This window comes from Neptuniibacter sp. (genome assembly GCF_024231755.1).
Classification (GTDB): Bacteria; Pseudomonadota; Gammaproteobacteria; order Pseudomonadales; family Balneatricaceae; genus Neptuniibacter.
Genome location: NZ_JAAEQH010000123.1, coordinates 1 through 45,842, shown reverse-complemented (window position 1 = coordinate 45,842; position 45,842 = coordinate 1). Strand labels below are relative to the sequence as shown.

Below are 45,842 nucleotides of genomic sequence, written 5' to 3'. Positions count from 1 at the left end.
TGTTCAGACTCAGCCGTACTACGAGTTTGGTCTGTATCTTCAATACGCAGAATAAACTGACCGCCATGCTGACGGGCAAATGCCAAGTTAAACAACGCAATATAGGCAGTACCTACATGGGGATCGCCTGTTGGAGAAGGCGCAACACGAGTACGAACGGTCGTCATTGGTGTCCTTGAGGATAAAAATGAAATTTATGAATGGCCCGAATTATATACTCAGCGACCAGAACTCAGCCAGCGGTCATTGGAAAAAAACACCCCATAACAAACCTAGCAATGAATTTATCGACAATCTTTTGATACTCCGGCATTCCGTGCCTAGACTGAATACTGGTGCGCACACCAGCATAATAAAAATTATATTAGTATTTTATTGGTTCCTGATGAATTCCAGCCCTGTCGTCCAGCCTCAAATTATTAAACGTCTAGAAAACGAACGTAGTTTTCTAAAGACGCTTATTCAGCACCTTCCAGACCTGATCTGGATGAAAGATCAAGATGGCGTCTACTTGGCGTGTAACAAGGAATTTGAGCTTTTATTCGGTGCCACGGAAGAGGAGATCCTCGGAAAAACGGATTACGACTTTGTTGAAAAGGAACTTGCAGATTTTTTCCGCGCCCATGATAAGAATGCTATGGCCCGTCAGGTGCCTACAGTCAATGAGGAATGGGTAACCTATGCATCAGATGGCAGGGAAGTTTTTCTGGAAACCACCAAAACTGCAATCCATGACGATGAAGGTGCCATCATCGGTGTTCTGGGCATTGCCCATGACATCACAGAACGAAACAGACAGGCGGAACAATTATTCAGTAGTGAAAAACGGCTAAAAACAGCACAGCATCTTTCAAAAGTAGGCAGTTGGGAACTTGATTTTGGAAAGGACCAACTCTTCTGGTCAGAACAGGTCTATGCAATTTTTGAACTGGAACCTGCCGAGTTTTCACCCAGTTACGCCTCATTTCTGGAAATGGTACACCCTGATGACAGAGCGTTAGTCCACGATGCTTACCATCAATCTGTGGATGAAGGAGAAGCTTATCAAATCAGCCACCGATTATTGATCAATGGCAAAGTTAAATATGTTGAAGAACAGGGAGAAGCTGTATACGCGATAGATGGATCACCGATTCGCTTTGTAGGTACTATTCAGGATGTTACAGAACGCGTCCTTTACGAGATGAAACTTGACCGACTAGAAAGCATGGTCGACCACAGCCCGGATGGTATTTTTATAGTAGACGCCGACACAGCAAAAATTGTTGATGCCAACTTCGCTGCATATAACAACCTTGGTTACACCGAAGAGGAGATGAAACAGTTCTATGTCTGGGATGTGAGCACAGCTATAGACGACCTAGGCAGCTGGCTGGCTCGTGTACCAGGAATTATTGCTGAAAACGGCGTTCCATTCGAAGACAGGCATCAACACAAAGACGGCCATATAATCCCTATTGAAATTACCGCCAGTTATATTCAGGAGTCTGATGGCAACTTTTTCCTTACCACCAGCCGAGATATCAGCGAACGCAAGCAGGCTGAAAAGAAAATGCAGCACATGGCCTACCATGACTTGCTGACCAATTTACCCAACCGGGTATTACTATCCGACCGACTTCATCAAGCTATCTCTATGGCAGATCGAACAGAAGATATTCTTACTATCTGTTATCTGGATCTTGATGAATTTAAACCAATTAACGACCGGTACGGTCATGAAATTGGTGATGCGCTTCTGATTGAGTTCTCCCGAAGACTGGAAAAAGAACTGCGTGATACAGATACCCTGGCACGTTTAGGTGGCGATGAATTCATTCTCATGCTCACAGGGTTAGATTCTATCTACCAAGCTGAGGAGATTATTCAAAGAGTTCTCCACACCATTGAAGAACCCTTTGAAATAGAAAAACAGCGATTGCGTGTTTCGGGCAGTATCGGAGCAACAATCTATCCACATGACAGATCGGATCCAGACACTCTAATTCGTCATGCCGATCAGGCTATGTATAAAGCTAAGCAAGCCGGGAAAAATCAGTACTGCCTGTTTGATCCGGTTGAAGATCAAAAAGTACATGCCTATCGCAACGCGCTAAATGAGTTTGAGCAAGCTATTTCTGAAAACCAACTAACCCTGTATTACCAACCTAGAATCAATCTTCAAGATGGTACCCTTGCTTCAGTTGAAGCTCTGGTTCGTTGGAACCATCCAACAAAAGGATTCCTGCAACCAGGGAAATTTTTGCCATTGATCGAAGGATCTCCTTTGGAAGTAGCACTGGACGAGTGGGTACTTAAAACGGCTTTGGATCAACACATATGCTGGAGAGAAGAAGGGCAAACCCTTCCTATCAGTGTCAACATTAGTCCTCGCAATGTGCAACAAAAAAACTTCTGCGACCATGTGCATACTCTCCTTGAAGAATACCCCAAAGATGTTCCTAACAATCTGGAACTGGAAGTTGTCGAAACTGGCGCTATCGGTAACACATCACAGGTAGCGGAGTTAATGGAATCCTGCACTCGACTAGGTATCCAGTTCTCACTGGATGATTTCGGCACAGGTTACTCCTCACTCACTTATTTCCATCGACTACCTATCAGTATTCTTAAAATAGATCGCAACTTCGTTTGCGATATGCTGAAAAACCCTCAGGATCAGGACATAGTCGAGGGGGTAATACGTCTGGCACAGGCAATTAACAGACCTGTGGTTGCGGAAGGGGTAGAAAGTATTGAGCTGGGGATTATGCTACTGCAACTGGGTTGCCAGTATGCTCAAGGTTACGGCATCGCCAAACCCATGCCTGCAGATCAGATATTCCCTTGGTACGAAAAATTCAGTCGAAAAAGTTCATGGACGACTTTGCAGAATCAGCAATTCAGCCAAACCCGAGCATATGATCTGAATGTTGCGATCTTCACTCATCAAATCTGGCTGGAAAAAATCAAAGACTATCTGCATTCCAATATGCAAAGGAAACAACCTCTTCTGGATGGAGAAGATTGCCAATTCAGTTGCTGGCAGACAGGCATAGGCCAATATCGATACGGATCACATTCCTTGTTTAAATCTTTAAGGAAGATACACACAGACGTACATGAACACGCTTCGAAAATGGTCAACCTCGCCAATAAAGGCCAATTAGACAAGGCCTTGTCTATGATCGAAGAACTGGATGAAAAAGGAACGGAGCTTATCTACATTCTGACTAAGATTGCTCAGGATAACGATTAGCGCTAGAGCAGATAGTTTTCCCACAACACAGCGCCCCATATCAAGGCACCTATCGCTAATGAAACCATAACAACAGCTGAGCCAAGATCTTTAGCCAATCCAGCTAGTTCGTGAAACTCAGTACCCGCACGATCAACCACTGCTTCGATAGCTGAATTAACCAGTTCAAACGCCATGACCAACAAACAGGTGCTGATTAAAGCGGCTAACTGCATAGGTGACTCTGCTATAAAAAAAGCGAGGGGAATAAGCACAGCACTTCCCCATACTTCATACCTAAAGGCAGGTTCTAGCGAGTAAGCAGCTTTTAAGCCCTGCCAGGAATAAATCGTTGCATGGTAAAAACGTTTAAAGCCGGTATTTTTGCCTGTAAAACCTTTTTCCTGCTCACTCATAGAGGGTACAAACCTTATTTTAGGGGCTGCTAAATGCTAGAAAGCAAGGCTAGCATTTATACAACGCCGGGCTCAATAATCATCCCCATCTCACAATAAAAATTTCATGAATAACCCAAGCAAAATTTCTGCAATATTCAATTGCCAAGTAGCCCGTTACTGACAAGAATATGGCCACGGTTTACATCGTCTAACAAAAGAAGTTAAGCTACAGGGAGGAAGAATCAGACAGAAGCGCCAAGGAATGCACTACAGCACTAGTTACACCCTGTACAGGGCTGGTAATAACCTGAAATTGGAAGTTACCTACGACCTCCAATCAGATGACCGAGATATATCCTCGCTCAAAATACTCAAAATAAACCCAGCCGTTCGCCTTTCAGAAGATGAACAGGAAGAACTCAGCATCCATTGTTGGAGTGAGATGTCCATTCATCTGGGAAAAGCCCTACTTGATGAGCTGGAGCAGAGTAGTAATCCGCTCAAGATAAAACCGGTTGATGAAGCGCTATAACCCGAGACAGTATATAATCGCGGCTTTAATTTATAGTTTCAGTAGTAAATGACCGCATCAAAAGATTCTCTCGATCGACGCTTTACCGTTGCACCCATGATGGATTGGACCGACAGACATTGTCGTTACTTCCATCGAATTCTCAGTCGTCATGCTGTTCTCTACACCGAGATGGTGACCACCGGCGCATTGATTCACGCAGAGCCTGAACGATTCCTACGTTTCAATCAGGAAGAGCATCCAGTAGCACTTCAGCTTGGCGGCAGTAATGTAGCCGAACTTGCTCAATGCACAAAAATGGCCGAAGAATATGGCTACGATGAGGTTAACCTGAACGTTGGTTGCCCTAGTGACCGAGTACAGAACAATATGATCGGCGCCTGCCTGATGGCTCACCCACAACTGGTTGCTGAGTGTCTGGAAAAGATGCAGGAAGGCGTACAGATCCCAGTAACAGTCAAACACCGCCTCGGCATCGATGATATGGACAGTTACGATGAACTGGTTAACTTCGTAGAAACAGTTCAAGGTTCCGGCTGTAATGTCTTTATCATCCATGCCCGTAAAGCTATTCTTCAGGGGTTAAGCCCTAAAGAGAATCGAGATATCCCCCCTCTAAAATACGAGTGGGTGTATCGTATCAAGCAGGAATACCCTGAGCTTGAAGTTCATATCAACGGCGGTATAAAAACAATTGAGGAATGTCACACACATCTGCAACATGTCGATGGTGTAATGCTGGGCCGTGAAGCCTATCAAAACCCTTATTTGTTAGCAGAAGTTGATCAAGAGTTTTACGGCTGTACTGAAGAAAAGATCAGTCGCAAAGGCGCTGCTCTGGCGATGGTTCCTTATATCGAAAAACAGTTGCTACAGGGCACGCCTCTCAATCATATTCTGCGCCATATGCTTGGGTTATTTCATGCTCAGCGTGGCGGAAAACAGTTCAGACGCTTTATTAGCGAAAATGCGCATAAACCCGGAGCCGGAATTGATGTACTCTTTCAGGCACTAGAACGCGTATCTGATTAAAAAGTTGATTAAATTTGGATAGCGCGTAGCGGATAATTTAGGTAAAGAGACAAGATGAGTCAGTTAGAAAAGCTTAAACAGATTACAACCGTTGTTGCCGATACTGGCGATATCGAAGCTATAGCACGTTTTAAACCGGTTGATGCTACAACCAACCCTTCTCTGCTTCTGAAAGCAGCTGAATTACCGCAGTATAAAGAGCTACTGGTTACCGCTAAAGAGTGGGCTAACAACCAGGGCGGCAGTGAGCAGGAAGTTCTGGATAACATGACTGACTGCCTCGCAGTTGAGATCGGTAAAGAGATCTTGAAGATTGTTCCAGGTCGTATCTCCACAGAAGTGGATGCGCGCCTCTCTTTTGATACTGAAGCAACCCTTGAGCGCGCTCGTAAACTGATCAGCCTTTATGAAGAAGCCGGTATTGGTAAAGAACGGATTCTGATCAAGATCGCTTCTACCTGGGAAGGTATTCAGGCTGCTCGCCAGCTGGAACAGGAAGGTATCAACTGTAACCTAACACTACTGTTTAGCTTCGCCCAAGCGGCAGCTTGCGCAGATGCGGGTGTTTACCTGATCTCCCCATTTGTAGGTCGAATTCTGGATTGGTACAAAGCTAATCAAGAAGGTGATTTCACCGGAGCAAACGATCCAGGTGTTCAATCGGTAACAAGCATCTACAACTACTACAAAGCCAACGATTACAAAACGATCGTAATGGGTGCGAGCTTCCGCAATATCGGCGAGATCCAGGAACTGGCTGGCTGTGATCGCCTGACGATTGCACCAGCATTGATGCAAGAGTTGGAAGAATCTGGTGCAGAACTACCAACTAAGCTGTCTATAGAGTCTGCAGCATCTGAGCAAGGCCGTATGTCCCTCACAGAGTCTGAGTTCCGCTGGATGATGAACGAAGATGAAATGGCGACGGAAAAACTAGCACAAGGCATCCGTAGCTTTGCTGCTGACCAGGTTAAGTTAGAAAAGCTGTTGTCTGAATTGTAAAACCCACAAAAGACGCAATTTATAAAAGCTGATCATCTGCCATGAAGTAGATGGTCAGCCTCTACCCTCTCCAAGATTTTGTAAGCCATCAAAGTTTTCTAAATCTAGAACTGTTTGTGTCCAAGCTGAGATCTTCTATCAATACGGTATTTCTTTCCCAGCCCAATCAAAAACTTTTCCGCTATCTTGAGTTTGTAACGCCGAGATAACATCTAATAAATGGGATGCAGAAACCTCAGGGCTAAACAGCTGTTTCTCAGGAACATTTCGCTGAAAAGGTTCGGATAAAGCAGTATCCACGGTACCTGGATGGAGGCCACATATTACAGTTTGAGGTCGACTTCTGGCTGACTCGATAGATATGGTTTTAAGCAACATATTCAAGGCAGCTTTACTTGCTCTATAACTGTACCAACCACCTAAGCGGTTATCACCGATACTACCCACTCTTGCTGACAGTGCAGCTAATACAGCAGGTCCTTTTTTAGCTAGAAGGGGTAACAACTGCTGCGCAATTAAGGCCGGAGCAAAGGTGTTTATCGCAAAAAGCTTATTTAACTTGTCGAGGCTCAAGTCACGAAGGCTCTTCTCGGGCTGAAAGCTTTCACCATGCAACACACCCGTCGCCAGCAAAACAATATCGAGCCTCTCCCCTGACAAGGTAGCACCCAGTTGTTGGATACTGATTTCGTTTTCCAGATCTAAATAGCCATGGATTAATTTATCGTGGCAAACCGAGTGTTTTTCATGACAACGAGAAAAAGAGAAGATCTTCCCTACTTTAGGCTCAAGAAGTAATTCTCTTATTAAGGCGCTACCTATCCCACCGTTTGCACCGATAACAACGATTTGCAGCGAATCAGGAAATCTATCAAATCTACTCATAATTCATACATACGATCCATACCGATGAACCGATCACTGTCAGCTTTACGTATCTATATTTGGTAGAGGAGAAAAGAATGTCGACCAATAACAAACCAATTGTGTTTTATGATGGAAGCTGCCCTCTCTGTAAAAAAGAGATCAGCCATTACATCAAACTAGATAAAGCAGAAAACCTGATATGGTGTGATATCAGCAATGATGTTGCTCTCTTGGATTACTACGGTATCTCTTACGATCAAGCTATGAAGCGCCTCCATGCAGTCTCTTACGAAGGGAAGATTGTCATAGGCGTAGACGCTTTTTTGATGCTTTGGCTCCAACTACCTTATTACAGATATCTAAGCAGAACACTGAAGTTTTGGGGTCTGAACAAACCTCTAAATTACCTATACGTTAGATTTGCGGACTGGCGCTTCAGCAAGCAGCAATGTTCTGTGGCGGAAGGTAATAAATGTCGCAATAGCGATTAGTTTTCATGTGTCATCATTTAAGTCAGCCACTTACATTCAAGCTAAATAAGTGTGTTTAGACGTACTCTTGAAAAAGTGTTCTTACATCTATTCTTGCATTGAAACGTGAAGCCAACATATACAGGCCAGCCATTTTTCTATGCAGAAATAAAACATCGGGTGGTGGGGTGTGCCAGGCATCAGGGCTGCTGCTTATCGCCATGCCCTTGTCTTTTATTCGTGACGACAAATCTGACCCTGAAAAATCGTAAGTACCATCAGAACGTAATGGCTCTGTAGCGAGGATAAAGATATCAAGGATCGGTTCTAGATTTTTCACTTCTAGCCCCTGATTAAAAAAGCCCAGCTCATAAAGTGCATCACCTAAACGGGGTCTATCTGATTCCGATGCTGCCAATAATGCATTCAAGTACTGTGCTCTGAAGGTGCTCGAAAATGTACGCGTCGCTCCAAAATCAAGTAATGCAAGTTGCCTGGAGTCTGCGTTGTATAGGTAGTTGGCCATATTCGGATCAGTTTGAACGCAGCCATATCCAAGAAACTCAGCAAAAAACAGCTCCATCAACAACGAAATGACCCTATCTCTCTCTTCCTGTGAACTGTATCTCAGTGTTTCTAAACTTTGCCCTGATACAAAACTCATGCAGAGAATTTCTTCGGTTGAAAAACTGTCGTAGTACTCTGGCAAGAGCAGTTCTTCTCGTTTGCTAAAGCTGTTTATATGCTCTGAGTACTCGCGAATTTTTTGGCCTTCTGCGTAATAATCGGCCTCCTCTTTAAGTTGGTTTCTTGCCTCATCGACCAGAGGGGAAAGATCAACCTCTTTAGGAACCATGCCACTCATTCGAAGAAGTGAGAAGACATTATCAATATCGCTATCGATGCTTTTTTTAACCCCTGGGTATTGAATCTTAACAGCAAGCTCTAAACCTGACTTCGTTTTGGCTTTGTGAACTTGGCCTATGGATGCAGCGGCTATAGGGTCAAAACTAAAGCGTTCAAATTGATCTTGCCACTGCTCACCCCAGTTCTTCTCTAATACTTCTATCAACTGCAATGACGGCATAATCACAGCATCTGCTCTTAACCTATCCAAAATAGCTGCTAGTTCCGGTGGTAATAAACTTCCTGTGTCCATAGAAAGCATCTGACCAGCTTTCATCGCAGCCCCACGCATGGTGGCTAACTGGTCTGCCAGATCCTGAATATTTTTCTCGTTAAGTAACAGTTGCTTAACTTTTGGCTTTCGCCCATTGGCAAGCTCCTTACCGCCATCGATTAATAAATTCCCTGCAATTCGTCCAGCCAAACTTCCAAGCTTACCTAATCTAGCAGCCCGCGAAGCCGGTACAGCGATCTCTTTAAGATTACGATTCTGTTCCATTTGGTAGGTTATCTTTAATCAATTGATTTAAATTTTGATCATCAGGCTTGATGTGGCTTTTAAAGCTGCCAATTAAACGACCATCTGGAGTAATTAAGTATTTATGGAAATTCCACGCAGGATATTCACCCGCCATTTTTGCTAGAGATCTATAGAAGGGATCTGCATTAGCTTTGGCAGCATGTACCTTTTCAAACATAGGAAATTCCACGCTATAGGTGAGCCTGCAGAAATTAAGAATCTGCTTTTCAGTGCCCGGTTCCTGCCCCGCAAAATCATTTGATGGAAAGCCTAACACTACCAGTCCACTTTGCTTGTGAGTCCGGTAAAGCTTCTCCAACCCATCATACTGAGGCGTAAATGCACATTTGCTGGCCGTGTTTACAACCAGTAGGAGTTTGCCCTTGTAGGATTCACATAAATTCTCTTTGCGCTCGTCACCCAAACGCTTGAACGTGTAATTCAGAATTTCAGGGCATGATTGTTGTGGCACTTCATTGGCCTGGGCCGCCATAGAGAATAGCAGCCAAGTAAGTACTAACATTACCGAGGATGACATTATCCAGTTCATATCTTTTTCCTTTTCTATGTAATTTTCGTTACGAAAAAACAACAGAACCGGATTAGTAATAGCTACAGATCAGATGGAATAGTCCAACTGGTCAGGTTAAGGCACCAATGATCGAAACATCTTTTCTTTACGTATAGGTTATAAGAACTGCTTTAGAGGCAATCACTAACCAATTTTTCTAATCACTATGTTGCAAACTAATTCAATCAACCGCACTCACAGACTTTTTGGGTATTCAGGCCTGATCCCTTTTTTAGCATTACCGCTGGCAATCGCCATGTATGGTAATCAATATGATTTGTGGTTAATCAGTTACGCAGCGCTGATTTTCTCTTTTCTGGGTGGGATATTATGGATGGCATCTTTACAAGTTGAATTACCAAAACATACCTTATGGGTTTCCATAACAGCGATGCTTTGGGGGTGGTGCTGGGTATTATTTCCCGCTGTGTTTAACCTTCAAATGGCCGGGTTATCATTCCTCTTGCTCTGGCTATACGAAAAAAGCTTTCTAACTAAGGCATACTCGCCCTCTTTCTGGAAATTAAGAACCCATCTCACAGTCATAGCTGGCTCAGCTCTATTTGCGAGTGGTTTTCTATAATGCCGCATGACAGTTCCTCTATCCGGAATTTATGTCTCATCCTGGGTGATCAGCTTAATCACGACAGCGAGATTTGGAGCGGATTTGATCCAGATAAAGATTTAATAGCCTTTTTTGAAGTCGAAGAGGAATCGGTTACTCAGCTATCATCAAAGCAAAGAACTACCCTTTTCTTTAGTGCCATGAGGCATTTCGCTGAAGAGCTTAGAAATAAAAAGCTACCTGTTCACTATTCCACAATCGACGAAAAGAAAAACTCGTTTTCAACAACCCTGTTAGAACTGATTCACAAGTGTAAGCCAGAACAACTACGTGTAGTTCTTCCTGGTGACAGCCGAATTTTGGATGAGCTTAAGAAGCTATCAGCCCAACTGACAATTACTTTAGACGTCCTACCAGACAACCATTTTATCTCCTTGTCCGGCCAATTCAGCCAGTGGCTTGGCAAGCTTAAACAACCAAGAATGGAATATTGGTATAGGTTTTTACGCAAAGAACACCATCTACTGCTAGACGATGCGGGAAAACCTCTTGGTGGAAAATGGAATTTTGATCAGGAAAATAGGAAAAAATTTAGCAGCTCTGGGCCTAGCCATAAAGGGTTACAACCTACTTTTCCTGCAGATGAGATTACCCGTAACGTAATTGCTGATGTGAAAACACATTTGCCGAATCTACCGGGTAATTTAGAGTACTTTATTTGGCCTGTAAGCAGAAACGATGCGCTTAAGGCGCTCGATCACTTTATTGAAGAACGTCTACCTCTCTTTGGTGATTATCAAGATGCTATGTGGACTAATGAACCTTTTCTCTACCATGCCTGGCTATCTTCTTCACTTAACCTAAAACTGCTAAGCCCCTCTGAAGTAATCAGCAAAGCGATAGTTGCCTTTGAATCCGGGAAAGCACCTCTTAATGCGGTTGAAGGCTTCGTTCGTCAGGTTCTAGGGTGGCGAGAGTATGTCAGGGGGCTCTACTGGACCTACCATGATTCTTGGGGAGCCATGAATGAACTAGAGCACAACAATAAGTTACCTAGTTTCTACTGGACTGCTGATACCGAAATGAAATGTTTGCAGCAAAGTATTTCTCAGGTGCTCAATTACGGCTACGGTCACCATATCCAGCGCCTGATGGTCACCGGTTTATTTGCCTTGTTGAGCAAGGTTGATCCTCAAGAAGTTCATCGCTGGTATCTAGCGATGTATGTAGATGCTGTCGCTTGGGTAGAGGTGCCAAATACAATTGGTATGAGCCAGTTTGCAGATGGAGGGATATTTGCGTCTAAACCTTACATAGCGAGTGGTAACTATATCAACAGGATGTCTAATTACTGCACACAATGTCCATTCTCACCAGACAAAGCAACCGGAGAAAATGCCTGCCCTTTCACAACGTTATATTGGGCATTTATTCACGATAATGAAAACTGGCTAGTCAAAAATCCTCGGTTGGCAATGCAAGTTAAACACTGGAACAGGAAGAGCCCTGAAGATCAAAAAGCGATCTTATTAAATCGAAAAAAGTTGATCTCCCTTCTGCACATTGAAGCTGATTAAACACCAAACTAAAACCCAGAATCATCGCACTCCTGAAGTTTCACTAAAGCATTTTTCTGTAACTGTCTGACTCGTTCAATACTGACGTTAAGCTGATTAGAAATTTCTTCTAAGGTGTGCTCAGTTCTGCAATCGATACCAAAACGCATTTTTAAAACCAAATATTCCCTGTCTGACAATTTTCGACAGATTCTATCTAATAACCTGCGCTTGAGCCGTTGCTCCGAAAGAGACTCCGTTTTGTCCTTTCCATCCGGCAATAGCGATTCCAGCATAGAAGATTCCTCATCACTTCCGATACCCTGGTTCAGCGAAACAGGTTGTTCCGGGAAGGAATTAATCTTCTCTAGTGTTGCAATAGGTATACCCGTCAATGTTGAAAGCTCATCAATGCTTGGCTTCTTCCCATATTCATTGAGGTAACGTGAACTTACATTTTTGATAATGCTGAGTTTTTCTTGTAGATAACTTGGCCGGGAAATAGTGTGATATTTCTTTTGAAGTGCAGTTTTCAAGACATTCTGGATACACCAAAAAGCATAAGTAGAGAAACGAAACCCTTTATTAAAATTGAACAGATCAGCCGCTTTGAGTAAACCTACGTTACCTTCCTGAATAAGATCCTCATAAGAAACGCCACTACTTTTGAAACGGCTCGCAACGCTGTAAACCAGCCTTAGATTCTTCTCAATAAGCTCAGCACGATGATTGTAATAACGATTAAGGTGGGCTTTTAAATGAGGTGCATCCTTTATGATCTGCTCAGCAATTTCTACAAGTTGCTGACGCCCCAGAGAGAGGTTTTGCAGTAGAGTTATAAGATTACGTTTAACATTACTTTGGTCCTTGGAGTCTTCGTGTAAAAAGAGCATTACCGACAAAGTATCTATGAGGGTGATAGCGAGATTACCTAGGTATGTCGGTTCAACTTCATATTTCCAGCGCTTTGTTGCTGAACCGTCACTCCCTTGATAACTCTGGAGATATTTTTCTATAACCGTTGCCAGTTGATCCAAACCATAAGCAGAATTACAAATGCCGCAAATAATTGCCGACATTTCATCACCCATTTGCTTACCCAGGGTTCTCTCTTCATGAATACTTAAAAGCTCTATTCTGGAAATCTGTTGGCCATAAATATCTAAGGAAGTGGCTTCAGAGATATTATTAATGGAGGGATTTATCTGTAATCCATCAAAATCTAAATCGTTCATGTGTCACCTAACTATGTTTTGTTAGTTACGCGACTGAAGCCTTATTAGATCTTAAATTTACCCCCCTTTCAGGCGGCAAACCTTCTGGAGGTACTAAGACATTTGTGTGGACGCCGGCAGGATTTCTCTCTATGACTGCTCGAATATTTCCTAGCTGAATAAGGCCCCGGTATTGACGATCAGCATTTGGCAGAAAGCATAAATATGCGGGTTACTCATAAAGAAGAAAGCCGCAATATATAGCCATAAATGGATGGTGACCCAAAACAGAATCGGGTGTGCTCGGCGTTCTAATATTTCAAGAATATAGGTTTGCCCCGAGCTGATTCCCATCACAGCCCAGAGAAGCATAAATACTCCCCAGATAATGCCGGTATTGAGCACTAATTCGATGAAAATTAGGCCCAGGCCAAGGAAAGTCTTCCAAGGCAAATCCCTATCTACATTTGTTGATGGGTTCTGACTAGTATTAGCCGACTCACTTACAGGGCGAGGAGCGTTAACTTTCACACTATTAGGTGCTGAAGTTGCCATAAACACAGTCCTTAGTGATATATCAGGTTAATAATAAGTATCTTATCTTCAGCAACACGAAAGGCTGCCTGCGAAAAATTAGCCGGGGCCATCTTCCCAACGTTATTTGAGAATGAATAGCCTTCGATTGCAGTGCCGGTCTGATCAAACTGGTGATTACTGTTTTCATCATGGAACATCACCAGCGCATATTCACCAGGCGGTAGCTGACTGAAATGTAGTTCTCCAGTGAAATTCTCTGCTGATTTGATAATAGTTTGGATGCCTTGATCATAACGCTCATTATTAAAAGCGTCCGGTTGATCGAATAGCTGAGCGATGATCTGCCCCCTGGAATTTCGAAGCCCTTTGATTACAGCAGTCACACTAACATGTTCTGCTCTTTTACTTACCTGACTTTCACTCGGTTTAGCTTCCAGATCATTTCCCGTCTTGAGGGCAGCAGACCTATTCGTAGCTTGCTTTTCACCCCCTGGTAGTTCTTGTACAGCATCAGAAAAAGGTTCTGCCTTGGCTGTATGAAGATCTAAAGCCACCAGACCTAGAGTCATGACAGCACAGATCAGAGATGCATAAAGAATGGCACGTATCATGTTTCGTCCTTGCTAATTATTTAAACATTTCAGCAGCATCAGTTTCATGAAAACCACTGACAGGCACCTGAAATAAATGCTTAGCCAGATACTGATGAAAATCGATCACGATACGCTCTACATCCAATAGCGTACCTCCTTTATGGTGCTTCGAGCCCATCCCACTCTGGACCAGCTCGCAGATATCCTTGTCTTCCTGCAAAAACGCTGCGGCAAATTCTTCACCAGCTTTATCATTTTTATCGGGCGCATGTTCTGCCATTCCTCCGCCTTGAACAAAGCAATGCTCCGGCCCATCAGGTGTAACAGCAATCCAGTCAAATGATTCATATGTAAGAATTCCGATAAACCCCGGGGGCAGGAAAATCAGCATATAGTGATTAAGCGGTTCCGGGGTATTGCCAGAGAACAGTTTTGATAGGACGCTACGCTTCTCTACAATCTCACCACCCGTCAGACTCCAGTTAGCATCCCCGGCAATGTAATAGGCTTTCTTACTAGGCGTATTAATCTCCAGCGTATCGCGGTGAACCATAAACAGGTGGTAACTCTCGATCCCGTTTTCAACAGCCAGTTTCCAGTTGCTGTTCCAATGTTCGCAAGCCCCGCCATAGGCTTGGGTAAAACGCTCAACTTGATAGTGCTTCAGATAAGGATTGATCCCGTTCAAACTGCTCAAGAGATCACTAGGGTTATCAGACAAATTAATAAACAATAACCCCATCAACTCTTGCAAAGCGTACTTAGGCAATTCATGTCTCTGCTTATCAACACATTTTGCTGCATCAAAAGGGACACCTTTGAGTTCACCATTATCAGCATAAGTCCAAGCGTGGTAAGGGCACACAATATTTTTCTCAATGTGACCAAATCCTGAAGACAACAAGGGTGTACCGCGATGACTGCAGTTATTAGACATTGCCCGAATATGACCATCCTTGCCATGCACTACAGCAATCGATTCCCCCGCCAGGGTAAAGGCAAAATAGTTACCTACCTCGGCTAACATGCCTGTAGCACAGACAAAAACCCATTGTTGATGGAAGATTTTTTCGGCTTCCAGTTCTGCAACCTGGCCATCTTTATAAACAGAAAAAGGCAAGCTACATGCATCACCCAGAGGCTGTCTGGCTGCTTCCTTATATTGTTCAAAAAGTTTTGTCATATTCAGACCCTTAAAAAATATGAAACACTCGTGTATCATATCAGAAGAACATTTATGATACAGCACTGTCTCACTACAGGATTAAACCGTGACTGATAGACGGATAAAAAAATCACAGCGAGCGCTGCTGGATGCAAGCTTTCAGGTGTTACTACTCAATCCACATGCGTCTTTAAGCGAAATAGCTAGCCAAGCTAATGTTGGGCGCGCAACGCTGTATAGACACTTCCCTACTCGGGAAGATTTGATATCCGCCATTGCTATTGAGTCATTAGATCTTATTCAAGAAGGGATGGAACCCATTCTCTCCGGTGAATATGAGGGTAAAAGCGCTATCCGAAAAATGATCACATCCTTGCTGCCACTCGCCGACCGCTTCCATTTTCTGCAGATGGTATGGACTCTGGTGGAACTTGATCAGACGTTTCTGGAGCTGTATGAGAAGCAGATGAGTACGATTAAACAGTGGATAATTCAGGGACAAAGCGAGGGTGAACTCAATTCAGATTTAACCCCAGACTGGATAGTCTCAGTCTTAGACAGCATGCTTTACAGCGCGTCCTGGATGCTTTCGCAAAAAATGATGAGCCAAGAGCAAATCGAACAGCAACTTATACAAACTCTCTTCAAAGGGATTCAATCCGAATAACCAAAGAGCTAGTAGAGCAAGATCTCTGGCATAAACATACTTAATTCAATTATCTGGAATCTCAACTTTAGAATTTAAACCGCTTTAAATTATTGGCCACGATGATCCTGACTATACTGATCTCTATAGCCCACTGTTTGCTGGATGAGGAGATAGGTTATGGATGGTTTAGTACTCCCCCACCCCAAAGTGATGCTGTTCGACTGGCATGGCACATTGGTCAATACCCATGAAGCGATGTATGCCGCCATTGAGGATATGCTGGCTCAATTGGATGAGCTTGATCTGGTGCGTCATATTCTCCCTGAGGAAGAAGCCAATTCTGAAGATGATGAGAAGCTGATTCGCTATATCCGCATTTACCGTCATCTTCACCCAAGAGTTCTCGCTGAACAGCGTATCTCCCGTACCGATGTGTTTGAGGTCCTGTTTGGAGACAATGACGAAGCCAACGCGATCGCCCACAAAGCCTACAACGACTGTTATCGGAACCATTACGGCAGTGTAAAACCGTTCCAGGCAGGCATGTATGAATACCTGACCTATCTAAAGCAGCTGGGTATCAAAATTGGTGTAGTAACCAATCGCAGCCGTGAATTTCTGGATCCTGAGTTGGCCTCTGTTGAAGGAGGTCGCTGGCAGGAACTTTTTGATGTCACTCTATGTGGCGATGAGATGTGGCGTTATAAACCTGCTGCAGACTCCATGGTACAGGCTAGCAAAGCTGTAAATGAACTAACCGACAAGCACCTTTGGTACGTAGGCGATAGCGTGACCGATATGATGACCGCTACCAAAGCTGGTGTTACCCGGGTTTTCTACAACGGTGCATTATGGTCGCCCCATTGGTTTGAACAACATTTCTCCAATCAGGCCAAACACCAGTTTGACCCTGAGATAATTGTGGATGACTTCGACGAGTTACTGGATATTGTGCTGGACAGTAAAGAACATCACTTTGACCAAACTCTAGTTGAGCAACGCCCTGCCCGATTACCCCCGCGCCAACCCCTACCAGAACGCGTTGAGCCCGACTGGCACCCAGCCATAGCATCGCTAACTTATCCTTCGGTCGTTTTGTTCGACTGGCATGCAACACTTGTGGATACTTTGGATGCGATGTATCACGCAGTTGATGATATGTTGAAAGAACTACGTGAGCTGGGCTTACTGGAACACCTGGTGGATTCAGCCTCTTGCAAGTCTCCAGATGATCAACGTCTGGTTGACTATGTAAGAGATAATCTCAGCCTTCACCCTAAAATAAAACTGGACCGAAAAATCTCCCGCACTGATATTTTCGAAATATTGTTTGCTGATAATGAAGTGGCAAAAAAACTGGCTCATAAAGGGTTCACCGACCACTACCGAAAATACTTTGGCACCGCCCTACCCTTTGAGCCCAAAGTCGCTGATATGTTGGCAGGGCTGCGCAAACTTGGTTTAGTGGTTGGTGTTATCACAAATCGCGACCGGGAGTTTTTTATGCACGAGTTAAATACGGTTGATAACGGTTGGGCGCATCTGTTCGATACCGAAATCTGTGGTGACGATACTGTTCAACGAAAACCCCATACAGATCAGATTCTTAAAGCCGCTGAAAACCTGAATTGCCAATTAGGGAAAGAGATCTGGTACGTAGGTGATAGCACCACTGACGTTATCGCAGCCAAATCCGCAGGCATTACCAGTGTGTTCTTTAATGGCGCCCAATGGGATCAACCTTGGCTAAATAAGATTTTCCCTGGAACCGAACGTTACCCCTATAAACCCGATGTCGTAGTCAACGATTTTTCTGAGTTCTGGGCCATGGTGCTCGCATGCAGAAGCAAGTAATCTTTTAGAAATCTATTCAAATATCCGTGCAGAGCGATCTATGCATAAGTCTTGCCCTCACTGTCATAAGACAATCGAGAAGACTGGCGCAATTTATTGCCCTCATTGCCACAGACTTCTGCCTAAGCATGAAGATGAGCAGGATCAGGAAGTTAAGGCCAACATTGTGCATAAAACAGAGGGCAATATAAAAGAGGCCAATAAAACAGAAAGCACCCACTCTTTTTCTGAATCCGCTTCTTCACAAAGGGGGCTACAAAATAACGTTACCCCCTCAAAAGCTACCCTTAGATCCAATCTGACTTATCCTGCTGGTTTTTCCGCGGTCATGAAACAAGATAAAGGCGTCTGGTCGTTACTAGCAGCAAACCTGATCACCTTATTAGTTGCGTTGTTTGAAGGCTGGGAACTGCACTATCTTATGACCATCTATCTGGCCCAGAGCATCATGATCGGAGCCGGTAATTTCATCAGAATGCTGAATCTGGAACAGTTTGATCCAAGTGGCTTTAAGATGAATGGCAAACCGGTAAAAGAAACTCCGCAAGCTAAAAAACAGGTCGCGATTTTCTTCCTGATTCATTTTGGTTTTTTCCATTTCGGCTATGGAATATTTCTCATTGCCCAATACAACATGCAAAACCTGCCCTGGTTCTCCACCATCCTGCTCTCCTTGGTATTTGCAGTTCAGCAATGGGCGAGCGTAAAAGACGACATTAGAGAAGATAGAGACAGAAGACCTAATATTGGAACAATGATGTTCCTGCCCTACGCCAGAATAGTACCTATGCATCTGATGATTATCATAGGAGGTATGTTTGCCGGCACTATGCTGGGTGTGTTGCTGTTTTTGCTTTTAAAGATCGCCGCCGACCTTCTAATGTATGTTATCGAACTCTATGCCCTGTACCCTAAACAGAGAAAACTACCTGGATAGCTTGATAAAGCTGCCAACCGTTTAGTAGAAAACTCTTCAATATCCCAGCCCTTGAGGTTTAAACTCGCGCCGCTACACGGTAGAATTTTCCCCTTTTAAGCAGTCTATGGAAGATCACAATGGGTCGAGCCTATCAAAACCGCAAAGAGTCGATGGCAAAAACATCTGATGCCAAGGCAAAGGTTTACAGTAAATTCAGCCGTGAAATCTATGTAACAGCTAAATCCGGTGGTATCGAAGTCGAAGGCAACTTGGCACTAGCGGGCTTAATTGAGCGTGCGAAGAAAGCTCAGGTTCCTGCACACGTTATCGATAAAGCCTTAGATAAAGCTAAAGGCGGCGGCGGTGAAGACTTCTCTGAAGCACGTTACGAAGGTTTTGGCCCAGGTGGCTGCATGGTTATCGTGGAATGCCTGACTGACAACCCTAACCGTACTTTTGGTGATGTGCGTAACTGCTTCAACAAGACCAAATGTAAGATCGGTTCTCAGGGCAGTGTGAGCCACATGTTCGATCACAGTGCGATCTTTGTGTTCGATGGTGATGACGAAGATGCTGTGCTGGAAGCGCTGATGATGGAAGATGTTGATGTTACCGACATCGAAGCAGAAGATGGGAAAATCACAGTCTTTGCACCGCATACTGAATATTTTAAAGCGAAAAAAGCACTAACAGATAACATTGAAGGTCTGGATCTGGACGTGGATGAAATCCAATTCGTACCTCACAATGCATCACCGGTTTCTGGTGATGATGTGCCAATGTTTGAGAAATTTATCGATATGCTGAATGACCTGGACGATGTTCAGAACATTTATCATAACGCTGAAATCTAATTGATATTTCAGACATAAAAAAGCCCGCATGCTCTATCAGAGCTGCGGGCTTTTTTGTAAGAAGTAAAACTTACTTCATGTTGTTCATCTCTTTGAACTTAGCCATCAGAGCAACAGGCTGTTTTTTCTTGTTGCTTTTGTTCAGTACAAATACAACTGTCTGACCCTGTGGGCCTGCAGCGATCTGAGTGAAACGGTATGGAGCTTCGCCTACAGTACGTACGTCTTCCATATCTTCCAGTGTACTGAATACGTACAGACGGCCATCTTCGCCACGCATTTCACCGTAGAAGCTTTCAGCAGCTTCCAGCTTACCGTTGTACATATCGATGCCAGCGATACCGGAAGTCTTCTTCTTATCTTTGCCTGTCAGGCCGAATACCAGTGTTTCACCTTTTGGGCCACCCGCGATGAAAACTTTACGGTATGAAGTTTCACCAACTGTCAGAAAAGACTGATAAGTAGCAAAATCATCAAATACATAGTGACGACCTTCATGCATTACTTCGTACAGATCATCGTTGTTTAGATTAACAGCAGCCTTTTTTTCAACTGCTTCAGGCTTAGCCTGGTGAGTGTGACAGCCTGTCAGAGCAACCATAGCACCTGCAACCAGTGCGCCTGTAATCAGTTTTTTCATGGGAGAAGCCTCATTGAAATTCAGTACACTTAAAATTCTGGCGAAGACTGTACTGAACCAATGTGACAAGAAGGTTTAGGATAGGTGACAAAAATATTTCAGTTTGTTTCATCCATCAAACTGAAGGTCAAAAATGTAGTAAACAGGAACATAGTTACGATTAGAGGTGGGTATGGAAACAACAGCATCAGCGACAGCATACCAATCCATAACAGCTTTGCTTTACTGCGTTTAGCTCTGTGTTTCTTAGTGAAGAAACGACGATAGAAGTGTCCTTCATCGGGCGTGCGATCCTGCATCCAACCAGGCGCCACTAATAAAAACAGAAATTCGAGTAGATGTAAAAGCATAGGGGTAAGCCCATTTCATAGGTTACCCCTTCAGAATAGGGGATAGATCAGTAATCTGCCACGCGATAAAGCACAGAATCGTGATATCCGGTAGTAACCGGGATCACACCAGACAACTGTCGGTTAAGCTCTGGGTCTCCACTATCAACAATCAGAGGGCGGCCTTCCAGCTTAGTAAGTTTAGTTTTAGTCGCTATGACGTTGATGTTCTGCTTGCCTATCCGTTTCAGAAGTTCAGGGCTGAGCTGTTGATTCCCACGACCGATAATATGCCCCTGCCCACCGATTAATGTAATGACCAATTGGCACTCTTCATCTTCGGTGAATTCAAGCAGCTGTTGCGCGGTGCAGTCACTGGCAATCAGTTCATTATCACGAATCAGGTCCACACCCAGCAATGTATTAGGCAAACCCATCTGTTCCATAACTGCAGCTACCGTTGAGCCAGAACCCATCACGTAGTAAACATCAGGTTCCATTTTCTCAATAACATCGGCAGCTATATCATCTAGCACCAGCTCTTCGGACTCACGACCACCGTTCTTAACATGTTGTAAAAATCGATGCTCTTGCGGTACGAGTAGCTCACCGTAATATTTAGCGCGAACCGTACCTTGGCGAAAGGCGTCCTCATCAATATCGCGCACTTCCTGATCACCCAATGTGACCAACTCCCCTTTAACCAACATAGCAATAATTTCGCCCGCCGCTTTTGGGGTAACCGCATAAACTCCTGAATGGATTTTTACTCCCGCAGGGATACCTAATACAGGCACTTCTTCAGCAATCGCTTCACAGATATTGCGAGCTGTACCATCGCCACCAGCAAATAAGACAATATCGACGCCTTCGGAAACCAGAGCTTTAGCCGCTTCTATCGTATCTTTCGCCGAGGTATGGCCGGATTCAATTTGACCAATCACCTGTGGATCAAAGCCCGCCTGTGATGCGATATCAGCACCCATCTCTGCAGGATAGGTAATAATCTTCACGTCAAGACCAGTCAGTGTTTCTAAAGCTTGAAGGGTTCTGACACCCGCCTTAGGCTCAGCACCTAACGCCAAAGCCTTACGTGCTGTCTCCTCGCCATCACTGCCTTTAAGTGCAACACTGCCGCCAACACCCGCCAGCGGGTTGATAATTAGACCAAGCTTAAACACTTACGATCTCCAAATGCCCCGTTTCAATCAGGAACTGTTGGTATACAAAACTGGTCAGGATAAGATGGGTTTCATCATCCAGTTCCAGAAACTCAAGACCGTGGCTAAGGACCTTGGTGATCCCCTCTTCTGAAGGAGTCACACTACGAATCAAAGCAGGGGTAAGCACTACTTGATCAACACCCGCTACCTGAAAACGGGTAGTCACAAACAGTTTGTCACCCACTTTACCCAAAGCCACAGGCGCATCAACACAAGCACCTTTGATGCTGATATCAGTGCAGTACGAAGTTACCGGCCAGTCATGGCGCAGTCCACTATCCGGTTCGTATTCATCGACAGAAACCACCAGATTAACGGGTACTCGGGTATGACTACGAATACGGCGAACTTCAGTATCTTTGGGGTATTCCAGATGCCAGTACGGATAAGGATTGGACTGAATTTTCAGAACCTTTGCACTGAAAGCACAGATATAATTTCCGCTCATCAGCCTTACAGTTACACGGGCGCCCTCGTTAATAGAGCTGGCCTTCTTTGGCGCAGAAACCATCAGACTACTTGCTTCGCGATAGCCTAAGAGTTGTACAGAATACCGGCCACGTGGAGTACGCGTTTCGATCTGTACTTTTTCACCAATACGAGGATTTAATTCAGCCAGAGTACGGACGTTCTTCAGCTGTTCAAGTGCTTCTGCCATTCAGCGTAACTTATTATTCTTTTCTGGTTATTCTTGTGCGGAAAATAACGTGCTTTATCAATACGCTATAGCTTACGGGATTTACTCATTATCTGCGAGCTGAAAACCCATCGCTGCAAGCAGTTCTGGCTGCTTAGGATTATGAATAGTGAGAGATGATAGCTCACGCCGTACACGATACTGTTTTCGCAGTTGATCAAACGCTTCACGCTGCTTATCTTCTGGGTGAATCATGGTATCTCTCAGGTTCTTGTCATCAATATTCTGGTCGTAGACTTTCTGAATCAGCTGCAGAGTCGTCAAGTCACTCTGATCGATATGGGCTAGTTCTGGCTCAGGTAGGAAATCTTCAAGTCGCTTATTAACAGACTGACCAATATGTTCACAGTAAGCCTGATACAACATATAGGTGCCACGAATTTTCCCATCCAGGCTATAACCCGCTATATGCGGAGATACACGACTACAACGTTGCGCCAGCTCCCCGTCGACCGATGGCTCGTGCTCCCAAACATCAAGCACAAAACTTAAGTCGGGACGTTCTTGTCCAACTTGATACAGAGCCTGATTATCGATAACAGGGCCTCTACCGGCATTTAACAGCACTGCCCCTTGTCGAAGGCGTTTAAGCTCTGCTTCGGAGAAAAGGTGATAACTTGGACAATCACCCTCACGCGTTAACGGTGTATGTAAGCAGATAAAATCGGCTTCACTTATCAACTGATCCAGTTCGACAAAGCCCGCTTCTTGTTTGGCTCGTGGAGGGTCATTCAACAGCACATTAAATCCACATTGCTGCAAACGCTTTTGTAACCTGCTACCGACGTTGCCAACACCAACAATGCCATAAGTTCGGTTCTCTGGTGCAAAGCCCTGCTCTTGCGCCAAACTGAAAATTGAGCTGATAACATAATCAACTACCGCTTCCGCATTACAACCCGGAGCATTACTGAAACCAATCCCCTCTTGTTGAAGGTAGGTTTTATCAATGTGATCAGTACCGATGGTCGCAGTGCCTACAAAATTCACTGTGCTATTTCCCAGCAATGCTTGATTAACCTGTGTAATTGAACGCACCAGTAACAAGTCAGCATCATATAATTCCGCGGCATCAAGATTACGTCCTGGGCGCAAAATTACTCCACCAAACTCTGAAAAAATCTCCTCAACCTGAGGCATATTCTCATCAGCAACTATTTTGAGTTTTGGGCTTGGCAATTTCTTGGTCTCCGGGCTTTACATCACATAGATTATCAGGCTCAATGCGCGCATTCTAACAGACCTCTAGCAGCCGTGTGGCTTCCTCTGTAAAGAGAGCTTAAATATAAACTCAGGACAAACCGAAATTGATCTCTCGCTGGAAAAAAAACCAGGAATTTTACATTGTCAGGATGTATCAGGATCTGATCGGTGACTGGATCGTCACGCAAAGCTGGGGCAATGCTGCTCTTGATATCTCGTCTTGTCGTCATAATGTTGCTTCATCTTATGACGAAGCACGTAAGCTCGTACGTAAGCTTAGTAAGCAACGTAAAGCAGATGGATTCCGGCGCTTAGCTCGTCAGGAAACTCAATTAGGTTTCGATTTCTTCCTTTCTCATGAAAGCTCTCCATCCTCTATAGATACCTCTGTTCCAGCAGCACAATCCTAGTATTTTCCCCGTTTGAACAATCACTCAACTTAATACAGGCTTATTTTGTGTAAAAATCAGCCACTATCCATACTAAAGTACAGCATTTCAGGGCAAACCCTAATGCTATATTGCAGATACTCGTATAAAGAGTAAGTGAAAAAACCCTCATAAATAACAAAAAGATATCGGGAAAAAGATATGAGTGGATCTCTCTCTGGATTCTACGTAAAAAGCTTATTCTCTGCTGCCGTTGTTACAGCCATCGCTGTAGGTGGTGCGTTTTACTCTGGTGCAGATACAACCATGCTACTGATTGTAGCTATAGCGTCTCTACTTGCCTCAGGCTGTAGCCTCCTCGTCATTCACTCATCGCTCTTAGGTAAACTCAGCCGTGAGGTTCAGCAGGTCAACGCTGGAGAAACCAATCGACTAGAACTATTACCATCTCTTTTTGGCGATATTTTCAGCAGAAACAGCAGTGCCGATGACATTGGGGCAAAGCTTTCCAAAAGCGCTAACGACAATGCGGTATCAGCTGCAGAAGTTTCGTTTTCAGCAGACACACTGAAAACTAAGCTAGACACTCAGGTTAAAGAAGTGTCCCAGATTGCTCAGAATTCTGAAGAGATGACCGTGACCGTACAGCAATCAGCCCAACAAGCTGAAATTGCGGCGGATATGGCTATTCAAGCTAAAAACACCGGTGTCGAAGGTAAGCAGGCACTGACTGAAGCGATGTCTAATATTCGTGAGCTGAACTCTCAAGCTGCTGAAACACTGGTACTGATTGAACAACTCAATGCAAAATCCCTGAAAATTCAGGATGTGACCAAAGTAATCGAAGAGATTGCAGAACAGACTAACCTTCTAGCCTTGAACGCAGCAATTGAAGCAGCCCGCGCCGGTGATCACGGTAGGGGCTTTGCGGTCGTAGCAGATGAGGTTCGCCAACTGGCTTCCCGTACAGCCAGTGCAACCGGCGAAGTAGAAACTATCGTTGATGAGATCCGCGCTGAAACTCAGCAGGTAGTATCCCGCATCCAGACCCTGTCCAGCGACGTTGAACAAGGCACCTCTGCGATGGAAGAGATCAGCGATCAACTCGGTGGTATTTCTGAACAATCTGCTGAAGTAGAAGCACAAATCTCCACAATTGCTGAAGGTGCCCGTAACAACCGGGTTAACCTGGAAACAATCTTCACCTCTCTGCAAACCGTTCGCCACGAACTGGAAGAGAGTGATGACGAAGTGCAACAGCTAGCTCGTCAGGCTGCTGCCCTTATGGAAGCAGCTGAATACTCCAATGCGGTATTAGCTACAGCTTCCGATCAGAACTATCACCAGCAGTTCTATCAGATTGCACGTGATACCGCGGATCAGGTTACTGAAGCATTTGAACGGGCTATCAGCAGCGGTCAGATGAGCGACGCTTCCCTGTTTGATCGTAACTATATTCCTGTTCAGGGCACCAACCCGCAGAAATACCATACTCAGTACGATAAGTTTACTGATCAGGTACTCCCAGGTATTCAGGAACCAGCGCTGTCCAAGCATCAATCCATGGTCTATGCGATTGTTACCGATCCTAACGGCTTTGTTCCTACTCACAATAACCAGTTCGCTAATCCTCCGACAGGTGATTTCGATACTGACCTTGTTAAAAGCCGTAGTAAGCGCTTGTTTAACGACCGCACTGGTGCACGTTGTGGCTGTCATACTGACACTATGCTATTGCAGACTTATAAACGTGACACTGGTGAAATCATGCACGACCTCTCAGTACCAATCTTCTTGAATGGTCGTCACTGGGGTGGTTTACGTATCGGCTACTGGCCAGATAATCACTAAGTTTCTAACAACCGTTGTGGGCTCTCTTTAGAACCGCTGTGGGCACTCTAGACAACCGCTGTAGGCCTACCCTTATCAAACCGCTGTAGGCACATACAGCGGTTTTTTATTACTATTAATACCTTCACAAGCAACCGCATAACTTTATAATTAACCTCTTAACTATATTTATAATTACAATAATCACTCAAACGGCCAAGAGAACAGAGATGAGTAAATTCCAATACGCAGAAATGCCGAATAAAGATGGCTTCTTTGGTGAATTCGGTGGACAGGAGATCCCACCTGAGCTGAAACAGATCATGGACGAGATCAACGACGCATACGAAGAGATCCGCCAGACACCCGAGTTCCAAGAGGAACTGGATCAGCTATTTGCTGACTATGTTGGCCGTCCAAGTCCGATATACCACGCAAAACGCCTGAGTGACAAACTGGGCGGTGCACAGATCTACCTGAAACGCGAAGACCTGAACCACACGGGCGCTCACAAGATAAACCACTGCCTGGGTGAAGCCCTTCTTGCTAAATATATGGGTAAAACCAAAGTTATCGCAGAGACAGGTGCAGGTCAGCACGGTGTTGCACTGGCAACAGCTTGCGCCCTGGTAGGTATTCCATGTGAAATCCACATGGGCCAGGTTGATATCGAAAAAGAACATCCAAACGTAACCAAGATGAAAATCCTGGGTTGTGACCTAATCCCGGTTACCCGCGGAACAGCTACTCTGAAAGATGCAGTAGATAGCGCGTTTGAAGAGTACCTGAAAGATCCGGTTAACTTTATCTACGCGATCGGATCAGTGGTTGGCCCACACCCATTCCCGAAAATGGTACGTGACTTCCAGAGCATCATCGGCAATGAAGCTCGCGAACAGTTCCAGGCGAAAAAAGGCAAGCTACCTGATTTCATCACAGCCTGCGTAGGCGGTGGTTCTAATGCCATGGGCCTATTCACCGCTTTCCTCAATGATGAAGAGGTAAATATCGTAGGTGTTGAACCTGCAGGTAAAGGTCTGGATACCGAGCAGCACTCAGCGACTTTGACTTTGGGTAAGCCAAGTGTTCTACACGGCATGAAATGCTATGTTCTAGAAACTGAAGACGGTGAGCCAATGCCAGTTCACTCAATCGCATCCGGTCTGGACTACCCTGGGGTAGGTCCACAACACAGCTACCTGAAAGAACTGGGCCGTGTTCAGTATGAAACTGCTTCCGATGAGGAATGCCTTAATGCCTTTATGACTCTTTCTCAGGTTGAAGGCATAATCCCTGCGTTAGAAAGTTCCCACGCTGTTGCTTGGGCGATGCGTAAAGCACCTAAGCTTTCCAAAGATCAAGCGATTCTGGTGAACCTATCTGGACGTGGTGATAAAGACGCCGACTACGTTGCAGACAAGCTAGGGCTGTAATTCCAAAAACACAAAGAAAGGATTAGATCTTATTCATCAATCAGTTATTGATTGGTGATATATCTAGTCCTTTCTGACTTCATGCCAAACCTTTCCATAATTCCGCACGCTTATTGCACACAACACGTATTAGAAAGAAAATTTATTCGTTATTAGTGTCTTGTTTGTTCACGGTACTCTGTGGGTGTCATTCCCACTTTATTTTTGAAGAGTCGAGAAAAGTATTGTGGATATTCAAAGCCAAGCGCATAGGCGATAGTTGCTACTGAATCCTCGGAACCCAACAGCAAGTTTTTTGCCCGATCGATCTGGTAGATATGGATATTCTCCAACGCTGTATGGCCTGTTTCTAGTTTCAAAGCATCACTCAGATAACGGGGTGTCATATTCAGCTGACCTGCTATGTCTTCCACTGACGGCATCTGATCAGATGGCAGAGCTTTAAGAGTGTCATTAAAGCGGGTTTCTAACGATGTAGTCTGACTCTCCTTCCGTTGCTGAAACTGGCGTTGATAAAAGCGTTCTGCGTAAGTCAGTAAGGTATTAAGCTGCGAGATCAAAATATCCTTACTGAAAGCATCATGGTTCTGCTCATACTCCTGCTCAAGAGTGTCGAGAATCCCGCTTATTAAGGTTTCCTCTCTAGGGGATAGATGCAACGCCTCATTAATAGCATAGGAAAAGTAATTGGCACCTTCTATATTCTTCTGAATCGAAGTACCGCGTAAAAAGTCTTCGTGAATTAGCACTATCCTGGCATTAGCTTTAGCTATTAATCCTTTAATACGAACAACTTGCCGGGGTGCCATGCAGATTAAGCTGCCATTTCTAAAATCATACTTAGTCCGGCCATAGAAGATATCGCCCTCAATGATATGTTTGAGGCTGATAGAATAAAAGTCAGAACTGATCTCTATATCACCTCCGGAGCAACTAACCTCATTTGTTGTATCCGATTGCATACTGACAACGGAAAACAGAGGATGCTCCGGAGCACTTAAGCCCAGATACTGGTGATAATCATGCAAACTTGAGAAATGTAACTTCTGCGTCATAGTTGTTTCCCTCTACCTCAGGGTAGTACTGAACTACTCATTTACCCAGTGGCTACACTGAGCTGGAAATAAGCTCTAATGTTGAAGCTTCATGCTTCTTTGTATTGAATCCGAGTCTCATTAAACCGTAGATCAAACTGTACTTCTTCCAAAAGGCACGGTTCACCAGCCGGTTTATCTGTTCTTTATCATTGGGCACTTTGGCTTCAATAGGAATAACAGTCTCACCGCATTTGATAGCACCGATAGGATTCTCAATAAAGGCATCATACCAACTGCGTTTAGCAAACTTATACTGCCGGACAAAGAAGCGACCATTCACTTCGACAATTGAGATATCAACAAAACGATGTTTCTCACCAGCACGAATCTGGTGAACTCTATAAGAGTTAATCAGTTTCACTATATCCATATATATCTACCTCCGGTGTTTCTACGAAGACAAAAGCCCTGCCAACACTGAAGGGAATGATGGCAGGTACTTTTCAAATAACGATGGGGTTAGTACTGACGGAAAAACTCATCCATTTTATCTACTGCCAGAGTGACATATTCATCTTTGTCATATAGGTCGACATGGGAAGCACCGTTGATCTCAACAAACAGCTTGGGTTCTGAGGCATGGTCATAATAGTTTTTAGTCAATGGTCCTGTTGCCAAAATACCGCTGGCCGGGTCCATCGCTTTAGAACCGACAATACCAATATAAGGTGTATATAGATAAGGCGCATAGGATTGTGCGTCAGCCAACATTGGCGCTTCTAACATAAATGAAGGCGCTAGATGGTTATAGTTTGGATAAGTCTCAGCCCCTGCACGTTCGGTCATGTAATAATCATATCCTTCGCTTGGTGCAGCCCCTTCTTTTATGGCTGGAATTTCAGCCTCAAAACCTAGCGCATCAACGTAATCAATCTTGCCAGTTTCATAAGCCTTTTGACGGCCTGCATTCTGCATAGCAATCAAACCGGTAACCATTTCCCTATCCATAGTTGCAAAATAGCTTGCCTGATTACCCATCATCCCGGATACAGTCGCAATGGCTTTCAAACGCTTGTCAGTAGTTGCAACCAGTGCCATATAACTGCCAGAAGCACAAACACCCAGACCGTATAGCTTATCTTTGTCTACGAAAGGTAAAGTGCCTGTAAAGCTGATCGCATCACGAATACTGTCCATTTTCACAAATGAGTTTTCGTTGTTTCTGATAACACCCTCGCTATCACCATAACCGGCATGGTCAAAAACCAGGGTTACATAACCCTTCTCTGCCAGGTGTCGACCATAGACAGCACCGGTCTGTTCCTTCACCTGATTAAATGGTGGCGAAAAGATTACTGCAGGGTAAGTCTGGTTTGGGTCAAAACCCTCTGGAAGAAATAACAGTCCTGCCAGCATCAGATCACCGGCCACTGTTTTCGATGCAAAAGTAATTTCGTTGATTCCAGCCTTCAAAGCAGCAAGGAAAGTCATAGCCTTTCTCCTGATAGTTAAGATATGCGGATATCTTATGGAGAGAGCGGTTATCAGTTAATAAACAAAACACCCTTTGTTGTATACAAAACAGCGGAGACATTCTTAATAACTAATTTTCGAGGCCAAAAAACTAAAAAAATACTCTGTTAAACCACACCTAAAACCACACGTTTTATACCTGTATTTGAGACCTAAATTTCTTAAACAATCACTAAATAACTGATTGTTTATTAAGCAAAATTTAATTTTTTTCTCTAATTAGGATAATTAATAATCAGAATTGCTAAATTAGACTTGTAAACTCATGTCCCATAGCTATAACTAAGGTGAGGGTTAATCCGTATCGGGGGTTACGTTTTATCTCTATCCAGTTGTATAGGGATATGCAGTTTGTCGTGTCACGGAGGAGCATTATCTAAAGCTATATGCTGTGGGGACAAGCCATAATGCTTTTAAGTAATCTATCAATACGCAGTAAATTAATACTGACGTCTTTCTTACCCGTATTGGGTATTATCATTCTTATCATCACATCACTGAGTGAACTTAAACAAGCTGATGACGGCGTAGGCCGGATTTATGATGACAGAGTTGTACCACTTGAAGATCTCAAGATAATCGCAGATGACTATGCGGTTTTTGTAATTGATGCAGTCAACAAAGCCAACGCTGGCATAATCACTGGCGATGAAGCACTCAAAGGAATTCGAAGCGCGCGAGCTGAAATTGAGCAAAAATGGGGGAAGTATATGGCTACTGCCCTAACTGCTGAGGAGGCACAACTTGCCAATGAGGCTAAAGGTTTATTTGCCGCTGCTAACAAATCACTGGATGAAGTTGAAACAGCTTTATCCAATTTAGGCTCAGGCAATCTAACTGGCATGCTGAATGACTACGATGGCCCGCTATACACTACTATCGATCCTATCAGTGAAAAAATTGCCGAATTGATCAGCCTTCAGCTCAGTGTCGCTGGTGAAGAGCGCAATACAATTAGTGAGGTTTATGATACCGCCATAGTTGTCATGGCCTCCCTGGGTGTTGCTGTAGCTGCCTTGTTGGTTGTTATAGGCAAACTGCTTTATGGGTCTATCAGAGGGCCTTTGGATAACCTTAACCAGGCTGTTGAACGTGTTGCAGAAAGTTCAGACCTGACCGCTCAGATAGAGGTTAAAGGCAGTGATGAACTTTCTATGATAAGTGGCAACTTCAATAAAATGCTAACCAGAATATTAGCAACCAACGTCTGGAGATTGAACAGGTTGCTAGCGCTATGAATGAGATGGTTTCCACCTCTCAGGATGTTGCGAGCAATGCTGAACAAGCGGATGGGCAAACCCGCTCAATGCAGGATCAAGCCATGCAAGGCAATGAAATTGTGGGTAGTGCTGTGGCATCCACCAATTCCTTGGTAGGTAATGTTTCTGAGGTATCGGAAAAAATACGTGCTGTAGAGAATGATAGTGAAAGCATCGGCTCAATCATCGGCGTTATTAACGATATTGCAGAACAAACCAACCTGTTGGCACTTAACGCAGCTATCGAAGCGGCACGTGCCGGAGACCAAGGGCGTGGGTTCGCCGTTGTAGCGGACGAAGTACGGACACTCGCACAACGTACTCAACAATCAACAACTGAGATACAGCAAGCAATCGAACGTTTACAGTCAGGAACTCGCTCTGCTGTTACAGCAATGGAACAAAGCCAACAGGAAGCAGAACAAGCCGGTAGCAGAGCTGCTGAAGCAGGTGATGCTCTGCAGGGGATTTCAGAATCTGTTGGCATGATCACCGATATGAATACTCATATTGCTTCTGCTAGTGAAGAGCAAACCAGTGTGGCGGAAGAGATTAACCGCTCTCTGGTAGCGATTAATGACGCCTCACAGGAATCTTCTGAAGGTGCTTCCCAACTATCTGCTGCCAGTGAGGAACTTTCTCGCCTAGCCGTAGACCTGAATGCCAAAGTCTCTCAATTCAAGACGGCTTAAAGTTAGACGCTCTAAAAAATGTGGCTACTGAATTCCTTCGGTAGCCACATTTCCATCAAACTATCACTTCCTTTTCTTTCCGCTTTTCTAAGCAATACAAATATCTTTAGGTTTAGCTACCTGCTTTCTGTATGAGGGAATAGATAAGTGAGAATATTTTTTGCGGATAAAAAAACGGGCTCCAAATGGAGCCCGAAAAGCAATTTGCTTCAATGACAAGAGCCATGTGCTTGAAAGACCTGTATTAGAGAACCTTCCAAAATCAGCCTGCGGAGGCGAGAGCTGAAACACATACACGAACATGCAATCTTAAAAAGCATTGCGGCACAGCTAGTGAGGGGAGCCTGCCGCCTGACGTGTTAAAACCAATAATATACGAATGAGAATGATTTACAACACTATTATCAAATATTTTTATTGTTTTTTATGTTCATATAAAAACAGAAATTAAAAAGCCGGATCAGATGATCCGGCTTTGGAGGGAGACGCCAGACCGGTGAGAGTCTGCCTTTGACAAAGACTTTCGAGGGGGAAAATCGATGTCTGTAGTGATCTCCTGTGAGCGTAGGAGATCACTACAATTTTCGGCAATGTTGAGTGAGGTGAGGTCGTCATTGCCTATCACTTATGAGCGATACCGATAATAATGTTACTGAGAATGATTTGCAACAACATTTTTATATATTATTTTATATTTCCTCCAAACCGGCTCTGCGTTAGCATTCTCCCTTTAGATCCCCTTAGATGAAAACAGATGAACTCTAAAAAAATCCAAGCCGATTTTATCCTTCTAATCGTTGCTCTTATCTGGGGATTTGCGTTTGTAGCGCAGCGTTTGGGAGTCGAGTTTCTTGGTCCTTTTGGATTTAATGCCTGTCGTTTTCTACTAGGTGCTTGTTCACTGCTGCCACTTCTCTACTTTTTTAAAACTAAAACTGATCATTGCCCTACTACCCTAATGAAAAGCGGGTTTCTTGCGGGGGTGATCCTATTCGCCGGTGCATCTTTTCAACAAGCGGGATTGGTATTCACGACCGCTGGTAATGCCGGCTTTATTACAGGCTTATATATAATATTTGTCCCTCTGCTTGGCTTACTTGTTGGGCAACTCACCACTTTAAACACATGGGTAGGTGCGGCAGTTGCTGTTATTGGCCTTTATTTCTTAAGCTTTCATGAGTTGAGCAAAGTAAATATCGGAGATGTCTTAGAACTCTTGGGTGCCGTTTGCTGGGCTGCACATGTACTACTCATCGCTAAACTAGCTCCCAAAGTAGACAACCTACGTCTGGCGATCTCGCAGTTTCTGGTGTGCGCATCCTTAAGCGGTATCGTTGCTCTCTTTCTGGAAGCAGATAGTTTCACATTTGAAAATGCAGCCCGGTCGTGGGCACCTATCGCCTATGCAGGGTTAATCTCTGTAGGTATCGCTTACACTTTGCAGATCGTGGCACAGAAGCACGCACCACCTGCCCATGCTGCAATCATTATGAGCCTGGAAGCAGTCGCTGCCGCATTTGGGGGATGGTTAATCCTGAATGAGCAGTTCCGTACAGCGGGAATGATCGGCTGCACATTAATGCTATTTGGTATGTTGTTATCACAATTACCCGGTGTATTAAAATGGAAGAAAAAGAGTGTCTAAGCTAAGCAATATCCCAACAAACATCATTACTGGTTTTCTCGGTGTAGGCAAAACCACAGCGATCAACTCCCTGCTTAGGCAAAAACCTGAAGATGAATCCTGGGCAATTCTGGTTAACGAGTTTGGTCAGATTGGGATAGATCAAACCGTTATGCAGGATGTTGACGGTATAGCTATTAAAGAACTGGTCGGTGGCTGTATCTGTTGTGCATTGGGGCCCGCCCTAACCAGTACACTAACGACGCTGATACGTGAAACCCGTCCAAACCGTCTGATCATAGAGCCAACAGGTATTGGGCACCCTGCAGGCATTATCGATAGCCTGCTAAGTGATCAGTTTAGAGAGGTTCTGGATCTGCGATCTGTAATCTGCCTGTTGGATCCGCGCGCGCTTTCACAGCAAGAGGTAAATGAGCACCCTACTTTTCAGGATCAGCTTAACCTCGCAGATATTGTACTGATCAATAAAACGGATCTGGCTGAACCGGAACAGCTCAAATCGGCTCACTCCTTTACAGAACAACTTTACCCTGCAAAACAGCAGGTACTCGATACTATCCATGGGGAGATCAGTATCTCCCTTCTTGATCATATGAGAAGTGACGGTTTAAGTAGTCAGTTCCCAAATACCCATGATCAGGAGCGTATAGCAAGTGAAGCAAAAGAAAACACGCCCACCCCGCCATTACTTTTCCAGCTGCAACCTCAACCCAGACAGCCCCTTTTAAAATCAGCTACTGGTAACGGCATGCATAGTTGTGGTTGGGTATTCGCTGCAGAAGATCGGTTTACAAGCACAGCACTTTTCGAGTATCTGAATAAGCTGGATATGCAGAGAATTAAAGGTGTCTTCCACACCGATAAAGGCTGGCAGTTCTATAACCGTACTCAGGATGACACCACTGTTTCACCTATCGCCTACCGGCGTGATAGCCGGGTTGAAATCATCAGTGTTCAATCGGAAAACTGGCAGCAGATAGAAGCAGAACTTAAAGCTTTTATTATCGGATCGTGAACCCACCGTGCGACAATTTGTCACTTCTTTTATCATAGGCAAAACACGTAAAATTACCGCGTACTCGGAAAACAGCAGAAATGACAGAAACAGCCAAGGGTAAAGCCTCACCTCTCCTTCAAGCCGCTATTGTAATTATCGCAATCGCTGCTCTGGTTTCTCTCTTGGTTCTGCCGGAGCTGGTGCAAAAGACGCCCCCACAAACTCATCAATTGCATTCAGCTCCCGGGTGCGACTTGACCAGCAGTAGCTGTGTTGCGACGGCAGGAACTGAAGAAAATAGTCAACAGATCAGCCTGAGTATAAAGTCCGAGCAGATCAAATCAGCTGTGCCGCTACTATTTGAGGTGTCACTGGGTAGTAGTAAAGCGGATCAAGTGATGCTCGATCTGAAAGGCAAAGATATGTATATGGGCATCAACCAAGTGATGCTTAACCCGGTACCGGGTAGTGACAATATCTGGCAAGGTGAAGTAACCCTTGCTGTTTGCACTACCGGTGAGATGACATGGATAACATCGGTGATAACCGAAGCCAATGGTCAGATCACCCAGGCCGATTTTGAATTTAAAGCCCACTAGCCAGCAAGAGGTAAGGATTAATACCGATGAAAACACTGCGTAACCTCCTGCTATTAAGTGTAATGATGCTAGTAGGCGTAGCTATCGCATTCTACTTCCGTCCACAACCCGTTGATCAACGTATCGCGCTTGGTGAGCAACTAGGTGGCGAGTTCTCTCTGCAGTCAGTACAGGGCGAACTAAAACTATCTGATTTCCGTGGACAGGTTGTCCTATTCTTTATCGGTTATGCCTCCTGCCCAGACGTTTGCCCAACGGCATTAGCCGTGGCATCACAGGGTCTGAAGCAACTTTCAGAACAGGAGCAAAAGCAAGTTGCCGGTATTTTTATGAGCGTAGACCCAGACCGGGATACACCTGAGAAGCTCACCAAATATGCCCAGTTCTTCCACCCTAATTTCCGTGGAGCCACATCACCTGACCGCGCCAAAATCGACCAGATCGTAAAACAATACGGCGCCTTCTATCGAATGGTGGATTTGAAAGACTCAGCTATGGATTATGCGGTGGATCACTCTTCCCGACTTTATCTGATCGATCAACAAGGCAAACTGGCTAAGGCACTGACACATTCCACCAGCCCAAAACAACTGGCTGAAGAGATTCGCAGTTTACTTTAATAGGAATAAATAATGATCAAATCTCTCCTGAAACAGAGCTGCATTCTGGCAACTCTTAGCCTTTCTAGCATTGCGCTTGCAGAAGTCAGCGTGGAAGATGCTTATGCCCGTGCTGTACCTCCAGGGCAGATGATTACAGCATCATTTATGACACTTAAGAATACTGATGATAACGAAGTCGCATTGGTTGCAGCTGAGTCTAGTGCAGCCAAAGCGGTGGAACTGCATAACCATATTAACCAAGATGGCGTAATGAAAATGCGCAAGGTAGAGCAGATCAACGTTCCCGCTGCAGGCTCCACTGTTCTTAAGCCGGGTGGACTTCACGTGATGTTGATCGGTTTGCATAATGATCTGACAGAAGGTCAGGAGATCGACCTGACACTGAAATTCTCAGACGGCAGCACCCAAACACTCACAGTTCCTGTTAAGAAAGCAATGGATGGCATGAAAGGCCATAGTCATGGTGGCGGCCACCATCACCACTGATCATACATACTCATACAAGCCCGGTACTGACCGGGCTTTTTTGTCTATCATCCATGCAGATCACTTGTTTGCTATGACGAGCGGCCTGCCAAACCATGTTCCTCTTTCCATTTTGGATTACTCATAGCCAAAACAGGTTGCTCGAAGAACGCAGGAAATTCCTGCTGTGTCTCATAGTCGCTAAGGTCCGGTGCTTTGGTCATTAACATTTTTAAGAAAAAGCGTAATGCGCATATCCTTTTAGAGAAGGAGCGATCCCGCAAATTTGATTGATCCAGTTCTCTCTTTAAAATTGTTTTAAAACTTTCTGCCTCAGAGCCTGTAATGGTTTTAACCACATCAGTTACTCCGCCATCACATGAAAAAGCACCCTGCTCTAAATCATCCAGATAATGGCTAACATTTAAAAGCTGATAAGTTGGAAACCCCATCGCTGTGAGCGACTTGAATAGCATTTTCTTTGAAATATGCATCGGCTTGATATTTCGGCCAAGCACTTTTGAGTAAGTATCAATGACATCCTTATGAGAGATTAACTTTGGTCCGGTTATCCTGTAGGTCTGTCTGTTATGAGATTCAGGATCACTCAGAATTTGAGCAATAACACGTCCCTGATCCTCTTCCGAAGGCGGCGCATTCAACCCAACAATGCCAAGCTGGTCTTCATCTAAAAGCGTTGGATAGATCCCCAGTTGGGTCACCATCTGCAGGGTAAAAAAGTAAGTAAAACTGAATAGCCCAGTGTTAATAAAGGTATAACCCACACGGTTATGCAGCATCGCAATCTGCTTACCTAACCACTGTTCCCGTGTATTTATGGCGGGATGCTCTGCAGCCACCAGCCACTGGGTCATATACACCACATGCTCAAGCCCTGCCTGTTCTGCAGCAATCACAAAGTTAGCTGTTTTTAATAAGGCATTACGATCAAATGGCGCGCAAAAATATGCACGTTGAACATCAATAAGCGCAGCTTGAATATCCCGATAGTCATCCAGATTACCCCGAATAACTTCCGCCCCCAATGCCTTTAAGTTCTCAACCTTTTCGGAATCCGTATTTCGCACCATCACTCTTACGGGAAGCCCCCCCTCCAGTAATGCCTTTGCTGTTGTATAGCCAGTATGACCGTTCGCTGCAGTCACAAGAATTTTCTGTTGTTTCGTGGGATGACGCATGACTCACCTCATATTGCCTGTTCACTTGCTGAAGATATTGTCATGCTCTACCATGAGCCATAAGACTCATTTACGACAAAAAAAGTCCAAATGCGCCACGATAAGAAAACATTCAAAGTAAACATACTCGCCAGCGAAAACGCACTGTTTTCAACAATCTTTGGCCCCTTTGATATGCTGATTCAGGCAGGTGTCTTCTGGAATATACTCGTTGGCCAACAGCCAGAACCCCCCTTTGAAGTTAAAATCACAAGTATTGATGGTAATAGGATCACCGGACTAGCCGGAGCAGAACTGACACCTCACTGCAGTATTAACGATAGCGAATTTTATGACCTGATTATCGTTCCATCTGAAGGTATGCTAATTAACCCTGATAGCCCCTCATTCCAGCAGCGTGTTCACTATATTAAACGGATGCATGAACAAGGTTCTCTTATCGCCAGCATCTGCACAGGAGCCTTTTTAGTCGCAGCAACAGGCCTACTGGATCATAAAACCGCAACCACACACTGGGCTTTAGCTCCTCAATTTGAAGCTGCATTTCCCAAAGTAAATCTAGATACAGACCTGATCATAGCTGACAACGATAGCGTTATTACCTCCGGAGGCGTCAGTGCCGATCAGGATTTAACTATGGCCCTGATCGAAAATTTCTGTGGGCAGGAAGTATCTTTACAGACCGCCAGATGCACCTTGGTCGATCTTTCCCACCGCAAGCAGTCTACCTTCAAGACCTTTATTGCTAACAAAGTGCATGGCGATCAAGAGATCTTAAAGTGCCAATCTTTTATTGAAGAAAACCTGAACAGAGAAGTCTCCACCGAAGAGGTCTGCAAGAAAGTTGCTTTAACACCACGAACACTTAACCGTAGATTTAAACAGGCAACCGGGAAGACACTGGTCACCTATATTCAGCTACTAAGGATTGAACAAGCCAAACAATTATTAGCAACGGGAAACGCATCCTTCGACCACATTGCTAATTCAGTAGGCTACGAAAACGTCAGCTATTTCAGGCGCTTGTTTAAGAAGTATGTAGGCCTAGCACCGAAAGAGTACAGGCGTTCATTTTCTAGTGCAGATAATGGGGGCAGACTCTGAGTAACCGCTTTATTTCTAGCAAGTGTTAGAAATAAACAAGGTCAGAAGAGACCGCCATAAGTTATAATATAACTTTTCCAGTCAGCATTAAGGCTCTACCCAATGCCATTTAAATTTTTCTACACCAACTATTCTACAGATAAACATGTGCGCTCGGATGAAGCCGTATCTGAAACCCTAGAGAACGTAGTTCTGCATATGCAGAGTATGCTGAATGAGCCGGATAACTTTGTTGGTTTGATTGATAAGAACAATCTGATGCTGCAGTTTATGGTTGAAGATGACGGTTCGATTCTGGTGGATGTACCGATGCATGAACGTAAAGGTTCATTTACTAAACATGCTGACTTGAACGAGTCGATTGAGATTGTGCGCAGTCTTAATGATGAGATTGTGTGGGAAGAGATCGACGGGTTGCTGTTTAAGAATTGGTAAGCCACTCTTAAACCGTTAAAGGCAGTTAATGGATCAAAGCCCTTCTCTCATTAATGTGACTAGGCTCGCTACTAGAATAAAGACACAGATTGGTTCTACCCCGATAACTCGGACGGTCAGTTAAGAGCGTTCTGAGTCAGCTTACGCTTTTTCCTCTGGTTATAAAATCGTTCGATATAATCAAATACATCTGACCTTGCTTCAGATCGGGTTCGGTAATTTCGTCTATTCACTCTTTCTCGTTTTAGAAGACCGAAGAAGCTTTCTGCTGCTGCGTTGTCGTAACAACTACCCACTGCACTCATGCTTGATATCACATTGTGATCTGACAAGAAGCGTTGGTACTCATAGCTGGTGAACTGAGAGCCACGATCAGAGTGCAGCACAACGGGATTGCCATGATCTTTCTGCCATAAAGCCATTAACACTGCCTGGATAACTAGCAGTTTCTCCATCGTTTGACTCATAGACCAACCCACAACAACTCCGTGGTACAGATCAATCACAACAGCCAGATACAACCATCCTTCCCTCGTCGGGATATAGGTTATATCAGTGACCCATTTCACATTAGGCAGAGCTGCCGTGAAGTCTCTTTCTAAATGGTTGAGTACGTAGTCAGGGCGTTCCCCTGACTTTTTCTTACGCCATCGCTTAATCGACGGTATTCCAACCAGGTTACTGGCCTTCATCAGCCTAGCAACGCGATTGAGGCTGCATCGCTCCCCTTCATACTGGAACTCTTCCCATATACGAGGGCTACCAAATACACCATCACTGGCCTGATGGAGCTGGTTTATCCTGCGGCTTAAACGCGCATTATCTTGATGTCTTTGGCTAGGCTTGCGAGTACGCCAGTCGTAATAGCCGCTGGCAGATACCTTCAGCAAACGGCACATCATTCGTACAGGGAATGCATCGCGGCAGCGTTCAATCATGTGGTACTTCACTTGGGTTGTTTGGCGAAGTACGCTGCCGCTTCTCTTAAAAAATCTCGTTCCTTCTTAACTTGGGCAAGCTCACGCTTCAACTTTGCGACTTCTTCATCACGGGGATTACCATGACCTGTGAATGCTTTTTTATCAGGTGCTTCATACTCTTTAATCCAGCGATGAAGGTTGCCTGCATTAATGCCTAAACCACGAGCCACTTCTGCAATACTGGCTTCAGGCTGGAGAGCGAGAGCAACAGCTTCACGCTTATATTCTTCGGAATATTTTCTTCGGGAATGGGACATCTAAACACCTCGTTAAAGTAGATTATCTACTCTTAACTAGGTGTCCGACAAATCGGGGTAGAACCAGATATACTCTTACCCATTTAAAGATACTGACAAGTAAATCGCTCTCGAGGGATAATAATAGCTGGTGCTTTCGCATCGACATGCCTGCGTTTCAGGTGTGGGTTAACTTATCAGTACCTAAAGGCAGGTGAGATGAGTGGCAAAGAAAAAGCCAGAAAGCCCAATGTATCTGTGGCAATGACCAACCTGATTGAGCAGGTCAGAGCTGTTATTCCATTTGATATACCACCTTCTCAACTATGCGATGGACCTTGTACTGGTTGCCCGAAAAAGCTGATTGAATACCTGGATACAGAGCTTGAAGAATGGGAATACCGAATTAAACAAGATGAACAGCCCAGTCTTGGAGATGTTCATAGGTTAGGGAAGACGAGTAAAAGAATTTACGTTGCATTGAAAAAGAATGGTTTGATTCAGGAGTAATCTCTCTTCGAAATCTTATTGATAACTAAAGTAGATTAGCCCTGACCATTGCCCATTTTTTCCTAGCCACTAGCAGCCGAAAGAGTTCTAGCTACTCGTAGCTGAGCTTCGCTGAGCGTGCTCTTACAGCTGAAACTCCGCCTTAGTAAGTCCTTCCTTACCTGACTGCTTCATCAACGCCTCAACGAGCAACCCCACCCTTTCCGGCATTTCCCCATCTATTAGTTGATGGACCATTGAGTGAACATTTTCTTTAAACGAGTTGCTGGCCCCAATATCGGAGGCTAGGTTATCGGCGCTGAAGTGAAACTTATGCCCTGCAGCCTGAGACATTAGCCATTCAAAAGCCTGGGGGCGTACTTCAACCTTTTCAAACTCAGCCTGTTCATCGGCAGTGCGGCCATCGGGTTTATACCAGTAGCCAAAGTCGACCAGCTCACGGCGTTTAGCACCAGCAACACACCAGTGGGCGATCTCATGCAGCGCACTGGCGTAGAAGCCGTGGGCAAAGATTACGCGGTTGTGAGGGTTCTCCTCATCAGCGGGTAGATAGATTGGTTCATCATCTCCGCGGACTAAGATTGTATTGTAGGTCTCTTTAAACAGGCTATTGAACAGTTCAATCAGCTCTTCTACTACGGGTTCTTTCACTTATATCACTTAGTTTAGGTAGGGTTGCCAGGTATTCTGTTTCAGCCACCATGTATCACCACTAATACGGTCGATACGAGAGGCAACATAACCTTTTACATCTTTGTCAGCGCGTAACACTGTAACTTCGTATTCCGAAGTTGTACGGGTACCGCTCTCTTCAAGCAGGTTCCACTGGCCTTGATCTGCCAGCCATGTTTCTCCCGAATAACGGTGGTAGCGGATCAGTACCCACTGTCCTTTAGAGGTGTACGAGGAAGCAACACGGTAGGGGCCATCCTGAACCTGACTGCTCAGCTCATTCGCCATCATGGTGATTTGATCTAGCACTGAGTTAAAGGCTTCTGGATCGCCCTGCTGTCCATTAGCCTTAGCATTAGTAGTTGCAGCATCTGCATCAAAAAGGCCGGTTTTCAGTGATTGTAACTGTACAAACAATGCCTGGTTCTGCAGTTGCATCTCAGCGCTTTGCGCTTTGATCTGGAGCAGATGATCCTGAACCGCAGTCAGGCGGTTGGCGATCATATCCAACTCACTAGGCGGTTCCTCAATAACCTGCTGCTTTTTCGCTTGTGGTGAACGGTCTGTAATCTGCCTTTGCGGATTGATTGCCGTTTCCTGCTGCTCAGCCTGAGCTTGTTCCGTAGATTCCGGTTTCACCCCTGATGAACCACAGGCAGTTAAAAACAGAATCATCGATAAGAAGAATAACCTTGAAATAGACACCGCTTCGCTCCAGATGCAATGATCACGAGCGGCTATTCTAACCTATTATGCTGAGCTTGAAAGTAGCACTGTTTGTCCTCTACATAAGCTGCGCAATTGGGCAATCCTGATTAACGAAAACACCAATCTGAGTTTGGAATAAAGCGGTTTCTGCGAAAGCGATACCCTCAAGGTTATTTAACTCCACCCAAACATAACTTTTAAGGTGCTCATCCCCTAGGGCAACTTCTACTCTACCCATCTGAAGCATTCTAAGACCCTGGCTGATTTCGTCGACAAATATTGGTTTCAAACCAGATTTAATAAAGCGTTGATATAGCTGACTGCTTCTATCTGAACGTAGTAACGCCACTCGATACCCTTTCAGCTCTTCAAGCTGAGTCCAGTTAATTAAAGGATCATTGAGTTTATGATAAAGACCTATTTTGAATTGCTGCTCTGCAAGGGCTAGAAACCTAGTCTTATCTGTCACTGGAGCAGGATAAAAGCTGAGACACCAATCCCCTTGTTTAATTTTTTGCTGTAAACGTGCAGGGGGAAGAAAAAGCGGCTTAATCTGGAATTGGTCTACCGCTTCCAGACGCTGCTTTAACAAACGGAATGAAACCCCATTGCTCTCAACTTTGCTGGTGGTGAAAGGGGGATACTCTACAGCAAGTACCTCAACGACGGTGGTTGCGTACAGTTTACTTTGAAAGAAAATTTGAAAGAAAAGAAGTAAACCAAAAACACTTACAAAATATCGCACTATTTTACTCAACTATTTGACATGTTCACAGCATAGTTGAGATTTCAGAAACAACAAAGCCCCTGCTCTGTTAAAGCAGGGGCTTTTCATAGCAGGCCCTCAATAAGGGTTAAACAGTTTTGCTGTAACCTGCAATACCTGGGTTATCCGCTACGTTCTTAAGAACTGGTGTATTCAGTTTCTCAATACGTGCGACCTGTTTGTCACGCAGATGTTCTGCAACAACATCCCAGATAATCGGGCCATCGGACTTGGCACCCACTGTCGCCCAACCGGAAACAGTGTAGGTCTTGTTAGCTTCTATCTTCTCACCGTTATCCAGTGTCATCTCGGTAATACGCTTACCGATCGGCTGCAACGGATCACAGATATAATCAAAACCACCGACACGTACCATATCACCACCAGACTGCAGGTATGGTTCTGGGTTAAAGATATTGTCAGCAACATCTTCCAGAATCAGCTTCAGTTCGGAGCCTTTCATCGGACGTACGTAGGTTTCCGGATAAGTCAGACAAGTCTGATCCAGAACGTGCTCCATAGTAATCTTCTGACCTTCCAGCACCGTTGTACCCCAACGGAAGCCCGGAGACAGTGAGATCTGCGCATTGTTAACGTCCATCAGTGCATTACAGATCAACTGATCAAATGTACCGTTGAAGTTACCACGGCGGAACATAACCTCATCAGCCAATGCCAACTCTTCGCTCAGCCAATCCATGTGCGGCGCACGGATCTCGTCGATCAGCTTAGCCATTGCCGGATCAGCAGGCAGGATCTCAGAGAACACAGGTAACAAACGGTAGTTATAGCCCTGAACCTTACCGTTACGGATATCCATATCCATGACACCCAGGAATTTGCCGTTAGAACCCACGTTACAAACCAGGGTCTGGCCTGCGTTGTTTTTCACGGTGGTTGGCTGTGGCATACCATCGTGGGTATGACCACCCAAAATCACATCGATACCGGATACGCGGGATGCCATTGCGATATCCACATCCATACCGTTATGCGAGATCACCACGACAGCATCGACTTTCTCTTCAGCACGGATCTGATCAACCAGTTCCTGCATTTCGCTGTCATAGATATCGAAGGTCCAATCCGGGATAAAACGAGCAGGGTTAGCGATCTTAGTACGAGGGAACGCTTGCCCGATCACAGCGATACGTGCGCCACCCATCTCTTTGATGGTATACGGCTTGAACACGTGACCGCTATCTTCGTCATAAACGTATTCATCTGCACCATCAAACAGCGCATCTTCCGTGGCAAAGATATTGTTTGCCAGAAACTCACCATTGAAGGCTTTGATGTTGTTAAGAATCTCTTCCTGATGGTAAGTAAACTCCCAGTGACCGGTCATGATATCCACGCCCAGTTCATTGGTCGCTTTTACCATATCCATACCACGGGTTTTAAAGGCTGTACCTGAACCCTGCCAAGTATCACCACCGTCCAGCAGCAGTGTATTATCTGCGCCGTAGCTTTCACGCAGACGAGTCACCAGTGTTTTAAGATGAGCGAAACCACCCACTTTACCGTACTGGCTGGCTGCATCGCCGAAATTCAGATAAGAAAAAGCGTGGGCTTCCAGAGTGCCCGGTGCGATTCCAAAATGATTAAGCAGTTTGTCACCCACTAGGTGAGGTGCCTTACCAAGCGCAGGACCAACACCAATGTTTACATTGGGCTCACGAAAATAGATGGGTAGCAGCTGCGCATGACAGTCAGTCATATGCAGCAGACGAACATTACCGCTGTTAGGTACTTCGTACAGTTCACCCGGCTGTTTTTTGGCAGCAAAACCGGTAACAGGCAGCACTCCTGCTGCACCCGCCATACCCAGCAAACGGGCAAACTCACGGCGTGTCATAGACATATTAAATCACCCTAATATTCTGTCTTGGGGTAAAAAAATGCCTGCGGTCACTGTGTGAACGGCAGGCATTTTCTTAGGCTTCTAGTCAGTTCACCTTACTGAGGTACTGATAGATGCCAGTTCTTTTGAGCATAGTGGTATTGCTGAATACCGATACGCGCGTGGTACTTAGCCTGTGCGGCCAGATCCAGCGCTTTCTGGTATTCACCCCCATCGATCGCCTTCTTTGCGTCTTTGAGGAGTCCGCGAGTAAGTTTCCATTCGAAACCCAGCTCAGCCACTTCTTTGTTTTTGGCTTTTGCTTTAGCTAGCAGATCTTCTGCATTAGCTTTAGTCGCTTCTACCGATGCCTCAACTTCTTCCTGGTGATTAGTTGAGTACTCTTTGCCATTCCAGGTAAACATATGATTTTTACCGTACATCGCACGGTTCATTTCAAATGCTTCCTGGAAAGTCTCCGCCGCTGCGAATGTTGGTGCTAGTGCCAGAGCAGCAGCAATAATCAAACCTTTCTTCATTTTGCTACCCTCCAATTATTTACGTGCACCAGGACCATTCGCTATCAGACCGTTAGACATGTAAGTCTGGAAATATTCCAGATTACGCAGTCTCTCTGCCTGAGGCTTCAATGGCCAAGAACGGGAATCTTTATGACAACCACTGTAACGACGGTGAAGTGTACCCAGAGAACCCCACTTAGAACGGAACACAGGGAAATGTGTTACGTGACCCAGCTGTGGACTAGGCAGGTCCGCACGAATCGCTATGTTTGTACCCTGAACGTGACAGTTTGCGCAGGACAAGTTCAGCTGACCACGTTTAGCATAGAAGAACTTTTTACCGTCCAGATATGCCGCCATCGCACGTGAATCATCTGCTGGAATCTGAATGTCGAAAACTTTGTCACGGGAAGTCCAGGCCATGTACGCAGAAATCTGCGCGATTTCGCCTTTACCCCATTTCAAAGGTTTTTCGCCATTCGCTTCACGACACTCGTTAATCTCCTGTTCCAGAGTTTTAACGGTACCTTCCTCTTTGTTCCAGTATGGGAAGTTCTGGCGAATACCAATACCACCGTTTTCGAAACAATCAGCATAGCCTTTGCCGTTTGCAAAAGGTGTATTAAACAGCTCTTCACCTTTCTCTACGTCAAACTCATATGGAGGAAACTCTTCCAGCTCTTCCCACTGTTCACGTGAGGCTGCATCAACTGCATAGATACCATTAACGTAATCTGCAATCTCAGACTCAGGGAAACGAGACTTGAAGTAGTTCTGTAAAGCAATCCTATCCGCTTCAGGATTAACGGTTTTCATGTCGAAACCGGAATCCGCTGCGTAGGTCATTTGAGAT

General features: G+C 44.8%; 49 protein-coding genes. 24 read left to right on the top strand and 25 right to left on the bottom strand.

The window, feature by feature from the left end; genetic code table 11:
* The coding region (locus GY843_RS07455) for a glutamate--tRNA ligase family protein (protein WP_297308118.1) at window positions 1-167 on the bottom strand (167 nt) is incomplete at its 3' end.
* Window positions 168-385: 218 nt separating this feature from the next.
* Here GY843_RS07455 and GY843_RS07450 point away from each other — a divergent pair.
* Window positions 386-3,238, top strand: coding sequence for an EAL domain-containing protein (locus tag GY843_RS07450; protein ID WP_297308116.1), 2,853 nt, complete (start codon window positions 386-388; stop codon window positions 3,236-3,238).
* 2 nt (window positions 3,239-3,240) lie between these two features.
* Here the strand turns inward: GY843_RS07450 and GY843_RS07445 are convergent, their stop codons facing one another.
* The gene (locus GY843_RS07445) at window positions 3,241-3,633 is read right to left on the bottom strand and encodes a diacylglycerol kinase (protein WP_297308114.1); all 393 of its coding nucleotides are present in this window, start codon (window positions 3,631-3,633) and stop codon (window positions 3,241-3,243) included.
* Between the two features lie 244 nt (window positions 3,634-3,877).
* On the opposite strand from GY843_RS07445, the gene GY843_RS07440 reads away from it, so the two are divergent.
* From GY843_RS07440 to tal, 3 genes are read left to right on the top strand one after another with little or no spacing between them, the layout of a single operon-like run.
* Complete coding sequence (locus GY843_RS07440; RefSeq protein ID WP_297308112.1) at window positions 3,878-4,147, top strand: hypothetical protein; 270 nt, start codon at window positions 3,878-3,880, stop codon at window positions 4,145-4,147.
* A 48-nt stretch (window positions 4,148-4,195) separates the two neighbouring features.
* Window positions 4,196-5,179: a tRNA dihydrouridine(20/20a) synthase DusA gene (dusA, locus tag GY843_RS07435; RefSeq protein ID WP_297308111.1), complete on the top strand. Its 984-nt coding sequence runs from the start codon at window positions 4,196-4,198 to the stop codon at window positions 5,177-5,179.
* A gap of 54 nt (window positions 5,180-5,233) precedes the next feature.
* Window positions 5,234-6,181: a transaldolase gene (gene tal / locus GY843_RS07430; RefSeq protein WP_297308108.1), complete on the top strand. Its 948-nt coding sequence runs from the start codon at window positions 5,234-5,236 to the stop codon at window positions 6,179-6,181.
* A gap of 138 nt (window positions 6,182-6,319) precedes the next feature.
* Here the strand turns inward: tal and GY843_RS07425 are convergent, their stop codons facing one another.
* Complete coding sequence (locus tag GY843_RS07425; protein ID WP_297308107.1) at window positions 6,320-7,066, bottom strand: SDR family NAD(P)-dependent oxidoreductase; 747 nt, start codon at window positions 7,064-7,066, stop codon at window positions 6,320-6,322.
* Window positions 7,067-7,143: 77 nt separating this feature from the next.
* Here GY843_RS07425 and GY843_RS07420 point away from each other — a divergent pair, with 77 nt between their 5' ends.
* Window positions 7,144-7,539: a thiol-disulfide oxidoreductase DCC family protein gene (locus tag GY843_RS07420; RefSeq protein ID WP_297308104.1), complete on the top strand. Its 396-nt coding sequence runs from the start codon at window positions 7,144-7,146 to the stop codon at window positions 7,537-7,539.
* Between the two features lie 55 nt (window positions 7,540-7,594).
* Here GY843_RS07420 and GY843_RS07415 read toward each other — a convergent pair whose 3' ends face one another.
* Together GY843_RS07415 and GY843_RS07410 are read right to left on the bottom strand one after the other, a co-directional pair.
* Window positions 7,595-8,923 (bottom strand): AarF/ABC1/UbiB kinase family protein, encoded by a 1,329-nt coding sequence (locus GY843_RS07415; RefSeq protein ID WP_297308103.1) that lies wholly within the window; start codon window positions 8,921-8,923, stop codon window positions 7,595-7,597.
* A complete protein-coding gene (locus GY843_RS07410; RefSeq protein WP_297308101.1) occupies window positions 8,907-9,494 on the bottom strand; it encodes a glutathione peroxidase in 588 nt (195 codons plus the stop codon). The genes GY843_RS07415 and GY843_RS07410 overlap by 17 nt, the downstream gene beginning before the upstream one ends.
* A gap of 187 nt (window positions 9,495-9,681) precedes the next feature.
* Between GY843_RS07410 and GY843_RS21020 the strand changes: the two genes are divergently transcribed.
* Window positions 9,682-10,098 (top strand): DUF3429 domain-containing protein, encoded by a 417-nt coding sequence (locus GY843_RS21020; RefSeq protein WP_367183815.1) that lies wholly within the window; start codon window positions 9,682-9,684, stop codon window positions 10,096-10,098.
* Window positions 10,098-11,657 carry a cryptochrome/photolyase family protein gene (locus GY843_RS07405; RefSeq protein WP_297308098.1) on the top strand — a complete coding sequence of 520 codons (1,560 nt, stop codon included), beginning with the start codon at window positions 10,098-10,100 and terminating at the stop codon, window positions 11,655-11,657. The genes GY843_RS21020 and GY843_RS07405 overlap by 1 nt, the downstream gene beginning before the upstream one ends.
* An 8-nt stretch (window positions 11,658-11,665) precedes the next feature.
* Here GY843_RS07405 and GY843_RS07400 read toward each other — a convergent pair whose 3' ends face one another.
* The 4 genes from GY843_RS07400 to GY843_RS07385 form a co-directional block, all read right to left on the bottom strand.
* Window positions 11,666-12,871, bottom strand: a complete 1,206-nt coding sequence (locus GY843_RS07400) for an RNA polymerase sigma factor RpoD/SigA (protein ID WP_297308096.1) — start codon at window positions 12,869-12,871, stop codon at window positions 11,666-11,668.
* A 150-nt stretch (window positions 12,872-13,021) separates the two neighbouring features.
* Window positions 13,022-13,405 (bottom strand): hypothetical protein, encoded by a 384-nt coding sequence (locus GY843_RS07395; RefSeq protein ID WP_297308094.1) that lies wholly within the window; start codon window positions 13,403-13,405, stop codon window positions 13,022-13,024.
* An 11-nt stretch (window positions 13,406-13,416) separates the two neighbouring features.
* Window positions 13,417-13,998: a DUF2141 domain-containing protein gene (locus tag GY843_RS07390; protein ID WP_297308092.1), complete on the bottom strand. Its 582-nt coding sequence runs from the start codon at window positions 13,996-13,998 to the stop codon at window positions 13,417-13,419.
* Between the two features lie 16 nt (window positions 13,999-14,014).
* The gene (locus GY843_RS07385) at window positions 14,015-15,163 is read right to left on the bottom strand and encodes an aromatic ring-hydroxylating dioxygenase subunit alpha (RefSeq protein ID WP_297308090.1); all 1,149 of its coding nucleotides are present in this window, start codon (window positions 15,161-15,163) and stop codon (window positions 14,015-14,017) included.
* Between the two features lie 88 nt (window positions 15,164-15,251).
* Between GY843_RS07385 and GY843_RS07380 the strand changes: the two genes are divergently transcribed.
* From GY843_RS07380 to GY843_RS07365, 4 genes are all read left to right on the top strand, one after another.
* Window positions 15,252-15,812: a TetR/AcrR family transcriptional regulator gene (locus GY843_RS07380; RefSeq protein WP_297308088.1), complete on the top strand. Its 561-nt coding sequence runs from the start codon at window positions 15,252-15,254 to the stop codon at window positions 15,810-15,812.
* Window positions 15,813-15,971: 159 nt separating this feature from the next.
* A complete protein-coding gene (locus tag GY843_RS07375) occupies window positions 15,972-17,648 on the top strand; it encodes an HAD family hydrolase (RefSeq protein ID WP_297308086.1) in 1,677 nt (558 codons plus the stop codon).
* Between the two features lie 166 nt (window positions 17,649-17,814).
* On the top strand, window positions 17,815-18,585 hold the full coding sequence (locus tag GY843_RS07370; protein WP_297308084.1) for a DUF6498-containing protein: 771 nt from the start codon (window positions 17,815-17,817) through the stop codon (window positions 18,583-18,585).
* A 119-nt stretch (window positions 18,586-18,704) separates the two neighbouring features.
* Entirely contained in the window at window positions 18,705-19,421 is a 717-nt protein-coding gene (locus GY843_RS07365) for a YebC/PmpR family DNA-binding transcriptional regulator (RefSeq protein WP_297308082.1), read from the top strand.
* A 70-nt stretch (window positions 19,422-19,491) separates the two neighbouring features.
* Here GY843_RS07365 and GY843_RS07360 read toward each other — a convergent pair whose 3' ends face one another.
* The 5 genes from GY843_RS07360 to pdxB form a co-directional block, all read right to left on the bottom strand.
* Window positions 19,492-20,061 carry a hypothetical protein gene (locus GY843_RS07360; RefSeq protein ID WP_297308080.1) on the bottom strand — a complete coding sequence of 190 codons (570 nt, stop codon included), beginning with the start codon at window positions 20,059-20,061 and terminating at the stop codon, window positions 19,492-19,494.
* A gap of 98 nt (window positions 20,062-20,159) precedes the next feature.
* Complete coding sequence (locus tag GY843_RS07355) at window positions 20,160-20,360, bottom strand: hypothetical protein (protein ID WP_297308078.1); 201 nt, start codon at window positions 20,358-20,360, stop codon at window positions 20,160-20,162.
* Window positions 20,361-20,458: 98 nt separating this feature from the next.
* The gene (locus tag GY843_RS07350) at window positions 20,459-21,571 is read right to left on the bottom strand and encodes an ATP-NAD kinase family protein (protein ID WP_297308076.1); all 1,113 of its coding nucleotides are present in this window, start codon (window positions 21,569-21,571) and stop codon (window positions 20,459-20,461) included.
* A complete protein-coding gene (locus tag GY843_RS07345; RefSeq protein WP_297308074.1) occupies window positions 21,564-22,271 on the bottom strand; it encodes a flagellar brake protein in 708 nt (235 codons plus the stop codon). Before GY843_RS07345 ends, GY843_RS07350 begins: the two co-directional genes overlap by 8 nt.
* Window positions 22,272-22,352: 81 nt before the next feature.
* A complete protein-coding gene (gene pdxB / locus GY843_RS07340) occupies window positions 22,353-23,489 on the bottom strand; it encodes a 4-phosphoerythronate dehydrogenase PdxB (protein WP_297308072.1) in 1,137 nt (378 codons plus the stop codon).
* Between the two features lie 128 nt (window positions 23,490-23,617).
* On the opposite strand from pdxB, the gene GY843_RS07335 reads away from it, so the two are divergent.
* The 3 genes from GY843_RS07335 (at window position 23,618) to trpB (ending at window position 27,165) form a co-directional block, all read left to right on the top strand.
* Entirely contained in the window at window positions 23,618-23,923 is a 306-nt protein-coding gene (locus tag GY843_RS07335) for a hypothetical protein (RefSeq protein ID WP_297308070.1), read from the top strand.
* Window positions 23,924-24,103: 180 nt separating this feature from the next.
* Entirely contained in the window at window positions 24,104-25,753 is a 1,650-nt protein-coding gene (locus tag GY843_RS07330) for a methyl-accepting chemotaxis protein (protein WP_297308068.1), read from the top strand.
* A gap of 209 nt (window positions 25,754-25,962) precedes the next feature.
* The gene (trpB, locus tag GY843_RS07325) at window positions 25,963-27,165 is read left to right on the top strand and encodes a tryptophan synthase subunit beta (protein ID WP_297308066.1); all 1,203 of its coding nucleotides are present in this window, start codon (window positions 25,963-25,965) and stop codon (window positions 27,163-27,165) included.
* Window positions 27,166-27,317: 152 nt separating this feature from the next.
* Here the strand turns inward: trpB and GY843_RS07320 are convergent, their stop codons facing one another.
* The 3 genes from GY843_RS07320 to GY843_RS07310 form a co-directional block, all read right to left on the bottom strand.
* Entirely contained in the window at window positions 27,318-28,220 is a 903-nt protein-coding gene (locus GY843_RS07320) for an AraC family transcriptional regulator (protein ID WP_297308064.1), read from the bottom strand.
* A gap of 52 nt (window positions 28,221-28,272) precedes the next feature.
* The gene (locus tag GY843_RS07315) at window positions 28,273-28,632 is read right to left on the bottom strand and encodes a DUF2255 family protein (RefSeq protein ID WP_297308062.1); all 360 of its coding nucleotides are present in this window, start codon (window positions 28,630-28,632) and stop codon (window positions 28,273-28,275) included.
* A gap of 89 nt (window positions 28,633-28,721) precedes the next feature.
* Window positions 28,722-29,693 (bottom strand): alpha/beta hydrolase, encoded by a 972-nt coding sequence (locus GY843_RS07310; RefSeq protein ID WP_297308060.1) that lies wholly within the window; start codon window positions 29,691-29,693, stop codon window positions 28,722-28,724.
* Between the two features lie 449 nt (window positions 29,694-30,142).
* Between GY843_RS07310 and GY843_RS07305 the strand changes: the two genes are divergently transcribed.
* The 7 genes from GY843_RS07305 (at window position 30,143) to GY843_RS07275 (ending at window position 36,036) form a co-directional block, all read left to right on the top strand.
* The gene (locus GY843_RS07305; RefSeq protein WP_297308058.1) at window positions 30,143-30,973 is read left to right on the top strand and encodes an MCP four helix bundle domain-containing protein; all 831 of its coding nucleotides are present in this window, start codon (window positions 30,143-30,145) and stop codon (window positions 30,971-30,973) included.
* Window positions 30,970-31,686, top strand: a complete 717-nt coding sequence (locus GY843_RS07300) for a methyl-accepting chemotaxis protein (protein ID WP_297308056.1) — start codon at window positions 30,970-30,972, stop codon at window positions 31,684-31,686. The genes GY843_RS07305 and GY843_RS07300 overlap by 4 nt, the downstream gene beginning before the upstream one ends.
* A 754-nt stretch (window positions 31,687-32,440) precedes the next feature.
* The gene (locus GY843_RS07295) at window positions 32,441-33,331 is read left to right on the top strand and encodes a DMT family transporter (RefSeq protein ID WP_297308054.1); all 891 of its coding nucleotides are present in this window, start codon (window positions 32,441-32,443) and stop codon (window positions 33,329-33,331) included.
* The gene (locus tag GY843_RS07290; RefSeq protein ID WP_297308050.1) at window positions 33,324-34,346 is read left to right on the top strand and encodes a GTP-binding protein; all 1,023 of its coding nucleotides are present in this window, start codon (window positions 33,324-33,326) and stop codon (window positions 34,344-34,346) included. Before GY843_RS07295 ends, GY843_RS07290 begins: the two co-directional genes overlap by 8 nt.
* An 80-nt stretch (window positions 34,347-34,426) precedes the next feature.
* Window positions 34,427-34,927, top strand: a complete 501-nt coding sequence (locus GY843_RS07285) for a hypothetical protein (RefSeq protein WP_297308047.1) — start codon at window positions 34,427-34,429, stop codon at window positions 34,925-34,927.
* Window positions 34,928-34,953: 26 nt separating this feature from the next.
* Window positions 34,954-35,547, top strand: a complete 594-nt coding sequence (locus tag GY843_RS07280; RefSeq protein ID WP_297308045.1) for an SCO family protein — start codon at window positions 34,954-34,956, stop codon at window positions 35,545-35,547.
* Between the two features lie 12 nt (window positions 35,548-35,559).
* Complete coding sequence (locus GY843_RS07275; RefSeq protein WP_297308043.1) at window positions 35,560-36,036, top strand: copper chaperone PCu(A)C; 477 nt, start codon at window positions 35,560-35,562, stop codon at window positions 36,034-36,036.
* Between the two features lie 71 nt (window positions 36,037-36,107).
* Here GY843_RS07275 and GY843_RS07270 read toward each other — a convergent pair whose 3' ends face one another.
* On the bottom strand, window positions 36,108-37,214 hold the full coding sequence (locus tag GY843_RS07270; RefSeq protein ID WP_297308041.1) for an NmrA family NAD(P)-binding protein: 1,107 nt from the start codon (window positions 37,212-37,214) through the stop codon (window positions 36,108-36,110).
* A 90-nt stretch (window positions 37,215-37,304) separates the two neighbouring features.
* On the opposite strand from GY843_RS07270, the gene GY843_RS07265 reads away from it, so the two are divergent.
* Entirely contained in the window at window positions 37,305-38,318 is a 1,014-nt protein-coding gene (locus GY843_RS07265; protein WP_297308039.1) for a GlxA family transcriptional regulator, read from the top strand.
* Window positions 38,319-38,420: 102 nt separating this feature from the next.
* Entirely contained in the window at window positions 38,421-38,753 is a 333-nt protein-coding gene (locus tag GY843_RS07260) for a hypothetical protein (RefSeq protein WP_297308037.1), read from the top strand.
* A gap of 116 nt (window positions 38,754-38,869) precedes the next feature.
* Here GY843_RS07260 and GY843_RS07255 read toward each other — a convergent pair.
* A protein-coding gene (locus GY843_RS07255) for an IS3 family transposase (protein ID WP_297308036.1) occupies window positions 38,870-39,990 on the bottom strand; the annotation gives its coding sequence in 2 pieces (ribosomal slippage) (window positions 38,870-39,738 and window positions 39,738-39,990; 1,122 coding nt in all).
* Between the two features lie 198 nt (window positions 39,991-40,188).
* On the opposite strand from GY843_RS07255, the gene GY843_RS07250 reads away from it, so the two are divergent.
* Window positions 40,189-40,479, top strand: a complete 291-nt coding sequence (locus GY843_RS07250) for a hypothetical protein (protein WP_297308034.1) — start codon at window positions 40,189-40,191, stop codon at window positions 40,477-40,479.
* A gap of 123 nt (window positions 40,480-40,602) precedes the next feature.
* Here the strand turns inward: GY843_RS07250 and GY843_RS07245 are convergent, their stop codons facing one another.
* From GY843_RS07245 to soxA, 6 genes are all read right to left on the bottom strand, one after another.
* Window positions 40,603-41,130 carry an elongation factor P hydroxylase gene (locus GY843_RS07245; RefSeq protein ID WP_297308032.1) on the bottom strand — a complete coding sequence of 176 codons (528 nt, stop codon included), beginning with the start codon at window positions 41,128-41,130 and terminating at the stop codon, window positions 40,603-40,605.
* 9 nt (window positions 41,131-41,139) lie between these two features.
* A complete protein-coding gene (locus GY843_RS07240; protein ID WP_297308030.1) occupies window positions 41,140-41,826 on the bottom strand; it encodes a hypothetical protein in 687 nt (228 codons plus the stop codon).
* Between the two features lie 109 nt (window positions 41,827-41,935).
* Window positions 41,936-42,604 carry a hypothetical protein gene (locus GY843_RS07235; RefSeq protein ID WP_297308027.1) on the bottom strand — a complete coding sequence of 223 codons (669 nt, stop codon included), beginning with the start codon at window positions 42,602-42,604 and terminating at the stop codon, window positions 41,936-41,938.
* 109 nt (window positions 42,605-42,713) lie between these two features.
* Window positions 42,714-44,489 carry a thiosulfohydrolase SoxB gene (gene soxB, locus GY843_RS07230; RefSeq protein ID WP_297308025.1) on the bottom strand — a complete coding sequence of 592 codons (1,776 nt, stop codon included), beginning with the start codon at window positions 44,487-44,489 and terminating at the stop codon, window positions 42,714-42,716.
* 95 nt (window positions 44,490-44,584) lie between these two features.
* Window positions 44,585-45,007 carry a hypothetical protein gene (locus tag GY843_RS07225; protein WP_297308023.1) on the bottom strand — a complete coding sequence of 141 codons (423 nt, stop codon included), beginning with the start codon at window positions 45,005-45,007 and terminating at the stop codon, window positions 44,585-44,587.
* Between the two features lie 15 nt (window positions 45,008-45,022).
* Window positions 45,023-45,842: sulfur oxidation c-type cytochrome SoxA (gene soxA / locus GY843_RS07220; RefSeq protein ID WP_297308022.1), on the bottom strand; the 820-nt coding region annotated here is incomplete at its 5' end.

What these genes read in the sequence shown, in the direction of transcription:
- GY843_RS07315 (WP_297308062.1), bottom strand. Translation starts at nt 28,632, where the DNA reads ATGGATATAGTGAAACTGATTAACTCTTATAGAGTTCACCAGATTCGT.
- GY843_RS07275 (WP_297308043.1), top strand. Translation starts at nt 35,560, where the DNA reads ATGATCAAATCTCTCCTGAAACAGAGCTGCATTCTGGCAACTCTTAGC.
- GY843_RS07250 (WP_297308034.1), top strand. Translation starts at nt 40,189, where the DNA reads ATGAGTGGCAAAGAAAAAGCCAGAAAGCCCAATGTATCTGTGGCAATG.
- dusA (WP_297308111.1), top strand. Translation starts at nt 4,196, where the DNA reads ATGACCGCATCAAAAGATTCTCTCGATCGACGCTTTACCGTTGCACCC.
- GY843_RS07265 (WP_297308039.1), top strand. Translation starts at nt 37,305, where the DNA reads ATGCGCCACGATAAGAAAACATTCAAAGTAAACATACTCGCCAGCGAA.
- GY843_RS07415 (WP_297308103.1), bottom strand. Translation starts at nt 8,923, where the DNA reads ATGGAACAGAATCGTAATCTTAAAGAGATCGCTGTACCGGCTTCGCGG.
- GY843_RS07260 (WP_297308037.1), top strand. Translation starts at nt 38,421, where the DNA reads ATGCCATTTAAATTTTTCTACACCAACTATTCTACAGATAAACATGTG.
- GY843_RS07450 (WP_297308116.1), top strand. Translation starts at nt 386, where the DNA reads ATGAATTCCAGCCCTGTCGTCCAGCCTCAAATTATTAAACGTCTAGAA.
- GY843_RS07410 (WP_297308101.1), bottom strand. Translation starts at nt 9,494, where the DNA reads ATGAACTGGATAATGTCATCCTCGGTAATGTTAGTACTTACTTGGCTG.
- soxB (WP_297308025.1), bottom strand. Translation starts at nt 44,489, where the DNA reads ATGTCTATGACACGCCGTGAGTTTGCCCGTTTGCTGGGTATGGCGGGT.
- GY843_RS07395 (WP_297308094.1), bottom strand. Translation starts at nt 13,405, where the DNA reads ATGGCAACTTCAGCACCTAATAGTGTGAAAGTTAACGCTCCTCGCCCT.
- GY843_RS07330 (WP_297308068.1), top strand. Translation starts at nt 24,104, where the DNA reads ATGAGTGGATCTCTCTCTGGATTCTACGTAAAAAGCTTATTCTCTGCT.
- GY843_RS07440 (WP_297308112.1), top strand. Translation starts at nt 3,878, where the DNA reads ATGCACTACAGCACTAGTTACACCCTGTACAGGGCTGGTAATAACCTG.
- GY843_RS07390 (WP_297308092.1), bottom strand. Translation starts at nt 13,998, where the DNA reads ATGATACGTGCCATTCTTTATGCATCTCTGATCTGTGCTGTCATGACT.
- GY843_RS07310 (WP_297308060.1), bottom strand. Translation starts at nt 29,693, where the DNA reads ATGACTTTCCTTGCTGCTTTGAAGGCTGGAATCAACGAAATTACTTTT.
- GY843_RS07355 (WP_297308078.1), bottom strand. Translation starts at nt 20,360, where the DNA reads ATGCAGGATCGCACGCCCGATGAAGGACACTTCTATCGTCGTTTCTTC.
- GY843_RS07365 (WP_297308082.1), top strand. Translation starts at nt 18,705, where the DNA reads ATGGGTCGAGCCTATCAAAACCGCAAAGAGTCGATGGCAAAAACATCT.
- tal (WP_297308108.1), top strand. Translation starts at nt 5,234, where the DNA reads ATGAGTCAGTTAGAAAAGCTTAAACAGATTACAACCGTTGTTGCCGAT.
- GY843_RS07270 (WP_297308041.1), bottom strand. Translation starts at nt 37,214, where the DNA reads ATGCGTCATCCCACGAAACAACAGAAAATTCTTGTGACTGCAGCGAAC.
- GY843_RS07240 (WP_297308030.1), bottom strand. Translation starts at nt 41,826, where the DNA reads ATGATTCTGTTTTTAACTGCCTGTGGTTCATCAGGGGTGAAACCGGAA.
- GY843_RS07295 (WP_297308054.1), top strand. Translation starts at nt 32,441, where the DNA reads ATGAACTCTAAAAAAATCCAAGCCGATTTTATCCTTCTAATCGTTGCT.
- GY843_RS07420 (WP_297308104.1), top strand. Translation starts at nt 7,144, where the DNA reads ATGTCGACCAATAACAAACCAATTGTGTTTTATGATGGAAGCTGCCCT.
- GY843_RS07405 (WP_297308098.1), top strand. Translation starts at nt 10,098, where the DNA reads ATGCCGCATGACAGTTCCTCTATCCGGAATTTATGTCTCATCCTGGGT.
- GY843_RS07385 (WP_297308090.1), bottom strand. Translation starts at nt 15,163, where the DNA reads ATGACAAAACTTTTTGAACAATATAAGGAAGCAGCCAGACAGCCTCTG.
- GY843_RS21020 (WP_367183815.1), top strand. Translation starts at nt 9,682, where the DNA reads ATGTTGCAAACTAATTCAATCAACCGCACTCACAGACTTTTTGGGTAT.
- GY843_RS07360 (WP_297308080.1), bottom strand. Translation starts at nt 20,061, where the DNA reads ATGAAAAAACTGATTACAGGCGCACTGGTTGCAGGTGCTATGGTTGCT.
- GY843_RS07445 (WP_297308114.1), bottom strand. Translation starts at nt 3,633, where the DNA reads ATGAGTGAGCAGGAAAAAGGTTTTACAGGCAAAAATACCGGCTTTAAA.
- GY843_RS07400 (WP_297308096.1), bottom strand. Translation starts at nt 12,871, where the DNA reads ATGAACGATTTAGATTTTGATGGATTACAGATAAATCCCTCCATTAAT.
- GY843_RS07285 (WP_297308047.1), top strand. Translation starts at nt 34,427, where the DNA reads ATGACAGAAACAGCCAAGGGTAAAGCCTCACCTCTCCTTCAAGCCGCT.
- GY843_RS07375 (WP_297308086.1), top strand. Translation starts at nt 15,972, where the DNA reads ATGGATGGTTTAGTACTCCCCCACCCCAAAGTGATGCTGTTCGACTGG.
- GY843_RS07320 (WP_297308064.1), bottom strand. Translation starts at nt 28,220, where the DNA reads ATGACGCAGAAGTTACATTTCTCAAGTTTGCATGATTATCACCAGTAT.
- GY843_RS07280 (WP_297308045.1), top strand. Translation starts at nt 34,954, where the DNA reads ATGAAAACACTGCGTAACCTCCTGCTATTAAGTGTAATGATGCTAGTA.
- GY843_RS07305 (WP_297308058.1), top strand. Translation starts at nt 30,143, where the DNA reads ATGCTTTTAAGTAATCTATCAATACGCAGTAAATTAATACTGACGTCT.
- GY843_RS07345 (WP_297308074.1), bottom strand. Translation starts at nt 22,271, where the DNA reads ATGGCAGAAGCACTTGAACAGCTGAAGAACGTCCGTACTCTGGCTGAA.
- GY843_RS07425 (WP_297308107.1), bottom strand. Translation starts at nt 7,066, where the DNA reads ATGAGTAGATTTGATAGATTTCCTGATTCGCTGCAAATCGTTGTTATC.
- GY843_RS07225 (WP_297308023.1), bottom strand. Translation starts at nt 45,007, where the DNA reads ATGAAGAAAGGTTTGATTATTGCTGCTGCTCTGGCACTAGCACCAACA.
- GY843_RS07300 (WP_297308056.1), top strand. Translation starts at nt 30,970, where the DNA reads ATGAATGAGATGGTTTCCACCTCTCAGGATGTTGCGAGCAATGCTGAA.
- trpB (WP_297308066.1), top strand. Translation starts at nt 25,963, where the DNA reads ATGAGTAAATTCCAATACGCAGAAATGCCGAATAAAGATGGCTTCTTT.